Raw genomic sequence first — 57,155 nt, 5'->3', positions numbered from 1 at the left:
ATCCAAAGATCGTGACATTGTGTGCCAAAGCACACAGCCTTTGGAGGACCCGTGACTGCCGTTTCCCCCACCGTCGCCGACGTCACCGCTCGACTCATCGAGCGTTCCGCCGCCACGCGGGCCGACTACCTGGACCGCATCGCGGCCGCTCGTGTCGCCGGGCCCGCCCGCGGCCGGCTCGCCTGCAGCAACCTGGCCCACGGCTTCGCGGCGTCCACCGCCCCGACGAAGGCCGAGCTCAAGGTCATCAACCCCGGCGCGAAGCCCAACGTCGCGATCGTGACCTCCTACAACGACATGCTCTCGGCGCACGCTCCGTACGAGACGTACCCGCCGCTGCTCAAGGCCGCGGTGATGCGGGCCGGCGGTCTGGCGCAGGTCGCCGGCGGCGTACCGGCGATGTGCGACGGCATCACCCAGGGGCGCGACGGCATGCAGGTCTCGCTCTTCTCCCGCGACGTGATCGCGATGTCGGCGGGGATCGCCCTCTCGCACGACATGTTCGACGCGGCGCTGATGCTGGGCGTGTGCGACAAGATCGTGCCGGGCCTGCTGATCGGCGCCCTCTCCTTCGGCCACCTGCCGACCGTCTTCGTGCCGGCCGGCCCGATGTCCTCGGGGCTCCCCAACAAGGAGAAGGCCCGCGTCCGCCAGCGGTACGCAGCGGGCGAGGCCACCCGTGAGGAGCTGCTCGAGGCCGAGGCCGCCAGCTACCACTCCCGCGGCACCTGCACCTTCTACGGCACCGCCAACTCCAACCAGCTGCTGATGGAGGTGCTCGGCCTGCACCTGCCGGGCTCCTCGTTCGCCTCCCCGGACACCCTGCTGCGCGCCGCGCTCAACCGCGCCGCGGCGGCGCGCGCCACCGAGCTCGCTCTCGAGGGCGGCCCGGGCGTGGGCGAGATGATCGACGAGAAGTCGATCATCAACGCCTGTGTAGCGCTGCTGGCCTCGGGTGGCTCGACCAACCACACCATGCACTTGGTCGCCATCGCCCGCGCCGCCGGGATCCAGCTGACCTGGGACGACATCTCGGACCTCTCACCGGTCGTCCCGCTGCTCAGCCGGATGTACCCCAACGGCTCCGCCGACGTGAACCACTTCCACGCCGCCGGCGGCGTCGGTTTCCTGATCCGCACCCTGCTCGAGGCCGGCCTGCTCCACGAGGACGTGACGACGATCCTGGGGCCTGGCCTGTCGGCCTACACCCAGGAGTCGCGGCTCACCCGCGACGGTGAGATCGAGTACATCGAGGGTGCCCCCGTCTCCGGCGACCTCGACGTGCTGCGCCCGGCCGACGACCCGTTCTCACCCGACGGTGGACTGCGGGTGCTGCGCGGCGAGCTCGGCACGGCGGTCATCAAGACCTCGGCGGTCGCGCCCGAGCACCGGGTGGTCTCCGCCCCGGCGATCGTCTTCGACGACCAGGCCGACTTCCTCACCGCTTTCTCCGAGAAGCGCCTCGACGGCCGCGACTTCGTCGCGGTGATCCGCTACCAGGGTCCCGCGGCCAACGGCATGCCCGAGCTGCACAAGCTCACCCCGGCGCTCGGCGTGATGCAGGACCGCGGTCAGCACGTCGCCATCGTCACCGACGGCCGGATGTCCGGCGCGTCCGGCAAGGTGCCCGCCGCCATCCACCTCACCCCCGAGGCCGCGCTCGGCGGACCGCTCGCCCGCGTCCAGGACGGCGACCTGATCACCGTCGACGCCGTCGCCGGCACGCTCTCGATCGAGGTCGACGCCGACGAGTTCGCGCACCGCCCGACCACCGGCCGGGCACCGCTCGACGCCGAGTGGCGCGGCACCGGCCGCGAGCTCTTCAGCGCCTTCCGTGCCACCGTCGGCTCCGCCGACACCGGCGCCTCCGTTTTTCAGTTCGCCGCATCGTCCCAGGAGAGCCCCGTCCATGTCTGACCTGAAGTCCACCGACCTGCTCGACCTCTCCCCGGTGATCCCGGTCGTCGTGGTCGACGAGATCGACCAGGCGGTGCCCGTGGCCCGCGCCCTCGCCGAGGGTGGCGTGCCCGTGGTCGAGCTGACGCTGCGTACGCCGGTCGCGCTCGACGCCATCCGGGCCATCGCCGAGGAGGTGCCGGAGGTCCTGATCGGTGCCGGCACGGTGACCTCTCCGGTGCTCGCCAAGGAGGCCGCGGCGGCCGGAGCGCAGTTCCTGGTCTCGCCGGGCGCCACGCCGACGCTGCTCGGTGCGATGCGCGACACCGGCCTGCCGTTCCTGCCCGGCACCGCCACCGTCTCCGAGGCCCTCGCGGTGCTCGAGACCGGCCACACCGCGATGAAGTTCTTCCCGGCCGAGGCCTCCGGCGGCGTCAAGTTCCTGGGCTCGCTGCCGTCGGTGCTCCCGGACGCGCGCTTCTGCCCCACCGGCGGCATCTCGCTCGCCACCGCTCCGAGCTATCTCGGCCTCCGCAACGTCGGCTGCGTGGGCGGCTCCTGGCTCACCCCCGCCGACGCGCTCGCCTCCGGCGACTGGGACCGCGTCACCGCGCTCGCAGCGGCCACCGCCGCGCTCCGCTAGATTGTGAACGCCGCCTCGACCTCGGCGTAGACGGAGATGTCGTCGGGATCGAAGGCCAGGTCGGGGGCCGCCGACCCGGCGTCCGCGAACTTCGCGGCGGAGGCGACCGGCATGGCCATGGCCGCGGACTCGTACGCCACGTCGCGGCTGACGCCGACGTCGTTGATGCTCCGGACCGCGACCGGGCCGAGGTCGAGCGCATCGGCGTAGTCCTGTGCCCGGACCTTGGCCTGGCGCACCGCCTCCTGGCGTACCTCTCGTTCGACCTTCAACCGGCTGTCCTTGGTCAGCCGCCACTCGACGTGGTGGACCTGGAGACCCTCGTCGCCGGCGGTGCGGCCGACCCAGGTCGCCAGCTCCGTGAAGTCGACGAACTCGACCGCGATACCCACCGACGCATGGTGCACCAGCGGCAGCCGCTTGCCGTCCTGGTTCCATGGCCGCTCGGCCGAGGTGCGCACCCGCTGGATGACGAAGCGCTCGATCGCACGCTCCTGCTCGAGCCGCTCGAGCTCGGCCCGCACGCCGTGCAGCCCCCGCTGCAGCCGCTCCATCACCGGCTCCGGAGAGGCGCCCTCGAACCTGATCTCGGCCGACACCACCCCACGCTCCGGCGCCACCTCGACGCTGTGTGACCCACGCACCTTGATCAGGATGTCGTTCATGCCAGGAAACGTACGCCGTCAGCACCTATCCTCACCACCGTGACTGCAACCAGCCGCCTGCGGCAGATGACCGGACGCGACCCGCACGAGGAACATCGGGCCGCGACCCCCTTGGAGCTGCTCTTCGACCTCACCTTCGTCGTCGCCTTCGGGGTGAGTGGCAACGAGCTCGCCCATCAGCTCGCTGAAGGACACGTGTGGGCCGGCGTCGTGGCGTTCTGCTTCGCGTCGTTCGCGATCTGCTGGGCGTGGATCAACTACTCCTGGATGGCCTCGGCCTACGACACCGACGACTGGGCGTTCCGGCTGCTCACGATGGTGCAGATGGTCGGCGTGATCATCATGGCGCTCGGCCTGCCGGAGATGTTCAAGAGCATCCACGAAGGCGACCGGCTCCACAACGAGATCATGATCGCCGGGTACGTCGTGATGCGGGTCGCGCTCTGCGGCCAGTGGCTGCGCGCCTGGCGCCAGGATCCCGCCCGGCGCGGCGTGCACCGCGTCTACCTGACCACGATCCTCACGGCGCAGGTGCTCTGGTGCATCGTCGCCGTCCTCCCGCTCGACGTGCCGACCGCGTTCGCTGCGATGATGGTGCCGCTCGTGGTCGAGCTGGTCGGCCCGTTCATCGCCGAGCGCCACTTCGGTGGCACGCCCTGGCACGCGCATCACATCGCGGAGCGCTACGGGCTGCTGGTGATCATCACCCTCGGCGAGGGCGTCATCGGCACGGTCGCGGTGGTGTCGGCGATCGTCCACAACCCCGAGATCGGGTGGAGCCTGGACGCGATCCTCCTGCTCACCGCGGGGATCGGGCTGACCTTCGGCCAGTGGTGGACCTACTTCATGATCCCCTGGGCCGAGGTGCTCCACCGCCGCCGCGACCGCTCGTTCCTGTGGGGCTACGGGCACATCCTGCTCTTCGCCTCGATCGCGGCCACCGGCGCCGGCCTCCACGTGGCCGCCTACCTGCTGGAGCACGAGTCCAAGCTCGGCGAGATCGGCACGGTCGCATCGGTGACCATCCCCGTGGCTGCGTACGCCCTGCTCCTGTACGTCCTCTACAACTCGTTCTTGCACGTGATCGACCCGTTCCACATCCTCTTGGTCGCCATCACGGCCGCCGTGCTGGTCGCGAGCATCGTGATGGCGGTCGCAGGGGTGCCGGTGTCGTGGTGCCTCATCGTCGTCGCGCTGGCGCCGGTGGTCACGATCGTCGGCTACGAGGCCATCGGCCACCGCCACCTGGCCAACCACCTCGAAGCGCTCTGACCCAAGAGGAGGCGGGCCACCCCACCCCTGCGAACACTTCCCCACTGCTACGTAGGTTTCCCACGCTCCGGAGAGTGGGGGACCAACCTGCGAGTGGGGAAGTCTTCCGGCGAGTGGGGTCAGCTCGCTGCCCGCGCCATAGCGCGGATGCGGCGTACAACCTGCTCCGGGTGGTCGAGGTCGGCCCAGGTCAGGCGGAGGATTCGATAGCCGGTGAGCTCGCGGATCTCGTCCTCGCGCTTCTTCTCGTCGAACAGGGCATCTGTGCCGGTCTTGCCGAACTTGCCGGAATACTTGACCTTGCCGTCGAACTCCACGATCAGCCGCCACTCGTGCCAGACCCAGTCGACCTTTCCGACAAGGCTGCCGTCCGCACGTAGCACCTCCCACTGCTGCTGCGGTCGCGGAAGACCTGCCTGGTCGAAGATCCAAGATCCGCGTGACTCGGCCACCGAACCCGCCAGCGAGCCGGCCATCGCGACCAAGGGCTGCAGCCGGCCCATCCGATGTCGGGCGTGCAACGCGGCGTACGCCCGATCCAGGTCGTCGAGGTCGAACTTCTTCGAGCGCAGTCCCGACTCCAACAGGCTGAACGCCGCCTCGGGGTCGAGTGCTGCAGCGGCTTCGAGTACGCATCGCTGCGGCTCGAGCACCCTGATCCCGCCAACGATGCTCACCTCGATGTCGCCCTTGCCCCGCTCGTGCTGGACGACGTCGCCGACGATCCGTCCGGACCGGTCATCGAGCCGAGTCACGTGGATCCGCGACAGGTCGAGCCGCCAGTCGTCGATGTCGTGCGCGACCACACCGCTGGCATGGCTGACCGCGACGTGGGGCCCGAGAGCGCGGACCGCTGCCCTCACCCGCACCCAATGTCGAACGGAGCTGTCGAGCGGCGCCCACTCGTCGGCGAAGACATAGGCACCTTTGCGTAGGCGTAGCCACTCACCAAGGCGTACGGCAGCGCGGATGTCATTGATGGTGCAGCCCGCTGCCAGGGCCTCGGCACGCGTGAAGAACCCAGACCGTCTCGTGAGCTGGCGAAGCGATTTCATGGCTCCAGCATCATCACGGAGACCGACCCGCGGAAGCGGGTATCAGCGCCCTGTGGACAACTCGATCCCGAACCTGGCCTGTGGACGACAACTGGCCAGTTCGAATCCCCACCGACAGGGAGAATCCCCCATACGACGGTAGGTTCCCCACGCTCCGGAGCGAGGGGAACCTACCTGCAGGTGGGGATCTCTCCCCACGAGTGGGACATCAGGCCTTCGGCTCGGGGCCGGGCTCGCCGTCCTCCGTCTCCTCGACCTCGTCGATCTGCTCGGCGGTGACGGTGTGTTCGTCGTCGCCGGCCGCGAGGAGACCGTAGAGCTTGCGCCGGGTGTCGGCGAGGATATCCGCGGCGGCCTGACGCTGGGCGTCGGTGCCGGAGGTGGCGAGCTGCCACACCGCCGGGAGCACCTGGGCGAGCTCGCCGCCGAGGATCCCGAAGCCGGCGAGGTCACCGAAGCCCTGTCCACCTCGGCCACCGCGACCCTCGGCACGGGCGTTGTCGACGGCCTTGTCGAAGGGCTTCCACACGGCTGCCAGCTCGTCGCTGTGCTCGGTGGCGTAGGTCTTGCCGGCGTCGGTCAGCCGGATCGCCCGGCGGCCGTGCTCGTCGTCGGACTCCACGAGACCCTCGTCCTCGAGCTGCTGGATGGTCGGGTAGACCGAGCCGGGGCTCGGCCGCCACTCACCCGAGCTGCGCTCGGAGATCTGCTGGATCACCTGGTAGCCGTTGATCACCTGGCCCTGCTCTGCCGCTTCGGCCATCACGTAGATGATCGCGGAGCGTACGTCGCCACGGCGGACCCGGGGACCGGGCCGCTGCGGGGGCTGGTTCTCGAAGCCGAGCAGCGCCGCGATCCACGGCGGCGGACCAGCCGGTCCACGACCGCGACCGTGGTGGCCGCCCTGCCAACCGGGGCCGCCGGGGCCACCCCATCCGGGTCCGCCCCAACCGGGACCACCCTGCCAGCCGTGGGAGCGGCGCGGGCCGCCCTTGCCGAACTCTCGACCGATCTGGTCGATCCACTCACCCCAAGGGTTGTTGTACGTCATGAGATTCTCTCTTTCAGAAGACTAGATCGCGTTCCTTCGCGATATATCGTGATCTTACGTGGGCGGATCAAGCGATTCAAGCCAAATAGAGGGAGCCCCCGGAGAATCCGGGGGCTCCCTGAGGGTCGTGTCCGCGATCAGACGCCGGGCGCCTGGGGCGGGGTCTGCGTGGCCGAACGCGTGCCACCACTCTCCGCCTGGAGCCGCTCCAGCTGCCGGGCGGCAGCGTCGCGGCCACCGAGGCCGAAGGCGAGCGCCGCGGCAGCGGCACCACCGATGACCACGGCACCGAAGCCGAGGTTGATGATCGAGTCGGCCAGACCCATGAACTTCAGCCCGATCGCGACGAACAGCACGATCGTGGCGTACTTCAGGATCTGCGAGGCCGACCCGGGCACGAGCTTCGCGATGACACCGGCGATGACGACACCGGCGGCGATGATCGCGCCACCGAAGATGACCTTGCCACCCAGCTCGAGCACCTCGCTGATGAACGCGGTGATCTGCGGGAACTCCAGCATCTGCGCCGCCATCACGGCGAAGAAGAGCACGATGCCGATCTGGATCACCTTGGTGATCGCCGGGGTGGCGCTCTGTCCGGCGGGCAGCACGTCCATCGAGCGTAGCGCGTTGTCGAAGCCGAGACCGTCGATGATCTGGCCCAGGACGTCGGCGGCGAAGCGAGCGATGAGCACCCCGATGCCGAGCAGGATCGCGGCAGCGATGAGCTTCGGGATCGCTGCCAGGATCATGTTGAGCATGCCCTCGGCGGGCTCCGAGATCGAGCTGATCCCGAGGATCTGCAGAGCGGCGATGGTCACCACGATCATGATCATCGCGTAGAGCACGAGACCGATGACCCTGACGATCTGCGCGGCAGTGCCCGCGGGCGCAGCCGGTGCAGCGTGCGGGTCGGCGGTGGTGTCCACACCGACCGTCGCGTCGACCTGGCCGGAGAGCTTGCTGCCACTGCCGATCCACTTGTCGAACGGGACCGCACCGAGCGCGGTCTCGACGAGCTGGCGGACGACCTTGGCGACGAGCGCGCCGACGATGAAGACGAAGATCGCGCCGATGACGTTGGGCAGGAAGCCCAGCACGCCATCGAGCAGGCTCTGGATCGGCGTCAGCACAGAGCTGAGCTCGAACAGGTCCAGCAGCGCGATCAGACCGAAGAGCCACACCAGCAGGCCGGCCACCGACCCGAGGCTCTTGCCGATGGTCTCCCCGTCACTTCCAGCCTTCTGGAGCACCGGGACCTTCGAGGTCAGCTTCGCGAACGCCCAAGCGACGATCTTCGCAATGATCCACGTGACCAGGATGATGACGATCGCGGCGAGCACTTTGCCCCCGAGAGCCACCCAGTCGATGTCCTTCACGGCATCCATCTGTCTCTCCCCTCAATAGGGTTTCTTGAGAAGGTGCCTGAGATCGACGAGCAGCCCGAGTGATGCACGCAACAGGCACCTCTGCTTCCAGCAGACGTTCGTCCAGATGGAGCCTTGACGCAAGTTTGGCGCTCCAGCGGACGCAAATACGCAAAGGATTTACAGTTCGGCGCTTCCTGTCATGAACGCGGTGAAACGTGGCCTAGGAGACCAGCCAGGCGGCGTACGCATCGAAAGAGTAGGGCCGACCCAGGAAATCGGCGACCAGATCGGCGGCGTCCTTCTCGCCCCCGCGGGCGAGCACCAGGTCGCGGTAGCGTCCCGCGATCTCGGGGGCGAACAGGTCGTCCCGGTCGAAGGCGCTGAACAGGTCCTTCGCGATGACCAGCGACCACATGTAGGTGTAGTAGGCCGACGAGTAGCCACCCAGGTGGCCGAAGTTGGCGAAGAAGTGGGTGCCGTCGAGGTAGGGATAGGGCGAGTACGCCGCCTGCAGCTCCTGCAGCCGCTTGGTGAGGTCCTCGGGCTGCTCCTTGTGGAACCAGTAGGAGATCGCCGCGTAGAACATCTGCTGCCGCGCGTGGTAGCCCTTGCCGAAGTCGTCCGCGGCCCGCATCCGCGCCACCAGGTCGGCCGGGATCGGCTCGCCGGCCTCGTTGGTGGCGAAGGTCTGGAGCACCTCGGCGTCCCAGGCCCACTCCTCGAGCATCTGGCTGGGCGCCTCGACGAAGTCCCACTCCGTCGCGACCCCGGAGAACCGTGCCCACTCGCCCTGGCCGCCGAGCACGTGGTGGATCAGGTGGCCGAACTCGTGGAAGAGGGTCACCACGTGGTCGTGCTCCATCAGGCCGCGGGAGAAGTTGCAGACCAGCACTCCCTCGGGCAGCTGGCGGCCCTTCACACCGGTGGCGAGGTCGAACTGCGCGGCGTGCTTGTACTTGCCCTCGCGCGGGTGGAGGTCGAGGTAGATGCGACCGAGCCGCTCGCCGTCCCCGGACGGATAGACGTCGAAGACGCTGACGTCCTCGTGCCAGGTGACCACGTCGGAGACCGGCTCGTAGCGCAGACCGAAGAGGCGTCCGGTGACGTCCAGCAGCCCCTGGTGCACCTTCGCGAAGTCGAAGTAGGTGCGCACCACCTGGCTGTCGACGTCGTACTTCTCCTGGCGCACCAGCTCCTCGTAGTAGAGCGCGTCGGCGGCGGAGACCGCGCTGGCTCCCGGGACGTCGCGGTCGTAGCGGTCGAGGAGCACCTCGAGGTCGCGCTTCATCCGCCCCTCGGCCGCCGCCGCGATCCTGTCGATGAACTCCGGGATCGCCGGCCCCTCGCCGATCATCTTCACCGCGGCGTCGAAGGCCGGCCAGTCTTCGTAGCCGACCAGGTCGGCCAGCTCGTGGCGCAGCGCGAACATCTCCTTCAGGACCGCGTCGTTGTGCGGCCAGCCGCGCTCGAGCCCGGCCACCGTGACGGCGCGACGGATCGCGGGATCCTTCACGAACATCCGCGCCGGAAGAGCGTCGGGGTAGTCGGTGGTGATCTCCACGAGCCCCTTGTCGTTGACCGGGTGCGCCTCCAGCCAGTCGGCCGGCATCCCGTCCAGCTGTTCGGGGGTGGCCGTGGTGATGCGTACGTCGTCACGGGTCACGCGGGAGAACTCGAGGTTGAGCTCGGTGAGCCGTTCGTTGATCTCGGTGAGCCGGGCGCGGGTGGCGTCGTCGCGGTCGACACCGGCGCGGGTGAAGTCCTGCAGCGTCTTCTCCAGGAGCCGTGCGGCGAGCGGGTCGAGCGCCGCGGTCTGGTCGTCCGGAAGGTCGGCGAAGACGCGGTAGAGCGCCTGGTCCTGGGTGAGCTCGGTGCGCAGCCGGTCGACCTCGATCTCGGTGTCCTCGCAGGCGGTGCGGACCGCCTCGAAGGGATGCACGTTGGCGAGCAGCCCGGCCAGCCCGCCGAGGGAGCCGAGCTCGAGCGACAGCTGGTCCCATGCCTTCAGCACCTCGAGCGCCTGGCTCGGCGGCGCGGTCCGCAGCCGCTCGGCCAGCTCCCGCACATGGGTCAGCGTCTGGGACGTACGCTCCTTGACCCAGGCCTCCGCGGCGTCGGTCTCGGGCAGGACGAGCGGCTCTGGCGTACTCATGCGGCAAGCCTGCCACGACCTGTCAGTAGAGGATGTAGTTCCTCGTCATCTGCACCGGGTCCCTGGTCAGCGGGGCCAGCCACAGTCGTCCGCAGGCGGTGGTGGTGCGACGGACGGAGGCCCACTTCCAACCGGTCGTGCTCGACCATGCGTTGACCGTGCCGACCTTCGTCGAGCCGAGCAGGACGGTCATCCTGCCCTGGTTGGGCCCCTTGTAGACACGGAGCCGGGCGCCCTTCGCGCAGTAGGCACCGTTGGAGCGCTGCTTCCCGAAGCGCGTCGACACGTAGACGACGTCCGGACCGTCGGAACTGCCGTCCAGGTTGAGCTTGGTGACCAGGTTAGGACTGCAGCACCAGGAGAACGTCTCACCAGCAAGCATCGGCGCGTGCGAGCAGTGCCAGCCGGTCCAGGCCGAGGTCAGCCCTGCGGTGTCCTTGGCCCGGACGCGGAAGCAGGCCACGCCGCCCGACTCCACGGTTGTGGTGACCGAGGTCCTCGACGGGGAGAGCCAGGTGCTGGAACCGTCGGTCCGCCAGACGTAGCTGGCCGCACTCATCTTCGCCGGCGAGGTCGCCGAGCTGCTCCTGGGAGCGGCCTTGACCTGCACCTGATATCCGGCCACGCCCACGTCGTCGCTCGCGGCGTACGCGAAGGCGGGGTGCCACCAGATGATTCCCGTGGTCTTGACCGGCAACCACGTACGGATCGTCGCCTTGGTGATCCGGGGCGCGGTGTCGGCCGCCGCCGGCTGGGCCGTCAGCAGTCCTGCAGCCGGCAGCCCGGCGCCGAGCAGACCGGTGATGAGAAGGGCAAGGAGGTGGGTCCGTAGACGGCGGTGGGGAATCAACGAAGCTCCTGGGGGAGACCGGCACGGAGGAGTGCTCGACGTAGGCGCTGCCCAGCGCAGCGGACGTACCCTAGCGGGTATCCGTCACGCGTCGACCAGCCGGTCCCGACACCGGCTCGGCCCGAGCCGTCGCGACAGATCGGGCCGGGTCGGTCCGAGGCTCAGTCGTCCCAGGAGCGAGCGTTCGGGAAGCGGTGGACCTCCTGCGGCCAGTCGAGGCAGACCGCCACTCGCCCGGCCCAGTAGCGCGCCGCCTCGTCATCGGCCACGTCGATGACCGTGAAGCCGCCGATGTGCTCCTTGGTCTCGACATAGGGACCGTCGGTGAAGACGGCCTCGCCGTTGTCGGCCTCGACGCTGAAGAGGGCGGTCGAGGCATCGATGCCGCCGTTGGCGTAGACGAAGACCCCGGCGGCCCTCATCTCGTCGAGCACGGCCTTCGAGGCGATGCTCTTCTGCCGCAGCTGCTCCATGGTGTGCTCGGCCACCCACTCGTCGTTGAACGCGATCATGTATTCGGGCATTCGTTCCGTCTCCTCGTCTCCGGGCGGTCCGGTGACCGCCGCTCACCTTTTCTACGAACGCACCCGCGCCGATCCGACAGGCCCGGGCGAAGTTCTTTCAGCCACGCCCGAGCTGGTCCCTGCGCCTGGTCAGCAGCGCGGCCTCGGCGGCATTCTCGGCGAGCTCGATGGCCCGGTCGTACGCCGCGCGGGACTCGCCGCTGCGGCCGAGCCGACGCAGCAGGTCGGCCCGGGTGGCGTGGAAGGCGTGGTAGCCGTCCAGGTCGAGCCGGTCGATCTCGGCGAGCGCGACCTCGGGACCGTCCAGCTCGGCGACCGCGACGGCGCGGTTGAGCCGGACGATCGGCGAGGGGTCGACCCGGACCATCTGGTCGTAGAGCGCGACGATCTGGGACCAGTCGGTGTCGCGGGCGTCCCGCACCGAGGTGTGGACGGCGTTGATGGCCGCCAGGATCTGGTAGCGCCCGGGCCGCGGGCCACCGTTGGCGACGACGCCGAGCCGCTCGCGCACCAGCGCATGACCCTCGGCGATCAGCGCGAGATCCCAGGAGCCGCGGTCCTGCTCGTCGAGCCGGACCAGCTCGCCGGTCGCCGAGATCCGAGCCGTACGCCGCGCCTCGATCAGCAGCATCAGGGCCAGCAGGCCGGCGACCTCGCCGTCCTCGGGGAGCAGGGCACGGACCAGGCGGGTCAGCCGGATGGCCTCGAGGGTCAGGTCGCCGCGTACCGAGTTCTCGTGGTCGCCGGAGGAGAGGTAGCCCTCGTTGAAGACCAGGAAGAGGACCGCCAGGACGCCCGAGACCCGCTCCGGGAGGTCGGCGGCTTCCGGGACCCGATAAGGGATGTGGGCGACCTTGATCTTGTTCTTCGCGCGGGTGATCCGCTGGCCCATCGTGGTCTCCTGGACCAGGAACGCCTTCGCGATCTCGGGCACGGTCAGACCACCGACCATCCGCAGCGTCAGCGCGATCCGCGCCTCGGGCGCGAGCGCGGGGTGGCAGCAGGTGAACAGCAGCCGGAGCCGGTCGTCCTCGATCGCGCCGAGAGGCTCGTGCGGGGTGTCATCGTGCATCGCGACGGCCTCCTTCTGCTTGTCGTCACGCTTGGACTCGCGGCGGATCCGGTCGATCGCGCGGCGGTTGGCGGTGGTGGTGAGCCACGCGCCGGGGTTGGGAGGTACGCCGTCGAGCGGCCAGCGCTCGACAGCGACCGTGAACGCCTCGGCCGCGGCGTCCTCGGCGATGTCGAGGTCGCCGAAGCGGCGGGCCAGCGAGGCCACGACCCGCGCCCACTCCTCACGGTGGACGCGGGTGATCGCCTCCTCGACGGGACTCACTAGCCGAGCAGCTCCTTGAACGACTCCTCGGTCTGGAACGGGCGTACCTCGACCTTGCCGCGGCATGCCTTCGACCCTTCGGCGGCCAGCTTCAGGGCGACGTCGAGGTCGGGGGCCTCGATGACCCAGAAGCCGCCGATGAACTCCTTCGACTCGGCGTAGGGACCGTCGGTCGTCACGACCGTCTCACCCTGGCCGTCGACGACGGTGGCGGTGTTGGGTGCTTCCAGACCGTCGGCGAAGACGAAGTAGCCCTCCTTCTCGAGCTTCTCGTTGAAGGCCCCGGTGTCCGCGAAGGACTGGAGCATGTCCTCCTTGCTCGCGTAGCCACCGAACTCCGGGCGTTCGAGACCGGACTCCCACACGGACAGCATGTACCTCGGCATGATCGTTCTCCTGTCATCTCGGCGGCCTCTGTGGCCGCCTCTCACCCCTGCTACGAACGTCTACACCCCGATCCGACACCTCTCCTCGGAATTTCTCCAGGTAAATTCATTCGCTTAGCATCAGTAACCATGTTGAAGGCCCCGCGGAAGTGAGCATCGCCGACAAGCTGCGGGGTGCCATCGCCGACACCCGCCCCCTCCAGGAGCCGCACTTCCGGCGCCTGTGGACCGCCGGGATCATCACCATGATCGGCGCGCAGCTGACCGTGGTCGCGGTGCCGGCCCAGATCTACGCGGACACCGGCTCGTCGGCGTACGTCGGTCTGACGGGTGTCTTCGGACTGGTCCCGCTGATCGTGTTCGGCCTCTACGGCGGCGCGCTCGCGGACCACTTCGACCGGCGTACGATCCTGATGGTCTCGACCACCGGGCTGATCGTCACCAGTGCGCTCTTCTGGCTCCAGTCGGCGCTCGGCAACACCAACGTGTGGGCGCTGCTGTGTCTCTTCTCGGTGCAGCAGGCGTTCTTCGCGGTCAATCAGCCGACCCGGAACTCGCTGCTCCCGAAGATCCTGCCCGCGCACCTGCTGCCGGCCGCCAACTCGCTCAACATGACGGTCTTCCAGGCGGGTGCGATCGCCGGCCCGCTGGTCGCGGGCGTCATGCTCCCGTTCACCGGGTTCACCTGGCTGTACGCCATCGACACGGTCACCCTCTTCGCGACCCTCTACGCGGTCGTGCTGCTGCCGCGGATCCCCGTCGAGGGTGCCGGCTCGAAGGTGCCCGGACTGCGGTCGGTGTGGGACGGCTTCGCCTACCTGCGCCACCAGCCGGTGCTGCTGATGAGCTTCGTGGTCGACCTGATCGCGATGGTCTTCGCGATGCCGCGGGCGCTGTTCCCCCAGATCGCGCACGAGTCCTTCGGTGGTCCCACCGAAGGTGGGATCGCGTTCGCGCTGCTCTTCGCCGCCATCCCGGCCGGCGCGGTGATCGGCGGGATCTTCTCGGGCTGGGTCTCCCGCATCGAGGCCCAGGGGCGCGTGGTCATCTGGTGCATCGGGGTGTGGGCCCTCGGGATCACCCTGTTCGGGCTGACCGTCGCCTTCGCGGACCACCTCACGCCTCTGATGCTGGGGCTCGGCGTGCTCTTCATGATGGTCGCCGGCGCGGCCGACGTGGCCTCGGCGGCCATCCGGATGTCGATGCTGCAGTCGGCGGCCGACGACAACGTACGCGGCCGGCTGCAGGGGGTCTTCACGGTCGTCGTCGCGGGTGGCCCGCGGGTGGCCGACGTCCTGCACGGAGGGGCGGCGGCCGTGGTCGGCACCGCGATCGCGACCACCGGAGGCGGCCTGCTCAATCTCCTCGGGATCGCGCTGTGTGCGCTCCTCGTCCCGAGCTTCCTCGCCTACCGGGTCAACCGGACCGCGCCCGAGGGCCTGCTGCTAGTCCACGAAGGTACGAAGTAGCCCGGCGAGCACCTCGGGCTGGTCGATCGGCACCAGCGTGGAGGAGTCCTTGACGATCTCCAGGCGCGCGTCGGGATAGTGCGCCGCCAGGCGCGGACCGTGCTCGGCGGGCATCATCGTGTCCTGGTCCGCCCAGACCACGAGCACGGGCTTGGTGAACTTCCGCTGACCCTCGGCCAGCTCGAGCAGCTCGTCGCGCCCCGGGGCGCCGCCCGCGAACTTGATGAAGTCGCGGCGGATCGCCTTGTCGGTCAGGGACGGCGCGAACCAGCCGTGGATCAGGTCGTCGTAGAGGTGGTAGTCCTTGTCGACCGACATCCCGCCGTAGCCCGAGCTCATCTGCCGGAAGCTCTCCATGCGGAACAGCTGCAGCGCCGCGGTGAACAGCGGCGGCACCTTCGAGAGCACCGCCAGCGACCGAGCCGCCTTGGGCGGGTAGTTGTCGAAGGCCTCGCACGCCACCAGCGCCAGGCGCGCGATGCGGTCGGTGCGATCCTCGTTGATGAGGAACTGGCCACCGCCCCAGTCGTTGAGAACCAGGGTGACGTCGTGGAGGTCGAGCGCGTCGAGGAAGTCGCCGAGGATGTTGGCCACGCCGAGCTGGCTGAGGTCGGCGTCGGGATTCATCGGCTTGCGATGACCCCCGAGCGGCAGCGTCGGCCGGATCACCCGGAACCCGCCGAGGTAGGGCAGGGCTCGACGCCACAGACGGCCGTCCATCGGCACTCCGTGGAGGAGCACGAGGACAGGGCCGTCACCGCCGGTATCTTCGAAATCGATCGGACCGGCCGGCAGCTGGACGCTGGGCATTCAGTGGCTCCTCGAAGCAATGACGTGGGGTGCCACACCTTGCCCCCCGGGGGACCCCCGTGCAACGGGAATCGCCCAATTACCGACGCATCTGGGTATATCGCGGGTCTTAAGTCCCTGAGCATCAGGGACCTTTCGATGCGCCCCGGGGTGTGGTTGATGCGGCGAGTGGAGGAAGACTCCACCCGCCGCACCTTGGTCCTGCTACTTCACGTTCACGCCGGCCCACGCCGCGTTGACCGCGGCGAACTCAGGGCTGGTCGCACCGTAGAGGTCGGTGGCGGCCGAGAGGGTCGCGAGGCGTGCCTCGGCGTAGTTCGTCGACGACGTCATGTACGTGGTCAGCGCCCGGTACCAGATCTGGACGGCCTTGTCCCGGCCGATGCCGCTGACGGTGGAGCCGTCGTAGGTCGGGGAGTTGTAGCTGACCCCTCCGATGGTCTTGGCGCCGCTTCCCTCAGAGAGCAGGTAGAAGAAGTGGTTGGCCGGACCCGAGGAGTAGTGGACGTTGAGGCGCTTCAGGCTCGTCGACCAGTAGTCGGCCGAGCTGCCGTCCTTGCTCGGCTTGTCCATGTAGCGCAGCGGCGTGCCGTTGCCGCGGATGTCGATCTTCTCGCCGATGAGGTAGTCGCCGGCGTCGGAGGTGTTCGCGGCGTACCACTCCACGGCCGTCCCGAAGATGTCCGAGGTGGCCTCGTTGAGACCGCCGGACTCACCGCGGTACGCCAGGTTGGCGGTGCGCGAGGTGAGCCCGTGGCTCATCTCGTGCCCGGCGACGTCGAGCGAGGTGAGCGGCTTGGCGTCGGCGGTGCCGTCGCCGTAGGTCATGCAGAAGCAGGAGTCGGACCAGAAGGCGTTGACGTAGGCGTTGCCGTAGTGGACGCGCGAGTAGGCCGCCTTGCCGTCGTTGGCGATGCCGTTGCGGCCGAAGGCCGTCTTGTAGAAGTCCCAGGTCATCGCGGCGCCGTAGGCGGCGTCGACGCCGGCCGTCTGAACGTTGCCCGGGGTGCCGTCGCCCCACTTGTCGTCGGCGTCGTTGAACAGCGTGCCGGTGCCGGTGGTGCCGTGGTTGAGGTTGTAGGTCTTGTGACCGCCGCGCACGGAGTCGATGAGATCGAAGGTGGAGCCGTTGGCGGTGGTGCCCACGGAGACCGAGCCGCTGTACATGCTCTCGCCGGTGCCGGTCTCGATCTGCTCCTCGCTGTCGAGGACCTTGCCGGTGGCCGCATCGGTGACCACGCGCAGCTCGCTCGGGGTGCCGTCGGGCTGGACGCCGTTGACGACCGTCTCGTAGGCGAGCACCGGCTTGCCGGCGCGAGCCCAGACGACCTTGCGCGGGGCCTCGGCGGCGGTCCCGGTGTTGTCGGCGGCGACAGCAGTGGCGGTCGCCTTCTTCTCGGCGGCGGCCGAGGAGATGGCCGCGGCGGTCGAGGCGACCGCGATCTTCGCCGAGGTCGCCTTGTCGACGCCGTCGACCGCGCCGTCCTTCGCGACGTGGACGACCAGGTCTCCACCGAGCACCGGCATCCCGGCGTACGTCCGCTCGTAGCGGGTGTGGACGGTGCCGTCGGCGTCCGTGATGACATCGCGGGCGATCAGCTTCTCCTGCGCACCGAGGTGGAGCTCCTTGGCCGTGGCACCGGCATCCGCCTGAGCGGCCCGGAGGTCGGCAGTCCGCTGCGAGGGGCTGACGGACGTCGCTGCGCCGGGAGCGGTCGATTCGGCCGCGCCGGCGCTGCCGGCCTGGAGGCCGAGGCCCAGGGCCATCACTGCGGCCGCTGCGAGCGCGGTGGTGCGGAGCACCACCTTGCGTGAGGTGGTGAAGGAAACGTCGTTCACTGAGGCTCCTTGGATCTCAAGGGGTGGGGTTGGCCCAACCCTGAGACGTTGCCCCCCGAGTTGGGTGACGTGAGACTGCCAGGAGCCGAATACTGCGGTACATACTCAGGTAATTAATTTACCCGGGTATGCGGAATCGTTACCCGTGGGGGGATGCCGGATCAGAGTCCGACGGGGAGCTCTTCGCGGGTCGCGAAGGCCTCGATCGCCCGTCCAGGACCCTGCTCGTCGATCATCGCGATGAGGTCGGCGAGGGCGTCGCGGCGGTCCTGCCAGACCAGCCAGGCCATCAGGCGCTGGCCACGCGGGACGGTGGTCTCCTCGAAGGGGACGCCGGCGTCGTACCAGAACTCGTGGACGGCCTCGCGCAGCAGCGACCAGTAGCGGTCCGGGTCCTCGGTGGTGGGGGTGACCGCGGCGCGGAAGTGCTCCCACATGTCGATCGGAAGGATCTCCGTACGCAGCGTGCGCATCAGCTTCCCCGAACCCGAGCCGGCCACCAGGGCGACGGTCTGGCGCTTGGTGTCGATCCGCTCGATCAGGTTGGCGACCTGGGCGCGCTTCTGGGTCGCGGAGGAGAGGTCGGACCGGACCCGCCAGTCGTAGACGACGTCGGTGAGCACGTCGAAGGTCTTGGCGGCCAGGAACGCCTGGGTCAGGGCCACCTGGTCCTGGTAGCGGGTGCGCTCGGGGAAGGTGATGGCGTTGTCGGTCCAGAACGCGCGCTGGAAGATCTTGTTCCACACGAACACGTCCGCGAGCATCAGCGGGGCGTCCTCGATCCGGCACCTGAGGCGGGTCCGGGTGTGGTTGCGGCGCATCAGCGGGGTGACGTACCTCCGCTCCTCGCCGTTCACGAGGGTGAGGCGCTCGGCGGAGCCGACCGCGAAGTCGGAGCCCGTACGCCGCAGCGACTTCACCATCGAGCTCCAGGCGTCGCGGGGCAGGATGTCATCGGGGTCGACGAAGGTGAGCAGGTCGCCCGTGGTGGCCTCGATCCCGGCGTGACGGGCGATGGAGACGCCGGAGTTGGGCTGGGTGATCAGCGTGACCCGAGGATCCTTCGCCGCGATCTCCTTGACGATCTCGGCCGATCCATCGGTCGAGCCGTCGTCGACGACGACGACCTCGATGGCGCAGACCTCGCGCAGCGGCTGATGCAGGATGCTGTCGAGGCTGTCAGCGACGTACTCGGCCACGTTGTAGACCGGCACGACGACGCTCAGCAGCCTCGGCTTCCTCCTTCTGAATCCCCCCACGCGCATCAACTCTAAAGGGATGGGCATCAGCGCGACCTAGCGATGGTGAGCGTGTCGACCGCGGAGCCGTCGGAGGCGATGACTTCGAGGTCGAGCCGGGCCTGCCCATGGGCGTCGCGAGGATGCGCGTCGAAGAACGCGACCGAGTGGGTCGCGTCGCCGACGGCGCGGTAGGTGGTCGGCTCGGGGATCTTCAGGCCGTTCTTGTCGGTGTAGTAGGAGAGCACCGGCAGGACGTCGGGGTAGGTCGAACCGCCACCGCCGCCGGCGGTGATGTAGATCGTGCCCTGGTTGGTGCTGACCGTGGAACCGCGCGGCGCCTCCTGCACCGGCTTGCCGCCGCGCATCAGGTGGGTGCGCTCGTAGCAGTGGTTGTGGCCGTTGATCACGACGTCGACCTGGTAGCGGTCGAAGAGCGCCTCCCAGCGGTCACGGATGCCGCCGTCGGAGGCGTGGGCGATGTTGGTGCAGTAGGCGCACTGGTGGAAGCCGACCAGGATGAAGTCGATGTCGTCGCGGGCCCGGAAGGCGGCCAGCCGGTGCTCGAGCCAGCTGTCCAGGGTCGCACCGAGGTAACCCGCGTTCCGTGTGTACTCGTACGTCGCGTCGTTGCCGTCGAGGGCGATGAAGGCGACGTTGCCGCGGACGAAGGAGTAGGTCTCCTGTCCGCCGCCGGCACCGTTGCCGGGGAGGTGGAAGCGGGCGCGGTAGCCGTCGTAGCCGAGCTCGCCGTTGCCGTTCTCCATCTCGTGGTTGCCGACGACGGTCATCCACGGGATCGCGTTGGCACTGGGCTGGATCTGGTTCAGGAACTCGTCCCAGACGCCGAAGTCCTGCTGCGCCTCCCCACTCTTGCCCTGGCCGCCGGTGTCGGCGTAGGCGATGTCGCCGACGACGAACGCGAACTCGGCACCCTGCTGGCGGATCAGGTTCACGTTGCGTGCGGCGTCCTCGGCCACGCCCATGTCACCGAAGGCGGCGAACCGGAACGACCCCGTGGTCTTCGGGGCGGTCGTGAAGGAGCCCCTGGTCGCGGTGCCCCCGTCGTGGCTGAGCCGGTAGTAGTAGCGGGTGCCGGGCCGCAGGTCGCTGAGGTCGACGTGGTGGTAGACGCTGTCCACCCGGATCGAGGAGACCGACTCGGGCTGCAGGGTGAGGCCGTAGTCGGGTGTCACGCCCAGGTCGAGCCGCGGCGCCTGCACCGAACCGGCGGTCGACCAGGAGACGTTCATCTGCCGTGCCGGGTTGGTGCCGTAGGACAGATGTACGCCGGCGGCCGGTGCGGCCGACCTGGCCGCCTGGGTCCACAGCATCGGGCCGGCGACGACGCCGGCGCCACCCATCAGGCCGGCCTTGAGCAGGGTGCGCCTGGACGGGGCGATCCTGGACGGGGCCATCGTGTTCGGGCCAGCGTGGGGGCTATCGGTCACGGGAGGATCAACGCATAGATAGGCAAGACGTTAGGCCACGTCCGGTGTCTCCGGGGTGAACGAGTGGTGAGTAGTTAGCGGATCGCAGCATGGGATACGGCCATTTGCGCACCGAAGGCTGCGTTGTGCCGCACCAGCGCGATGTTGGTCGCCAGCGAGTCTCCGCCGGTCAGCTCGACGATCCGGGCCAGCAAGAACGGGGTGATGTCCTTGCCACGGACGTTGCGGTCCTCGGCGTCGCGCAGGGCCCGGTCGATGTGGCTCCCGATCACCTCGGCGGGGATCTCGTCGGCGGCCGGGACCGGGTTGGCGATGACCAGTCCGCTGGGGAGACCGAGGTCCCAGGTGGCCTTCATGACGTTCGCCGCCTCCTCGGGTCCGTCGATGCGCAGCGGCGCCGCGAACCCCGAGCTGCGGGAGTAGAAGGCCGGGAACTCGTCGGCCCCGTTGACCAGGACCGGCACCCCGTAGGTCTCCAGCGTCTCCAGGGTCAGGCCGATGTCGAGGATCGACTTCACCCCGGCGCTCACCACCGCGACCTGGGTGCGGGCGAGCTCGGTCAGGTCGGCGGAGATGTCGAAGGTTTCGCTCGCACCCCGGTGTACGCCGCCGAGCCCACCGGTCACGAACGTCCGGATCCCGACCATGGCCGCCAGGCGCATGGTGGCCGCGACCGTGGTCGCACCGTGGAGGCCGCGGGCCACGACGTAGGGAAGGTCGCGGACGCTGACCTTGGTCACCTCGGGGTCGGAGGCGAGGAGCTCGAGGTCGTCGTGGTCGAGGCCGGCGCGCGGGATGCCGTCGAGCAGCGCGATCGTGGCCGGGACGGCGCCGTTGTCGCGCACGATCTGCTCGACCTCGACGGCCATCTTGACGTTGTCGGGATAGGGCATGCCATGGCTGATGATCGTCGACTCCAGCGCGACGACCGGGCGGCCCTCGGCGAGCGCCGTGGCGACCTCCTCGGTGAGTCTCACCTTCACGCCAGCTCCCGCACGAGGCTCTCGCTGAGGTCCATCCGGACGGTGTCGTGGGTGCCGCAGGTCAGCGCGGCCGCGGCATGCCCGAACCTTGCCGCCTCGACCAGGTCGACGTCGCGGAGCGCCTCGTGCATGAAGGCGGCGAGCATCGCGTCGCCCGCGCCGGTGACGTCGACGACCTCGGTCGGCATGGCGGGGAGCTCCTGGTAGACGTCGTTGTAGCTGATCACCGAGCCGCGGGCGCCGAGACGCACCCAGACGACGCCGACGCCGCGGTCGTGCAGCGCATGGACGGCCTTCTCGATCTCCGCGTCGGAGCCGGCGGGCAGGTCGGTCAGCGCCGCCAGCTCGGCCTGGTTGGGCGTGACCAGGTAGAGCTCCCGATCGGCGCGGATCAGGTCACGCGCCCGCTTCGCCTTCGGCACCGAGACCGGGTCGAACCCGACCGGCACGTCGAACTCGTGGGCGAGGTCGATCGCCACCTCGGCGGTGCGGACCGGGATGTTGCCCTCGACGAGCACGCCGCGGGCATTCTTGATCAGGTCGCGCGCCGCCTCCACCACCAGCGGGGAGAACTCGTCGGTCGCGGCCATGTCGGCCACCGCGACCACCAGCTCACCGGAGGAGTCGAGCACGGCGTTGTAGGTGCCGGTGCGTACGTCTGCCCGGCGGCGCACGTAGGTGCAGTCGACGCCGACGTCCTCGGTGTAGCTGATCACCTCGTCGCCGATCGGATCGTCGCCGACGACCGAGACCAGTGCCACCGCGTCACCCAGACGCGCGAGGTTCTCCGCGACGTTGCGGCCGACGCCCCCGGGCGAGAGGCCGGCGGATCCGGACATGCTCGAACCCATCACCACCTGCTCGTGTGCCCGAGCGTGGAGATCCATGTTGGAGCCGCCGATCACGACGATATCTGGCGGTATGTGCGGGTTCATCACCTGCATCGTAGGTGGGGTCCTCGGATCGCGCTCCCTCATAAAGTATGAACTTGGCACTGTCCAGGCGTGTCCCTGCTCTCACCCGCTGCACTCAGCCGAGGAGCTCGCGGCCGATCTCGTCGACCGAGCGGCAGCCGACGAGGCCGAGGGAGAGGTCGAGCTCGGCGATCATGTGCTCGATGACGGCCTGGACACCGGCGGCACCGGCGAGGGCGAGGCCGTAGACGTAGGGGCGGCCGAGGAGGACCGCGTCGGCGCCCAGGGCGAGCGCCTTGAGGATGTCGGCGCCGGAACGGATGCCGGAGTCGAAGAGCACCGGGATGCGGCCGTCGACCTCGTCGACGATGCTCGGCAGGGCGTCGATGGAGGCGATGGCACCGTCGACCTGACGGCCGCCGTGGTTGGAGACGATGATCCCGTCGACGCCGTGCTCGAGCGCGCGGCGGGCGTCCTCGGGCGCCTGGAGCCCCTTCAGCACGATCGGCAGGTCGGTCATCTCCCGCAGCCGGTCCAGGTCGTCCCAGATCAGGTCGGAGCGGGAGAAGACGTCGAGGAACGTCTCGACCGCGGCGCGGGCCTGACCGGAGCGGAGGTTGTCGACGAGCTTGCCGGGATGGTGCTGGGCCATCGAGGCGACCGCGGTGAGAGCGGCGGGGATCTCCCGGATCCCGGGGCGCACGCTGGTCCCGGTGTTGCCGGAGAGCCGCTCCTCGACGACGGCCCGGAAGGCCGGGTCGGAGGTGTACTGCGCGATCCCGAGCCCCCTCGCGAAAGGCAGATAGCCCAGATCGAGATCACGCGTACGCCACCCCAGCATGTGCGTGTCGAGCGTGAGGACCAGCGCGTCGGAGCCGATGGCCTCGGCGCGGCGTACGAAGGACTCGACGATCGACTCGTCCTTCGACCAGTAGAGCTGGTAGAGCCGTGGGGTGTCACCGAGGTCGTCGGCGACCTCCTCCATCGGGACGGACGCCTGCGTGGAGATCACCATCGGGACGCCCGTCGCGCGGGCCGCGGCGGCGACCTCGTGCTCCGCGCGGGGGTGGGCGAGCTCGAGCACGCCGACCGGGCCGAGCATCAGCGGCGCCGGCATGTCCACGCCGAACAGCGTGGTTCGCAGGTCGCGGTTCTCCACGTTGGTGAGCATGCGGGGAACGAGGCGGTAGTGGTCGAAGGCCGCGGTGTTGGCCTCGACGGTGCGCTGCTGCCCGGCGCCGCCGGCGACGTACGCCCAGGCCTCCTTGCTCATCACCCGATGGGCCGCCTCGGCGAGCGCCGAGGGCTCGGTCGGCACCACGGGACGGTGGCCGAACAGGCCCTTGCGGAAGATCGCGGACTGCAGGTCTCTGCCGATGCTCACGCCGCGTAGGTTACTGGGTTCTGCCGATCACCGGCCGGGATGTACGACGGGGAGTTCTGCAGGGGCTACGCGCGGGTAACCCCTGCAGAGCTCCCCGTCGTACCTCGCCGACTCAGCCGGCACTGAGATCGGCCACGAGGTGAGGCGGCAGCGCGGCGCCGGAGAGGGCGGTGATCAGCCGGTGACAGCGGTCCGTCATCTCCGCGGGTGTGACCCCGGGATGGTCGAGCCACCAGGTGATCAGCGCATCGACGGCGCTCATCCAGACCGCGGTCAGCGCGGAGGCGTCGAGGGGGTCGTCATCACCGACGAGCCTCATCAGCTCCCCGACGCCTTCGACGGCGAGACGGGTGATCCGGTCGGTGTAGACGGCGCGCGCAGACGCCACCTCACCGTCGTCGGGCGCTGACGGGTCGAAGAGGAGCCGCCACAACCAGGGCTGCGGCTCGAGCGTGCGGAAGAGTCCGTCGAGCGTACGCAGGCCACGCTCGAGGCCGACCGAGTCGTCGGCGGCGACCCGCTCCATCTCGGCGGCGAGCGTCTCGGCGCCGTAGTTGAAGCTGGCCAGGAAGAGGCCCTCCTTGGAGCCGAAGTACTGGTAGACCAACGGCTTCGAGATGCCGGCGTCGGCCGCGATCCCGGCGACGGATGCCTTGGCGAAACCCACGGTGCCGAAGACCTCGCAGGCGGCTCGGACGATCTGCAGCTCGCGGTCGGCGCGTGGGACGCCCTTGGTTCCAGCGTTGGCCCGTGACATGTCCAGGAGTCTAGCGGCGGCATATGACCTTGAGGTAACTTACTCCAAGGTCATATCCCTGGGAGGTCCCCCGTGAACGACATGCTCGACCCGTTGAAGAACCCCTTGACGTACGCCATCCCGTTCTTCGTGATCTCGATCCTGATCGAGCTCGCGGCGCTGAAGTGGCTCGACCACGACGACAACCTGGCCGGTTACGTCTTCAAGGACGCGCGCACCTCGATCCTGATGGGCCTCGGCTCGATCGTGTCGATGACCGTGTTCAAGGTGCTGACCTTCGCGGTCTACGCGGCGATCTTCGCCTACGCCTCGCTGTGGCAGATCCCGGGGACGTGGTGGGGTCTGGCGATCTCGGTCGTGGTCGTCGACCTCGCCTACTACTGGAACCACCGCTTCGTGCACCGCACGCGCGTCGGCTGGGCGGCGCACCAGGCGCACCACTCCAGCGAGTACATGACGTTCGCGACCGCGCTGCGGCAGAAGTGGAACCCGTGGTTCGAGTTCTTCTTCTTCCTGCCGCTGCCGTTCCTCGGCATCTCACCCGCGGCGATCTATCTCGCCTTCTCGATCAACCTGATCTACCAGTTCTTCGTGCACACCGAGACGATCGGCAAGCTGTGGCGTCCGCTGGAGCTCGTGCTCAACACGCCGTCGCACCACCGCGTCCACCACGGCTCCGACCCCGAATACCTGGACAAGAACTACGCCGGCATCCTGATCGTCTGGGACCGCCTCTTCGGCACGTTCCAGCCGGAGCACCAGCGCCCGACGTACGGCCTGACCTACAAGGTCGACACCTACAACCTGCTCCGCCTGGAGTACGGAGCCTTCCGCGAGCTCTGGAACGACGTACGCAGCGCCGACGGCTGGCGGCTCAAGCTGAGCTACGTCTTCCGGCCGCCGGGGTGGGCGCCTGCGGCGGTCGGTTCGTCAAGGGACGCAGATCATGCGTCGCTTCCCTAGCGGAGTTCCGCTAGGGAAGTGTCGGGTCGCCTGCATACCTTGACGAACCGACACCCGCTCAAGCAGCCTTCCGCCGCCCGAGGATCTGCACGACGATCAGGCCGAGGAGGCCGACGACGACGAGCACGACGCCCGGGGCGGCGACCTCGACGAGCTTCGCGCCCTCGGGAGACGCGGGCTTGCTGAAGCTCACCTGCTGAGGCTCGGGGGTGATCACCTCGGGGAACTCCTTGGCGATCTCGGCCTGGAGCTTGTCGGTGTATTCCTCGACGCGCGGCGCACTGCCGGCGACTAGGAGGGTGCTGCCCTTCTTCTGCACGAAGAAGTAGTAGTCCTCGTTCTCGGTCAGCGACTTCTTCTGGCACACACCGGGGTTGAGGGCGACCTCGAGGCTGCTGCCGCTGGTGACACCCTTGAGCGCCTTGACGACGGTCACCGGGTAGACCACCGGGCCGCCCTTCTTGGTCGCCTTTCCGGGGCCGGTCACTCGCGCGTGGAAGACCAGTGGCTCCTTGACCGCGTCGGCGAGCTTGAAGGCGGGGCACTTCGCGGGAGCCGTCACAGCCGAGGTGGCCGGGGCGGCGGAAGCAGGTGCGGGGCTCGTCGTGACCACCGCTGTCGCGGCAAGAGCAACGGCAGCGAGGAGCTGGGGGACGCGGCGCATGGCGAAGATCAAACCAGTCACAGGCCGAAGACTCCAGCCAGGACCCGCGCGACGCCGTCATCTTCGTGCCCGGGCGCGAGATGGGATGCGCAGGCGACGACGCTCGGGTGGGCGTCCGCCATGGCGTAGGACGTCCCGGCCCAGGTCAGCATCGGCAGGTCGTTGGGCATGTCACCGAAGGCGATCACGTCCGCGTCGGAGATGCCGAGCTCCGTGCAGACCAGCTCCAGCGTGGAGGCCTTGGTGACGCCCGGAGCGCTGATCTCGAGCAGCGGGAAGGACGAGTGGGTGACGTTGACGCGATCACCGACGACGGCCACCGCGGCCGCCAGCAGCTCGTCGGCGTCGTCGTGGTCGGCACTGCGGGCGAGCAGCTTGATCAGCGGCTCCTCGGCGAGCTCCTCGATCGCCGCGACGCGCTTGGCGGGCTCCATGGTGCCGGACACGTGGGGCGCGAACGCGGGCTCGCAGGACCAGCCCTCGAGCGACTCGGTCGCGAAGACCAGCCCGGACAGACTGTCCTTCAGCGTCGTCGCCACCTCGGCGGTGAGCGCCGGCTCGATCAGCCGGGTGAGCCGGGGCTGATCGGCGGCGACGTCCCAGACCAGCGCTCCGTTGGAGACGATCGCCAGTCCGACGCTGCCGATGTGATCGAAGAGCTCGCGGGTCCAGCGAAGCGGCCGCCCGGTCACGAAGATGACCGGCACGCCGATCTCCTCGAGCTTCACGAGAACGTCACGAGTGAAGTCCGAGACCGAGCCGTCTGCCCTGACCAGAGTGCCGTCCAGGTCGGTGGCGACGAGCTTCGGCGTACTCATTCTTCCATTCTGCCACCGGGGACCGGCCTGGCCATCACCAGATGCCCGTCCTCGTCGGCGCCACGGAGGTCGGTGAACCCGCACTTGGCGAGCACTCGGAGGCTGGTCGCGTTGGTGGGTTCGACCGACGCCCGGATGCGTACGCCCTCCTGATCCGCACACGCCAGCAGAGCCTTGAGCGCCTCGGTGGCGAAGCCCCACCCGCGTGCCTCTTCGACCAGGCCGTAGCCGACCTCGGTCTCCGGCGTGCCGTCGGGCGCGGTGTCGGGCGGCCCGAAGAAGCCGATCGAACCGAGGACGGTCCCGTTGCGCACGATGTAGCGGGAGCTCCACGGGTCGCCCTCGACCCACATCGTGGCCGCGTCGCGGTCGTCCTCGCGCGGGAACTGCGGGTGCCAGCCCTGCGGCCGGCCGTTCCGGCCCTGCTGGTCGACGATGGCCTCGATGTCGGCCCGGGTCCACAGCGGCAGCGTGAGCCGCTCGGTGAGGATGGTGGTGGGAAGGGTCACGAGCGCCAAGACTCCCAGAACAGCACTTTCAGAACCAGCGGGAGAGTTCCAGCGCCGCGCCGTCGTCGGCGACGTGGGCGGTGACGGCGTCGGCGATCTCCTGGACGACCTCGGGGGCGTTGCCCATGGCGACGCCCCGGCCGGCCCACTCGAGCATCTCGACGTCGTTGCGGCCATCGCCGATGGCGAGTACGTCGGCGGGCTCGAGGTCGAGCTGGTCGCAGACGTAGGCGAGGCCCGATGCCTTGGAGACGCCGACCGGGGTGAGGTCGAGCCATGCGGTGTAGCCGACCACGTAGTCGATGCCGTGCAGGCCGAGGTCACGACCGAGGGCGAGGAAGTCCTCCGGGGTCGCGTCGGGATCGCGGATGATCACGCGGGAGACCGGCTCCGCGACCATCTCCTGGACCGTCGCGATCATGTTCTCGCCGCCACCGAGCTCGCCCTCGGGGAAGGGGCGATTCATTCGATAGCCGACGCCCCGGTTCTCGACCGCGACCAGGACGTTCGGACGCCGCTCCAGGATCTTCTCGACGGCCGCGCGGGCGTCGAACGTCTCCTCGTGCACGACATCCGTGGGCGGGTAGCGAAGCACCACCGCCCCGTTGGACGCGACGATCCACAACCGCTCCGCACCCTCGTCGGGAAGTCCGAGCAGGTCGGCGATCCCGGTCATCGAATGGGCCGAGCGACCGGAGGAGAGCACCACGTGGGCACCGGCGTCGTAGGCCCGGCGGACCGCGTCGCGCACCTTGTCCGAGAGCGCCTCGGAGGTCGTGCCGGTGCCCTCGATCCAGCCCAGCAGGGTGCCGTCGATGTCGAGCGCGACGAGCTTCGGCTGCCAGGCGGCCTCGCCGGGCCGCGCGGTGGCGCTGTCGGTCGTGCTCACTTCTGGATCGGCTCCAGGACCTCGCGACCGAGCCATTTCTGCAGCGCCTTCGGCACGCGCACCGAGCCATCGGCCTGCTGGTGGGTCTCCAGGACGGCGACGATCGCGCGGGTGATCGCGGTCAGCGTGCCGTTGAGCGTGGCGACCGGCGTGGTGCCGTTCTCGGTCCGCTGCCGGATGTCGAGCCGGCGCGCCTGGAAGGTGGTGCAGTTGGACGCCGAGGTGAGCTCGCGGTACTTCCCCTGGGTCGGGATCCACGCCTCGCAGTCGAACTTGCGCAGCGCGCTCGGACCGAGGTCGCCCGCGGCGACGTCGATGACCTGGTAGGCGAGCTCGAGCTTGTCCAGGAACGCCTTCTCCCACTCGAGGAGACGCTGGTGCTCGGCGTACGAATCCTCGACGGTGGTGTAGACGAACATCTCCACCTTCTCGAACTGGTGGACCCGGATGATGCCCTTGGTGTCCTTGCCCGCCGAGCCGGCCTCCTTGCGGAAGCACGACGAGAAGGCGGCGTAGCGCCGCGGGAGCGTGTCGGGATCGAGGATCTCGTCGGCGTGGTAGGCCGCCATCGGCACCTCCGAGGTGCCGACGAGGTAGAGGTCGTCGTCCTCGATCTTGTAGACGCCGTCGTCGACCTGGTCGAGGAAGCCGGTGCCCTCCATCGCCTCCGGGCGCACCAGCGCCGGCGCGATGACCTGGGTGAACCCGGCCTCGCGGGCCTGCTCCATCGCCAGGTTGATCAGCGCGAACTCCAGCTCGGCGCCGACCCCGGTCAGGAAGTAGAAGCGGCTGCCCGAGACCTTGGCGCCGCGCTCGAGGTCGATCGCGCCGAGGAGCTTGCCGAGCTCGACGTGGTCGCGCGGCTCGAAGCCCTCGGCCGCGAAGTCGCGCGGCTCCCCGACCTTCTCGATCAGGACGAAGTCGTCCTCACCGCCGGCCGGAGCGTCGTCGGCGAGGTTGGGGATGGCCTTGAGAGCCTTCTTCCACTCTTCCTCGGCCGCCGTCTGTGCAGCCTCGGCCTCCTTGACGGCGGCCGCGAGGTCCTTCACCTCGGCCAGGAGCTGCTGCTTCTCCTCGCCCTTGGCCTGGGCGACCTTCTTGCCCATCTGCTTCTGCTCGGCCCGCTTGGCCTCGAAGTCCGCGATCGCCGCTCGTCGCACACTGTCCGCGGACAGCGCCCGGTCCACCACGTCGGAGGAAGCGCCACGGCGCTCCTGCGAGGCACGTACGCGGTCGGGGTCTTCGCGGAGGATGCGCGGGTCGATCATGCGGCAAGGCTAGTCGACCGGACCACCAGATCTCATTTCAGTAATTGGTGTCGTGAGCCGTCTAGGGCAACCGGCGTCGGGTCTCGATCGAGCTCCAACGGTCCGAACCGGTGCCGCCGTCGCCGTAGTCGCGGCCGCTGCCGCCGTACAGGCCATCGGATCCGTTGTCGCCGAACAGCCTGTCGTCGCCCGGGCCGCCGTAGATCCTGTCGTTCCCGTCCCGCCCGATCAGTACGTTGCCCAGCGAGTTTCCGGTCAGCACGTCGGCTCGCGTCGTACCGGTCAGGCGCTCGATGCCTCGAAGGCTGTCCCGGCCGGCGCCGGTGGACTGGGGCGCCGTGGTGGCGAGGGAGACGGTCACTCCTGTCGTGTGACCCTCGTACGACACCATGTCGGTGCCGCTTCCGCCGTCGACGCGGTCGGACCCGCCCCCGGGGCGGATGGTGTCGTTGCCACTGCTGCCGAGCAGCACGTTGGCGCCTGCTCCTCCGGTCAACTCGTCCGAGTAGCGGCTTCCGGTGAGGTTCTCGAGCTCCGACATCCGGTCGCTCCCACCGCCACCGGTCGCCTGACCCAGCGTTGCGACGACACCGCTTGTCGCGCCGAGGTACGACACCGTGTCCACTCCGGGGCCGGCCGCCATGCTGTCGTTGCCAGACCCGCCGTCGAGCGAGTCGTTCCCGCTGCCGGCCAGGAGAAGGTCGGCCCCGCCGTTTCCCGCGAGGCGGTCGTTGCCTCCCCCGGATCTCAGTTCGTCATCCCCGTTCCCTCCTGACAAGTAGTCGGCCGCTCCGTCATCGGGCGAGCTGTTGCTGGGATATGCAGTCAGGAAGTCGCGGCCGTCGTTTCCGTACATCGTGTCGGCACCGCGGCCGCCGTACATGATGTCGGTACCCGCCCCGCCATCGAGCCGGTCATTTCCGTCGTAGCCCGACATCTCGTTTCGGCCGGCACCACCTCGGAGAACGTCGTTCCCGGGAGATCCCAAGATGCTGTCATCACCCGATCCACCGTCGATCGTCGCCTTGGCTCCGATCCTCGCGTCGAGATCGTCGTTGCCCTCGCCTCCGATCAGCACGTCCACGCCCGCGCCGCTGCCGACATAGTCCCGGCCCGCCGCCCCGTCGACTCGATCGTCACCTGGACCAGCGGCGACATCGTCATCGCCGTCGCCGGCATGAACCTGGTCGTTCCCTGTGCCTGCTGACACGGAGTCGGTTCCGAGGCCCGTATCGATCCGATCCGAACCATCCCCTGCCCATACGTCGTCGTCGCCATCGCCGGTGTCGATCTGGTCATCGCCCACGCCCCCGTCGACGCCGTCGTCACCGGAACCGGTGTCGACGACATCGTTGCCGTCACCGGTCGCTATCCCATCTGCTTGCGGGCCGCCATGTACGACATCGTCGCCGGCACCTGTATCCAGGTGGGAGTACTGGCACGCCACCGTGACGGTGTCATCACCGTCCGCGGTGTACAGGCGGATGAAGCTCGTCCCCTGGCTGCTGATCACATCATCGAAGGCCGTCGCATAGACGGTGTCCACACCCACGACCTTGGCTTCCACGCCGCCAGAACGGAGTGCGCCCGTCGTCAGGTTGTAGTCAACGGCCGCCGGCAGGTTCGTCAGCTGCAGCTCGTACCCACCCCAACTGACCGAGTCGGCGATGTCGTACGCCGCCAGATCGCCCGACACGCGCACGATGTCATCGCCGGTCTCGGGTCGGATGAAGTCGGGGCCTTCCGTACGGGAGATCCAGTCGGCACCGGATCCGCCGTAGATGTGGTCGGCCCCGGGCGCGATCTCCGGGTCCGTGGCATACCCGTCGCCCCAGATGTTGTCGTCCCCACCCCCGGCATGGAGAGTGTCGTCGCCCGCCCCACCGATGAGATCGTCCTGCGAGTTGCTCCCGAACATCACGTCGTCACCCGGACCACCTTCGAGATGTGCGTGGTCGTCACCGGCGCGAAGCAGATCGTTGCCGGCGCCGCCCGTGATCCTACGGTTGCTGTAACCAGGCGCGACACAGATGAGGTCGTCGCCGCCGAGCGCGTCCACCGCCGGGCCTTCACCCGAAGGAACCCAGACCACATCCGGTCCCTCCGTAGGCGAAGCTCCCGCGCTCAGGTCGACCGTCACCGGCTGCCCGTCGCAGGTCAGGTCCTCGGCATGAGCAGGTGCCACACCGACGCCAAGGCCGACGAGGCTGGCGGCGGTCATCAGAGCAACCGACACACAGGAGAACCAGGAAGCACGCATGAGCGTCTCGATCCACGAGAAGTGAACGTGCCGCTCCCGGACGTGGCACCTAGCAACGCGAAGCTAACACCGGTCGCGCAGCCTCGCTGTCGGATTGAGAAACAACACGGTGACCAGATCCTCAGGTCCCCTCACGGAGACCGTCTACGGAATCCGTACGCGCCGCTCGACCGACGAGCTCGTGTCGCTGCCGGTCCCGCCGTCGCCGTAGTCGCGACCGTAGCCACCGACGAGCCGGTCGTTGCCGGAGTGCCCGTAGAGGGAGTCGTTGCCCGAACCTCCCTCGATCCGGTCCGAACCACCGAGACCGACAAGCTTGTTGGCTCCGCTGTTGCCCTTCAGGACGTCGGCGTAGTTCGTGCCGGTCAGTCGCTCGAACGTCAGCAGGCGATCCGCTCCCGCGCCCGTCGACTGCACCGAGGTCGTGTTGAGCGCGACCTTCACCCCGTTGCGTACGTTCGAGTACGCGACGGTGTCGGTGCCCGAGCCACCCTCCGCGCGGTCGTTGCCGAGGCCCGGAAGGATCGTGTCGTTGCCGCCACCACCGAGGAGCACGTTGGCGCCGCCGTCGCCGGTGAGGCGGTCGGAGTAGGGGCTGCCCTTGAGGTTCTGCATCCCGGCGAACGTGTCGGTTCCGGCACCTCCGGTCGCACGGGACATGCTCGCGGTCACAGGGTTGTCGGCGGTCGCATAGGACGCCGTGTCGATGCCGGTCCCGCCGTTCAGCGAGTCGTCGCCGGCGTTGCCCGCGAGCAGATCGTCGCCGCTGTCACCGCGAAGGGAGTCGGTGTTGTTTCCGCCCTCCAGCGTGTCGTTGCCGTTGCCACCCTCGATCGAGTCGTTGCCCGCGTCGCCCTTCAGACGGTCGTTGCCGCCTCCGCCGAGGACTCGGTCGTTCCCCGCCTCACCGATGACAGTGTCCGCGCCCTCGCCGGCGCTCACGGTGTCATTGCCTGGACCGGCCTCTACCGTGTCGTTTCCGTCCCCGGCGTCGATGCTGTCAGCGGATCCGACAGTCGGGCTGTAGTGGTCCTCGTCGCCATAGATCTTGTCAGCTTCAGCCTTGCCGTGGATCGAGTCGAGGCCCGGACCACCGATCAGCTCGTCCTTGCCGGCGCCGCCTTCGATCACGTCGTTACCGGCGCCGCCCCTGACGTAGTTGGACTCTGCGGCTCCGTAGATCTTGTCGTCACCCGCGTCACCGTTGGCGGAGAGCGACGAGGATCCCCCGTAGATCGTGTCGTTGCCGTTGCCGCCGTTGGCGTCGCCACCGATCGCCCCGACACGAATCGTGTCGCTGCCGTCACCGCCGTAGGCAGCCGAGCTCATGCTGCCGTCGAGAGTGATCGCGTCGTCCCCGAGCCCGCCGAACACTCGTGCGGCACCTTCTCCGTTGCTCAGAGTGTCGTTGCCGTCGTCGCCGCTGATCAGGTCCAGGGCGCCATAAGGGCCGCCGGTCATCGTGTCGTTCCCACCGCCACCCCACAACTCGTCGTAGTCGCTGGACCCGCCACTCCGATTGCCGAGGAAGGTGTCGGCGCCGTCGCCACCATGGACGACGTCGTCGCCGGCACCGTCGTTGAGCGTGTCGTTCCCGGCTCCGGCGTCGATCCGATCGTTCCCGTACGAAGCATCGATGATGTCGTCGCCACTCGTGCCGGCAATGACGTCCGCATAGTTCGTCGCGGTAACCGACTCGAATCCCACAGCCGTCGCGCCCCAGTTCGAGGTGCCTGCGGCCATGTCGAGGTCGATAGCTGCGCCGGAACCGCCGAGGTAGAAGACATCGATGGCGCCGTCGTCCGACCCGCCGTCGAGGACGTCGCCCTCGGAGCTCCCCGCCTCGGCGTGGATACGGTCCGCTCCCGGCCCTCCATAGGCAACGTCAGCGCCGTCCCCGGAACTCGCGGACGGCCTCAGGAGGTCGTTGCCTGCGCCACCGTAGATCGAGTCGCTGCCGCCTTCGCCATAGATGATGTCGCTGGCATCGCCGCCGTAGACGATGTCATTACCCGCACCGCCGCGCATGACGTCGTATCGCGACCCGGCGTTGCTGTGGATGACGTCGTCGCCGGCGTCTCCGTAGATGGTCCCGACACTGGAGGTCTCGCGCATACAGATGACGTCGGCTCCGCCCAACGCGTGCACGCTGCTGTTGAGGCCTTCCGCGAGCACGATCACGTCATCCCCCTCGGTGGGCACCTGACCCTCGACGGCGAGGTCGACGGTGACGGGCTTGCCGCCGCACTCGCCTTCCGCTGCAGCTGCCGAGCCGGCGAGGAGGCCACCGACGCCGAGGGCGACGGCGGGGACCGAGAGGAGCCCGAGGAGGGCGTACGAGGACACGCGAGAGCGCATGAGAGAGACCTCACAACGATGAAGGACCGAGGGATGCCGGCGCCGACCCGAATCATGCGCGGGGAGTGAAAGATAGCGCTTACAACCACGCTCTGCCTCGGGTTTTGACCGGCTCGTTCATTCACTGTGTGGAAGACGTATCGCGCATACTGACTCACCGTGCTTGACCTTTCTCGCCGCGCCCTGCTGCTGTGGGCCGCCTCGCTGTTCGCTCTGTGCGCCCTGATCGGGATCGCGGGGATCAACGCGTGGCCGCCGGTCTCGACGATCGACGAGCTCGGCCGCGACGCGGCGGCGGTGACGGCGGAGCACCGCTGGATGCTCGACTTCTGGCACGTCGTCGAGGTGGTCACCGAGTGGTATCTCGCGGTCGGGGTCGCCATTCTGGTGGCTGGCGGTCTGGTCCGCACCTACCTGCGCGCGGCGGTCTACGTGTTCGGTGTCGTGGTGGTCACCCTGCTCGTACGCCGCGGGCTGGTGCTGCTCGTCGACCGCGACCGGCCGGAGTGGCAGCTGACGCAGTGGCTGCACGACTCGCCGGCGTACCCCTCCGGTCACGCGACCGGGGCCGCGGTGCTGGCGGGTGTGATCGCGGTGGTCGTGACGATGTTCGTACGCCGCCGCGGCATCCGCCGCCTGGCCTACACGGGCCTCACCCTGCTGGTCGTGCTCGTCGCCGCCGACCGGGTCTTCCTCGGTCGCCACTATCCCTCCGACGTGCTCGGCGGGATCGCCTTCGCGGCGGGTTTCGTCTTCCTCGGCATGGCGATCTACACACCGCTGCCCGCCTCCCAGGCAGTGGGGCGGCGGCCGCTGGTGGACTCGGTGCGCGGCAACCGGAGGATCGCGGTCGTCCTCAACCCGATCAAGGTCGAGTCGGTCGATCAGTTCAAGACCATGGTCACCACGATGGCCAAGGAGTCCGGCTGGAAGACCCCGACCTGGCACCTGACCACGGTCGACGACCCCGGCCGGGGGATGGCGCGCGCCGCCCAGGAGGAGGGTGCCGATCTGGTGCTCGTCTGCGGCGGCGACGGCACCGTGCGCGAGGTCTGCTCGGCCCTCGCCGGCACCGGGATCGCGATCGGGATCGTCCCCGGCGGCACCGGCAACCTGCTCGCCCGCAACCTGTCGATCCCGCTCTACATCCGCGCCGCGATCGACGTGGCGCTCACCGGTCAGGACCAGGCGATCGACCTGGTCGAGGTCACGGGCGACAACCTCGAGGACACCAACTTCCTGGTCATGGCCGGGATGGGCTTCGACGCCGCGATCATGAGCGGCGTCAACGAGGACATCAAGAAGCGGATCGGCTGGATGGCGTACGTCCTCTCCGCCTTCAAGAGCCTGATGTTCCCGGCGATGCGGCTGGAGATCTCCATCGACGGCGGCGAGTTCACCAAGCACCGGGCGCGCACGGTGGTGGTCGGCAACGTCGGCTACCTCCAGGCGAACATGCCGCTGCTCCCGGCGGCCGCGCTCGACGACGGGCTCGTCGACGTGGTGCTGCTCTATCCGCAGCGGTTCTGGTCGTGGCTCCCGCTCGCGATCCGGGTGCTGAGCAAGCGGCCGCGCACCGACGATCTGGTCAACCGGATGACCGGCGCCAGCGTCGTGATCCGCACCAATCACGACCAGCCGCGCCAGCTCGACGGCGACACCATCTCGGAGGGCCGAGAGCTGCGCATGCAGTGCCTTCCCGGACGCCTGCTCGTCCGCGTGCCACGCTGAAGCACGGTCCCGATTCGGTCCCGAATCTGAACGACACGCAGCCAAGGAAAAAGTCCCAAGAATCAGGGCCTAAAGTCCCGGTTCAAGCGTATTTTGAGCGTACTTCGGACCTAATTTTGTGTCGTCGCGAGGCGACTCGCGGAGATAGATGCCTTGTCCATCAGTAAATGTTCATAAGGTGTCTGACACGACTCGGCGTGAGCTGAGTCGGCGTCTCCTGCCGGGCTCAAGCCTGACTCCGGCCGGCGACGTGGCAAGACACACACTGGTCGGAAATCCCCCGCGACCAGTGTTCGACTCCCGGGCCGTCCCACCCGCAGCCCGGGTTACAAACCGGCACGCTCGGAACGGTTCCCCCGCCACGCCCGAGCGTGCCGGCGTCGATTTCGCCCCGGATCAGGTCCTGGGCTTCGCCTGCTGGACGGCCTCGGTCTCCTCGGGCGACATCAGCTGGGAGGACTTCCAGCCGCTGATGCTCTTCGCGTACGACCTCGCCTCGGTGCGACCGTGGATCGAGGTGAGCACCACGCCGTCGCCGTTGTCGTCGAGCAGGGCCAGACACCAGCTCAGGTGGCCGCCGGCGTCGCCGAACGCGTCGAAGCGCACCACCGCGAGATGGCGCAGGTTCATCGCCGACTCGGCGCGCAGGGCGGCGACCTCGGCGCGCAGACCGGCGACGTCGGTCGGCAGCGACTCGACGGCGGCGGGGTCGGGGCGGCGTACGTCCTTCGTCTTGTGCCAGGCCGCTCCGGCGAGGACCAGGGCGGCGACAGCTGTCAGCAGACTGAGAATGGCAAGAGCGAGCACAACGGGCGAATCTAGACTGTTGCTGTGTCCGAGCCACATCGCATCGCCTATCAGGGCGAACCAGGGTCCAACTCACACATGGTCTGCCAACGGCACTACCCCGAGCTGGAGTCGGTGCCGTGCGCCTCGTTCGAGGACGTCTTTGCGACCGTCGAGGCAGGTGAGGCGTCGCTGGCGATGATCCCGATCGACAACTCCCTGGCCGGCCGGGTGGCCGACATCCACCACTTCCTCCCCGAGTCCAACCTGCACATCATCGCCGAGCACTACCTCCGGATCCGGTTCCACCTGCTCGGCCTTCCGGGCGCCCATCTCGACGACATCCGTACGGTCCACTCCCACGTCCACGCGCTGGGCCAGTGCCGCAACATCATCCGCGAGCACGGCTTCACGCCGGTCGTCTCCGGTGACACCGCCGGTGCCGCCCGCGAGGTGATCGAGGCCGGCGACCCCACGATGGCCGCGATCTCACCGCCGCTGGCCGCCTCGATCTACGGACTGGACGTCCTCGCCACCGACATCGAGGACGCCGACCACAACACCACCCGCTTCGTGGTGCTCTCGCCCGACTTCATCCAGGCTCCCGCCGACAACGGTCCGGTGGTGACCTCGTTCATCTTCAACGTACGCAACCTCCCGGCGGCCCTCTACAAGGCGCTCGGCGGCTTCGCGACCAACGGCGTGAACATGACCAAGCTGGAGTCCTACATGGTGGACGGGAAGTTCACCGCGACCCAGTTCCTCGCCGAGGTCGACGGCCACCCCGACCATCCGGGACTGAAGCGGGCCCTGGAGGAGCTCGCCTTCTTCACCACCGATGTGAAGCTGCTGGGCGTCTACCCCGCCGACCCGGCCCGGCTCTGATCGATGGCGCCGGAAGAACCGACCGCCCATCTCGGGTTCGCCCGCGTCGACCTCGATCGCGAGCGGCGCACGGGTGACCCCGAGGTCGTGTACGCCGACGGCAAGACCCCCGAGCATGTCGTCGCGATCCTGGCCCGGCTGCACGAGGCGCACCCCACGCGCGCGGTCCTGGCCACCCGCGCCTCCGCCGAGGCGGCGGCCGCGGTCGCGGCCGAGCTGCCGTCGGCGGTCCACGATGCCGAGGCCCGTGCCGTCACGCTCGGTCCGCTGCCGACCCCGCAGGGCCGGGTCTGCGTCGTGGCCGCCGGGACCTCCGACGGGCCGGTCGCGGCCGAGGCCGCGCTGACCTGCCGGGTCCACGGCGCCGGGGTCGAGCGGATCACCGACGTCGGTGTCGCCGGGATCCACCGCCTGATGGCCGTGCGCGAGCGGCTCGATGCCGCCGACTGCCTCATCGTCGTCGCCGGGATGGAGGGCGCGCTGCCCTCGGTCGTCGGCGGTCTGGTGGGGGTGCCGATGATCGCGGTGCCGACGTCCGTCGGCTACGGCGCCTCGTTCGGCGGGCTGGCCGCGCTGCTGGCGATGCTCAACTCGTGTGCTCCCGGGGTGACCGTGGTCAACATCGACAACGGCTACGGGGCCGGGGTGGCGGCGGCACGGATCGCGCGGCGGGCTCGATGAGTGTCGTCTGGGTCGATGCGTCGGCCGGGGCGTCCGGGGACATGCTGCTCGGGGCGTTGGTCGATTCGGGCGTACCGATCTCCGTGATCGCCGCGGCGGTCGATGCGGTCGCCCCCGAGCCGGTGGATCTCGCCGCCGAACAGGTGCGGCGCGGCGCGCTCGCCGCGACCCGGTGCCATGTCTCGATCGCCGACTCCGCGCATCACCGCACCTGGACCGACGTCCGTGCGCTGCTCACCGGCGCCGACCTGGACGAGGCGGTGCGCGACCTGGCGCTGGAGGTCTTCGAGCGGCTGGCGGTCGCCGAGGGGGCGGTCCACGGGATCTCGCCCGACGACGTCCACTTCCACGAGGTCGGTGCGCTGGACGCGATCGCCGACGTGGTCGGTGTCTGTGCGGGGTTCGTCCACCTGGGTGCCTCCGACGTCGTGGTCTCCCCGGTCGCGGTCGGGTCGGGCTCGGTCCGGGCCGCCCACGGGACCCTGCCCGTGCCGCCGCCGGCCGTGGCGCGGCTGCTCACCGGCGTACCTTCCTTCGCGGGGCCTCCCGGGCATCCGTCGATGGAGATGTGCACGCCGACCGGTGCTGCCCTGCTCACCACCCTTGCCACCTCATGGGGCGACCAGCCGCTGATGGTGACGAACGCGGTCGGTGCCGGCGCCGGCGGCAGGGACCCGGAGGGCTGGTCGAACATCCTCCGCCTGCTGATCGGTGAGGCGGCGCAGCCGCCCGCGGCAGAGGTCATCATCGAGGCCAACATCGACGACCTGGAGGGCCGGCTGATCCCGGGGGCGCTCGACGCGCTCCTCGCCGCCGGGGCACGAGACGCCTGGGTCACGCCGATCCTGATGAAGAAGGGCCGCCCGGCCTACACGCTCCACGCCCTCACTCCTCCCGCCGCCGCCGACGCGGTCCGGCGGGTGTTCTTCCGGGAGACCTCGACGATCGGCGTACGCGAGCACGAGGTCGTCAAGCACGCCCTGCCCCGCGAGATGCTGACCGTGACCGTCGGCGGGCACCCGATCGCCGTCAAGGCCGCCCGCCTCGACGGCGAGGTCGTCAACCTGCAGCCCGAGTGGGACGACGTCGCGCGCGCCGCCGCCGCGCTCGGGCGGCCGGCGATCGACGTACTCGCCGAGGCCAAGGCAGCCCTCGCCGAGGCGGGGATGAAGGCCGGACGTGAAGAACGGGAGCGGAAACCCTGATGGACATCACCATCGTCGCGCTGGCCTTCGCCGCGATCTTCGTCGTCGAGCTGCCGGACAAGACGTTCCTGGCGACGCTGGTGCTGTCGACGAAGTACCGCCCGTTCTTCGTGTGGCTCGGGGTGGGGGCGGCGTTCGCGGTCCAGACGCTCATCGCCGTGGCGGTCGGCGGCGTGGCGACGCTCCTCCCGGCCACCCTGATCCACGTCATCGCCGCCATCCTCTTCCTCGCCGGAGCGGTGCTGCTCCTCGTCGAGGGACGCCGTCACCACGGCATCGCGAGCGAGGAGGACGCCAGCGAGTTCGCCGAGAAGGCCAAGGACGTACGCGGCTTCCGCCAGGTCCTGGCCAGCTTCATGGTCCTCTTCGCGGCCGAGTGGGGCGACCTCTCCCAGCTGCTGAGCGTCTCGCTGGTGGCCCGCTACCACGAGCCGGTCTCGGTCTTCATCGGCTCCTGGGCCGCGCTGCTCACCGTTTCGGGGCTCGCGGTGCTGCTGGGACGTACGCTGCTCCGGTTCATCAAGCTGCACGTCCTGCACTACCTCGGAGCCCTCGTCTGCCTCGTACTGGGCATCCTGACCTTGGTCGAGGTGTTCGCCTGAGCGACGGTCGCCTAGGCTGCCCGGCATGGTAGAACTTGGCGCCGACAGCGAGGTCGGACGACTGCGTACGGTAATGCTCCACCGACCCGGCCGGGAGCTGACCCGGCTGACGCCGCGCAACAACGACAAGCTGCTCTTCGACGGCATTCCGTGGGTGAAGCGGGCACAGGACGAGCACGACGCCTTCGCGGCCGCGCTGCGCGATCGCGACGTCGAGGTGCTCTATCTGACCGACCTGCTCACCGAGACCCTCGAGGTGCCCGAGGCGCGCGAGCGGGCGCTTCGCGAGGTCCTCTCGTCGCTGACGATCGGCGACACGCTTCGCGACTACCTGAGCGGTTTCCTCGCCGACGCCGGGCCGGCCGAGCTGACCGACCACCTGACCGCCGGCATCCGCAACGACGAGGTGCGCGGCGGCCATGGCCTGGTGACCAGCCTGCTCGCCCACGACGACTTCCTGATCGACCCGCTCCCCAACCTGCTCTTCACCCGCGACTCGTCGGTGTGGATCCGGGACCGCGCGACCGTGACGAGCCTGGCGATGCCGGCCCGCAAGCGCGAGACCGCGCTCACCGAGCTGATCTACCAGTTCCACCCGCGCTTCCGGGGCAGCCCGCGGCTGCACGGCTCCCACCTGGAGCACGTCGAGGGTGGCGACGTACTCCTCCTCGCTCCCGGTGTCGTCGCGGTCGGTGTCGGCGAGCGCACCACCCCCGCCGGTGCGGAGCGGCTCGCGCGGCAGGTCTTCGCCGAGGACCTCGCCCACACCGTGCTCGCGGTGCCGATCGCCCAGGAGCGGGCGACGATGCACCTGGACACGATCGCCACGCTGGTGAACACCGACAAGATGGTGATCTACCCGAACGCGGTCGACTCGCTGGTGGCGTACGCCGTCACCCCCGCGGGCGAGGACGGCCGGCTGAACATCGCGGCCCCGCGCCCGTTCCTCGAGGTCGCGGCCGAGGCGATGGGCATCGACAAGCTCCACCACGTCGACACCGGTCTCGACCCGGTCGCCGCCGAGCGCGAGCAGTGGGACGACGGCAACAACACCCTGGCACTGGCGCCGGGCGTGGTGGTGGGCTATGAACGGAACACCCAGACCAACGAAGCGCTGGAGGCCGCCGGGATCGAGGTCATCGCGATCGCCGGCTCCGAGCTGGGCTCCGGCCGGGGCGGCCCGCGATGCATGAGCTGCCCGATCACCCGAGACTCGCTGGGATAACTCGCCAGTAGGAAAGTCGTTGTCCTTGTGACCGTCCCCACAGCCGACCGAAGGAAAACCTCGTGACCGAGTCGTTCTTCTCCATGTTCACACCCAAGGAGATCGCGCACATCAGCGCCACCGGCACCCGCGTGCACCTGCCGGAGGGCTGGTCGCCGATCTGGGAGGACACCCCGCCGGACAAGGCCTACATCATCCTCGACGGCACCGTCTCGGTCCGCCGGGACAAGGAGGAGATCGCCCAGTGCGGTCCCGGTGACATCATCGGCGAGGCGGCGATCATGCGGGGATCGCTGCGTACGGCCTCCATCGTCGCCCTCACGCCGCTCGACCTGATCCACCTCAGCGCCGACAAGCTGCAGCAGCTCTCCGTCGAGATGCCGTCGTTCGCCAAGGCGCTGGACAAGGTCGCCAAGGACAGGTTCGGCTCCTGACCCTCGACGACCAGACCGAGGAGGACATCGGCCAGGGCCGCACCCGGGAGGCCGACATCGAGCTGACCGAGGCGCTGGCCGTGGTCGAGTCCTTCGTCCTCGGCCAGACGCCCACGCTGACCCGCGCCGATGTGGCGGGTGCGGTCGGCGTGCCCATGGAGGTCGCCGAAGACCTCTGGCACCACCTCGGCTTCCCGCATGCGGGCGAGGACGAGATCGCGTTCACCGAGGCCGACGTCGAGGCGCTGCGGATGACGCAGGAGCTCGTACGCCTCGGGGTGCTCAGCGAGGACCGGCAGGCCGCGCTCGTACGGACCTGGGGGCGGTCCTACGCGCGCCTGGCCGAGTGGCAGACGTCGCTGCTCGCTGAGGTCGCCCGCGAGCGGGGCGGCGACGAGGTCGAGGACCTGGTCGCGCTGAGCGCGCAGGTGCTGCCGCTGGTCGAGTCGCTGCAGGACTACGTCTGGCGACGTCACCTGGTCAGCGCGGCGCGGCGGATGCTCACCGTCGCGGACGCCTCCGCGGTGCCGCTGGCGGTCGGCTTCCTCGACATCGTCGGCTACACCGCCCGCTCCAAGCGGCTCAGCGACAAGGAGCTGGTCGACTGGGTCGAGGAGTTCGAGGACACCTGCTCCGACGTCGTCGTCGAGCACGGCGGACGGGTGATCAAATACCTCGGCGACGGGGTGTTCTTCACCTTCGAGGACGTCTCCGCCGCCGCTCGGACGGCCCTGGACCTGGCCGCCCTCGGGGAAGACCGCGACAGCGCGTTCCCGCACGTCAGGGCCGGGATCTCCTACGGCGACGTGGTGCTCAGGCTCGGCGACGTCTTCGGCCCCACGGTCAACATCGCGGCCCGCCTCACGACCGTCGCCCGGCCCTCCTCGGTGGTCGTCGACGAGAACGCGGCAGCCGCGCTCGAAGGCATCGACGGCTTCCAGGTCGAGAAGATGCGGCGTACGAGCGTGAAGGGCTACTCCCGCCTGCAGGCGTTCCGGCTGCGGTCCCGAACCGACTGAACCCGCCCGACCGAACCGGGCCAGGAAAGTCGGGCCCGGTGAGGTGCTCCCGAGCCAGGCTTGGTGGTGAAAGGAGGACCCCATGATCGGCACGCTCAACACCCTGGTCGACCTGGTCGAGACAGAGCTCGGCAACGGGCTCACCGGCGAGATCGACGTGGCTCGGGTCGCCCGCGACCACGGCACCACGGAGTATCACCTGCGCCGGATGTTCTCGGCCCTGGCCGGGATGCCGCTGTCCGAGTACGTACGCCGCCGCCGGATGACCCTGGCCGCGGCCGACCTGGTGGCCGGCGCCCCTGACCTTCTGGAGGTCGCGGTGCGCTACGGCTACGGCTCGACCGAGGCGTTCGGGCGCGCGTTCCGTGCGGTGCACGGAACAGCTCCCGCCGACGTACGCCGATCGGGTGGTCCGCTACGCACACAACCCACGCTGAGGTTCCGCCTGAGCGTCGAAGGGAGCACCCCGATGGACGTCACCATCAACGACATGCCCGAGCTGCGACTGGTCGGGCACGCCACGAAGGTCCCGCTGATCTACGAAGGCGTGAATCCACACATCCAGGCACACATCGCCTCTCTGGCGCCCGAGGATCATGCCCGGCTCAAGTCTCTCAACGACATGGATCCGCGCGGTATCCTCGCCGTCACCGACTCCCCGTCGCCGGATGCGCCCGAGAGATCGATGATCACCTATCTGCACGGCGTCGCGGTCACGTCGTCGGCACCGGTGCCGGAGGAGCTGGATGCCATCACCGTGCCCGCCGGCTCCTGGGCGGTCTTCTCCTCCAGCGGCCCGCACCCGGAGGCGCTGCAGCAGCTCTGGGCCGCGACCGCGACCGACTGGTTCCCGTCGAACCCCTGGCGGCTCCGCCCAGGGCCCTCGATCCTGCGCTACCTCGAGCTCACCGAGACGTACGCGTCGTGTGAGCTGTGGTTGCCGGTCGAGCGGTGAATGTTCACCGAGGTAACTCGGTGAACGGTCACTCCCCTCGCGGAACTCCGCGAAGGAGGTGAGTGCTGACCGAGGTACCTCGGTCAGCATCCAACCCTCAGCGGATGGTGACCTGCCGGTTGGCGAGCCCGGCGCGGGCGGAGCGGACCTCGGGGGTGATCTCGGACTCGTCGGCGAGGGCCTCGTCGAGCAGCTTCTTGAACGCCACCGCGGGCTCCTCGAGCGCCTCGGCGCCGGTGCCGACCGGCACGTCCCAGACGGGGGCGAGCAGACCGTGGGCACGGAACATGCCGACGAAACGGGCGTCGGGGACGATCACGTCGTCACCTGCCACGTGCAGCCGCGCGAGCGCGGTCAGCAGGGCGTCCTCGGGCTCGGGCATGACCCAGCGCAGGTGTTCCTTGGAGCCGACCGAGGTCCAGTACGCAGCCTCGACCGAGGTCAGTCGCTCGGTCGGCAGCACCGACTCGTTGGCGTGCTCGAGCGCGTGCTCGAAGTCGCCCTTGTCCTCGACGTCGGCGAGCCACCAGTCGAAGCCCTCGTGGACGGTGACGTCGAGCGAGGAGTTGGTGATCAGGTCCTGCAGCCGCGGCCCGTCGCCCGGGGCGGAAGGGAGGCCGAAGATGCCGGACTCGCCCGCGGCACGCGCCTCCAGCGCCTGGAGCAGCGCCGCAGCCACGTCACGCGACACGTCCCCGTAGTTGTGCTGCACCTGCAGCCCGGCCCAGACCTCGCCCGAGTCGCGCGACATCGCCGGCGCGGCGCCGGGCAGCAGGGTGCCGAGCGTGACCGGGGTCGACTCGAAGCCCTTCACCTGTAGCGACACCGTCGCCGAGGGCACCAGCTCGCGCAGCGCGACCAGGTCGCACTCACCGGGCAGGCCCTCGAACGGGCGCCCCACGAAGGCGCCGCCGGCGGCACCGTGGCACGCCTTGTAGCGCTTGCCGGACCCGCACGGGCAGGCCGCGCGCGGGTTGGGACCGTCCGTCGGGGCCGCAGCCGCCTGACGGTTCTTGACTCGGGACTTCTTGGCCACGGCCAAACCCTAACCTGCCGGGGCTCGGTCACCTGTAACACGTCGTTCGTAGGACTATTCGCCCGTTCAGAACGACCGGATAGTCCTACGAACAGCGTGTTACACCGGGCTCAACGGCCGAGCAGCTCCAACATGAACCCCGGACGGTCGGTGATGACCGCCTTGACCCCGAGGTCGAGGCAGAGCTTGAGCTGCTCCTCGGTGTTGACGGTGTAGACGTGGAGGTTGCGGCCCTTCGACGCCAGCCGTCGCGCGAGCTTGGGGTGGGCGGTGAGCATGTCGATCCCGGCGCCGAGCCACCAGTCGGGACCGATCGCGTGCCGCACGAGCGACCAGTTGGCGGCGCGGTCGATGAGCTGGACCAGAGGTACGCCCGGAGCCAGCCGCTCCACCCGCTGCAGCGCCGTGAACGAGAAGCTCATCACCCGCACCGGGCTGCCCGGCCCCGCCCAGCCGAAGTCGTTGAGGACGTCGACCAGCCGGCCCTCGGTCAGCCCGCCGTAGCGGGTCGGGTGCTTGGTCTCGATCGCCATCTCGACGCGCCGGTCATAGTCCCGCACGACCTTCAGCAGCCGGTGGAGCGTGAGCACGCCCCGCTTGTCCCGGTCGGGCGCCTCGTCCTCGCCGTCCCAGAACCCGTTCTTCCACGCCGCGAAGTCGATCGCCTGCAGCTCGGCGAGGGTCATCTCCGAGACCAGCCCGCGGGCGCCGATCCGGCGCAGGTGCCGGTCATGGACACAGACGAGGTGCCCGTCCATGGTCAGGCGTACGTCGCACTCCAACGCGTCCGCGCCCGCGTCGAGGGCCGCGACGTACGCAGCCAGGGTGTGCTCGGCGATCTCATGACTGGCGCCGCGATGCGCGACCACCTGGGGCCTCATGAGGAGATTGTGGGCCATCAGGCGAGCCGCGTCTCGCGACACGAGCGAGAAGTGACCAACGCCGCCTACAACGGCAGGATCTCCAGGCGACCGAACGCGACGAACGCCGCCAGTCCCCAGAAGACGAGGTCACCGTAGAAGGCACTCCATTCCCGGCGGATGATGCGAGTGGTCGCCGCGCCGGTCATGAGCAGCACCAGGCCGAGAGCGGCGAGCGGCACCAGCCACGTCGCGACCCCGGTCACGGCGGGCAGGACCAGCCCGGCGGCCGCGAGCACCTTCATCACGCCGATGACCTTGAGGGAGCCGTCGGGGAAGTCGTCGGCGTAGCGCCACCCGTCGAACGTGTTGCGGAACCTCTCCTTCGAGAGCACCAGCATCGCCACACCGCCGGCCAGGAACCCGGCAGCCAGAAAGATCGTCACAATCCACAAGATGATGTTCATGCCATCTGAGACGACGGACTCCGTCCGGTTGTGACATCAGGGGCGTCACCGCCCGCCGGTCACCCGCAGCGTCGTCGCGGTGACGTACGCAGCCTTGTCGCTCATCAGCCAGGCGACCGCCTCGGCGACCTCATCGGGTGAGGACGCGCGGCCGAGCGGGATCTGGGGCGCCATCCGCTCGATCCGGCCGGGGTCGCCGGTGTTGGCGTGCATGTCGGTCTCGGTGAGCCCGGGGGCGACCGCGACGACCCGGATGCCGCGCGAGGCGACCTCGAGGCCGAGGCCCTTGGTGAGCGCGTCGATCCCGGCCTTCGCGGCGGCGTAGTGGACGTACTCACCCGGCGACCCCAGCGTCGCGGCGCCCGAGGAGATGTTCACGATGACCCCGCCCTCGGTGAGCGCGGACACCGCCGCCCGGGCGACCAGCGTGGGACCGACCAGGTTGACGTCGTACGTCCTCCGGATCTCGTCGGCAGGGGTCTCGACCAGGGGCGCGTAGCGGTAGGTCGCGCCGGCGTTGTTGACCACGCCGGTGAGCGGGCCGGCGGCCTCGAAGAGCGAGGCGATCCCGGCGTCGGTGGTGATGTCCGCGCTTACGATCTCGCAGGAGACCCCGAGCGCCCGGACCTCGTCACGCGTCGCCGCGGCAGAGGCCTCGTCGGACAGGTAGCCGAGGACGAGCGAGTGGCCGTCGGCGGCCAGCCGATGAGCGATGGCGGCGCCGATGCCGCGGGTGCCTCCGGTGATGAGGGTGCCCAGAGATCTGTCTTTCACACCCGAAGGGTGTCACGCAGCTTCCACGCCACCGACGCCAGTGCCAGGACGCCGGCGAGCGCCCAGCCGGCGGGATAGTGCACCGCGGGCTCGTTCCAGCGCTCGTGGAAGTAGACCAGGTGCGAGGAGAGCAGCCTGGCATCGACCGAGCGGCCCTCCTGGATGAGTACGCCGATGGCCACCAGCACCGTCAGCAGCGTCTGCATCGCCCAGCCCAGGATCCAGGCCGGCACCCAGGCGACGACATCGACGGCGCGGCGTACGGACGTCACGAGCACGGTCACCAGGACAGCCGCCAGCAGCGCGTCGATGACCGACGACGACAGCTCACCGGGGAGCATCCCGTCGAGCCAGAGAGGTACGCAGACGGCCGGCGCGGCCAGCATCGGCGCCCGCAGCACGCACGGTCCGAGGCTCGCGGCGATCCCGGCGGCGAGACCGGCGACCGTCGTGATCGCGGCGATCGCGATCAGATGGGTCAGCATCGACGGGTTGGTCGCCGCCGGCCCCGCGGCGAAGGTCAGCCCCAGGACGGCGGCGCCCACGACCCCGGCGGCGGCAAGGGTTGCGCTCAGCAGCCGGCGGTCCGGACGCAGCCCGGCAGCGAGCCCACCGAGCGCGGCGGCGAGCAGCGTGAACGAGACCAGCTCGGCGACCATCGGGGCCAGCAGGAGCGGCTGAGGCTGGACCAGCTGCGGAAGGAACCCGAAGCCCCAACCCGCGGCCGAGACCAGCGGAACCATCCACAGACGCGTCCGTTCAGTCATGTCGACCACGGTGACAGGCGCAAGGTGAGACCAGGCGGCGAACCGGGGAACACCAGCCCAACGTCAGGTGGCCCGACCGTTGACGCTCGTCACCGCGGCGACCCGATTTTTTATTGCCGGGCGCGGAAATGGAATACCTGGGTAGGCTCATGGAGCGGACACGTACCCCACGCGTGGAAGAGGTGAGAGCGGCATGACCAGAGCACCCCGGAAATTCTGGGCCAGAAGCATCAGCACAGCGGCACTGACCAGCCTCGGGCCTCGGGCCGTTGCCGCCGTCGCACTGACCGCTGCCTTCGCCGTCATGGCCCCGAACGAGGGCAGCCTCGACACCGGTCATCAGCAGCCCGAGCTGCCCGACCCGGGTTCGCTGCAGGATCCCCTGGGCATCGCCAACGGCCTGGGCGGCGTGAAGAACCTGACCCCGACCGACGCCGTGAAGCTGGCCTCCAACGCCGAGGAGCTGTCGATCCCGCCGGTCGCCCTGGCTGCCTACCAGCGCTCGGCCACCGTGCTCAACGAGGCCGACGCCTCCTGCCGCCTCGACTGGGCGCTGATCGCCGCGATCGGCATGGTCGAGAGCAACCACGGCCGCATCAGTGGCAGCGAGCTCGACTCCAACGGACTCGCCCTCCCCGCGATCATCGGCCCGCAGCTCAACGGCGCCGGCAGCTACGCGGCCATCCGCGACACCGACAACGGCCTCTACGACCATGACACCGTCTACGACCACGCGGTCGGCCCGATGCAGTTCATCCCGTCGACCTGGACCATCGCGGGCGCCGATGGTGACGGCGACAACCGCCGCGACCCCCAGGACGTCGACGACGCCGCCGTCGCCACCGCGGCCTTCCTGTGCGCCGGCACCGAGGACGTCAGCACCGACTCCGGCGCCAACGCCGCGGTCTACCGCTACAACCAGAGCGATACGTACGTCGAGGCAGTGCTCAAGATCGCCAACCAGTACCGCAACGGGGAGTTCCCGGGCTCGCCGAGCGTGGACGGTGGCTCCATCTCCGCGAAGCGGCCCCCCGTGTCCGCCCTGCCGCGCACCTCGAACACCGTCGCACCGAAGTCGGACGACAAGGCCGCCACCGACGGCGTCACCAAGACCGCGGTTGCCGACCCGCCCGCGGACTCGAGCGCCAACGAGCCCGACCCGTCGACGGACCCGAGCACCGACCCCAGCACCGACCCCAGCACGGACCCCAGCACGGACCCCAGCACGGACCCCAGCACGGACCCGAGCACCGATCCCAGCACCGACCCGAGCACGGACCCCAGCACCACCCCCAGCGAGCCGGTCGACCCGACCCCGACGCCCACCGACGCCGCGACGGCGGCGACCCTCGCCGAGCCCTGCGACGCGGCTGCGATCGCGGTCTACGGGGATACCTTCGAGCTCGACGACAAGACCACCTACGACGCGGTGATCGCCAACTGCATCGCGACGTTCGAGCCCGGGACCACCCTGCCCACGGACCTCGCGATCAGGGAGCACCTCCGCACCCTCTACGGCACCCCAGAGTTCCCCACCCTCGAGGAGCCTGCGCCGGAGGCGACTGCCCCCGACGAGACGGTCACGGAGGAGTCCCCGACCGCCTCGCCGACGGCGTGAGCCCGGTCAGCCGACCTCGACCACCGTCTTGCCGAAGTTCTGACCCCGGAGCATCCGGTTGAACGCGGCGGGCGCGTTCTCGAGCCCCTCGGTGATGTCCTCGCGGTAGCGGAGCCTGCCCTCGGCCAGCCAGCCGGTCGCCTCGGCGAGGAAGGTCCGCTCGTGGTCTCGGACGAACTCGGTCTGGATGAAACCCCTGATCAGCAGCGACTTGGTGAGCACCTGACGCATCAGCCCGGGCGCCCGGTCGGGCCCCTCGGGCGCGGTGGTGTCGTTGTAGTGGGCGACGAGCCCGCAGACCGGAACCCGGGCGTAGGTGTTCAGCAGCGGCAGCACCGCGTCCCACACGTGCCCCCCGACGTTCTCGAAGTAGACGTCGATCCCGTCGGGCACCGCCGTCTTCAGCTGCTCCCTGAAGTCGGGCGCGCGGTGGTCCAGAGCGGCGTCGAAGCCGAGCTCTGTCAGATGGGCGACCTTCTCCGGCCCGCCCGCGATCCCCACTGCCCGGCACCCGAGGATCTTCGCGATCTGCCCGACCGTGGCGCCCACCGGGCCGGTCGCGGCCGCGACCACGACGGTCTCGCCGGGCTTCGGACGGCCGATCTGGGTCAGCCCCGCATACGCCGTGAACCCCGGCATCCCCAGCACGCCCAGCGCGGTGGAGACCGGCGCGACGGACGGGTCGAGGCGACGGGTGTGGCTCGCCGGTGCGACCGAGAAGGACTGCCAGCCGCCGTACGCCAGCACGACGTCACCCACCTGCCGCGACGGATCCCGCGACTCGACCACCTCGGCGACCGTGGCGCCGGGCAGCACGTCGCCCAGCGCGGTCGGCGCTGCGTACGAGGGCGCATCGCTCATCCGGCCACGCATGTAGGGGTCGAGCGAGAGGAATTTCGTACGCAGCAGCACCTCTCCCTCCGCGGGCGACGGCACCTCGGAGTCGACGATCGAGAAGTCCTCGGCGGTCGGCTCGCCGACCGGGCGGGCGCGGAGCAGGATCTGGGTGTTCGTGTCGGTCATGCGGCCATGGTGCCTCACCGGCGGGCAGGCTTGCTTAATCACAACTAATCTTATTGACTTAACCCATGAAGCGCCCGGTCGACCTCCACCAGCACCTGTGGCCGCCGGCACTGATCGAGGAGCTGCGCGGTCGTCGGCAGCCTCCGTACCTCGACGGCTGGGTGCTCCATCTCGACGGCGAGCCGCCCTACGCCGTCGATCCCGCGGACCACGATCTCACCCATCGCGCGGCACAGGAGGACGGGCTCGTACTGCTGTCCCTCTCCAGCCCGTTGGGGATCGAGTCGCTCTCCCCGGACGAGGCGCGCGGCTTGCTCGATGCCTGGCACGGCTTCGCCGACGACCTGCCCGCCGACTACGGGCTGTGGGCGGCCCCGGGGCTGGTCGAGCCCGATCTCGACGGGCTCACAAAGACCCTCGCCCACGACCGCATCCACGGCCTCCAGGTGCCGGCGACGGCCCTGGCGGCCCCATCGGCCCTCGAGGCCCTGGCCCCGGTGCTCGCCACCGCCCAGCAGGCCGACCTACCCGTCCTGGTGCACCCAGGCCCCACCGCCCCCCAGGCGGACGTCGTGCCCGGCTGGTGGCCGGCGCTGACCTCGTACGTCGCCCAGCAGAGCGCCGCATGGCACGCCTGGCACGTCGCGGGACGGTCGCTGCTGCCGACCCTGCGGATCGCCTTCGTGGGGCTGGCCGGGCTGGCTCCGCTCCACCACGAGCGCCTCGCCCAGCGCGGCGGCCACCTCGGCGCGATCGACCGGCACGTCTACTACGAGACCTCGTCCTACGGCACCCAGGCGATCGACGCGATGTCGCGCGTGGTCGGTGTCGACCCGCTGGTCAACGGCTCGGATCGGCCGTACGCCGAGCCGACCGACCCCGGCCTCGGCCTCGGCCTCGGGGAGGCCCTGAGCCGGGCGATCCTCGTCGCCAACCCACACCATCTGCTCACCGGAGGAGACCGATGACCATCGCCGAACCGACCGTCGCTGCGCCCACCGTGGACAGCGTCCTGAGCGCCGCGGACCTGCCCGCTCTGCCGGGCCGCACCCTCACGCCCGGTGAGCTCCGCGCCTGGGTCGACGAGCTCGCCGCGCACCCCGAACGGTGGGAGCACCTGCTGCGCCACGACACCGGCGGGCGCCACTACGTCTCGCTCTACCGCGACAAGGACATCGACGTCTGGCTGCTGTGCTGGAACACCGTCGACGACACCGGCTGGCACGACCACGACATCTCCTCGGGCGCGGTCGCGGTGACGCACGGAGCGGTCGTCGAGCAGCAGCCGAGGTTCGGCGGCGAGCCCATGCAACGGGAGATCGGCGCGGGTCGCAGCTTCGGCTTCGGACCCGACCACATCCACCGGATGAGCGGCGCAGTCGACGGCTCGGCCTCGATCCACGCCTACTCGCCGCCGCTGTGGCGGATGGGGCAGTACGCGATCAGCGACGACGGCGTGATGCGCCGCGTCTCCGTCTCCTACGCCGACGAGCTGCGTCCGCTGGAGGAGTGAGCCACCCCTGCCGCGGCGACATCTCGGGTGCCGTGTCCCGGTTGACCGACAGGTCGGGGCGGATGTGGCACATTTCAATCATCGAGGACCGAGGTGCGACGGCAAACCCGAGTTTGCCCATCCTTTTAATATCTTCTGTTCCTCCCTGTGATCTGGCAGGCTGAGGATCTTGTGCAACGGCGTCCGCAGGTGGAGAACGGCAGACAGGAGCGGTGGCTGTGATCGAGTTCGAGGGCGTCACCAAGCGCTATCCGGACGGCACCGTTGCCGTGGGAGACCTCTCCCTGAAGGTCGAGACCGGGCAGATCACCGTTTTCGTCGGGCCGTCCGGATGCGGCAAGACCACCGCGCTGCGGATGATCAACCGGATGATCGAGCCGACCTCCGGCCGCATCCTGATCGACGGCGACGACGTCACCAGCCGACCGGAGGCACAGCTGCGTCGCGACATCGGCTACGTGATCCAGGGAGCCGGGCTCTTCCCGCACCGCACCGTCCTCGACAACGTCGCCACGGTTCCGATCCTGCAGGGTGTCTCCCGCCGGGAGGCACGCACGAGCGCCCTCGGACTGCTCGAGCGCGTCGGCCTCCCGGCCAACCTCGGCGAGCGCTACCCGGCCCAGCTCTCCGGCGGCCAGCAGCAGCGCGTCGGCGTCGCCCGGGCGCTCGCGGCCGACCCGCCGGTGCTGCTCATGGACGAGCCGTTCTCGGCCGTCGACCCGGTTGTGCGCGACGACCTGCAGCAGGAGCTGCTCAGGCTCCAGGGCGAGCTCGGCAAGACGATCGTCCTGGTCACCCACGACATCGACGAGGCGATCCGCCTCGGCGACAAGGTCGCCGTCTTCGCGAACGGTGCCCGGCTGGCCCAGTTCGCGCCACCGGCCGACCTCCTCGCCGCCCCGGCCGACGACTTCGTCTCCTCGCTCGTCGGCCGCGACCGCGGCTTCCGCGGCCTCTCGTTCGCCGACGGGAGCCGGGTCGCCCTCAAGCCCGTCGACCACGCGGTCGACGGGCTCACCCTCGAGGTCGACCACGATGGCCGGCCGCTGGGCTGGCGCGGTCCCGACGGGCTCCTCCCGACCGAGGGCACCTTCCGTGACGGGGCCAACCTGCGTACGGTCACGGACCTGGTCATCCTCTCGCCCGCCGGCGCGGCGGTGCGGGTCGACGCCGGGGGTCGTGCCGACGGGCTGGTCCTGCTGGAGGATCTGGCCGGCAGCGTACGTTCGCAGCAGCGGGAGCGGCTGACGGCGCTCGCCACGTCGGAGGAGGCCGGGTGAGCGAGCTCTGGGGCTACCTCGAGACCAACGGCAGCGACGTCCTCACCGCGCTGGTCCAGCACATCTGGCTGGCACTGCTGCCGGTGGCGATCGCCTTCGTCCTCTCGCTACCGCTCGGTGCCCTGGTCCACCGATACGTCCCGATGCGCCACATCGCGCTCACCGCCGGCAGCGTGGTCTACACGGTGCCGTCGCTGGCCCTGCTCCTGCTGCTCCCGGGCATCCTCGGCACCAGCGTCCTCGACCCGCTCAACGTGGTCATCGCGCTCACGCTCTACTCGCTCGCCCTGCTCGTCCGCACGACCGCGGACGGCCTCGACGCGGTCGACTCCACGGTCCTCCAGGCGGCCACCGCGATGGGCTATCGACCCCTGCGCCGCTGGTTCACCGTCCAGCTGCCGCTGGCGATGCCGGTGATCCTGACCGGCCTGCGGGTGGCGACGGTGGCCAACGTGAGCATGGTCAGCGTGGCGGCCCTGATCGGCATCGGCGGCCTCGGGCAGCTCTTCACGCGCGGGTTCCAGCTCGGCTTCTACCTACCACCGATCATCATCGGCCTGGTCCTCTCGGTCACCCTCGCGGTCATCGCCGACGTCCTCATCGTCGCCCTCCAGCGCGGGCTCACCCCGTGGTCGCGAGCGGATGCGCGATGAGCCTCGACTACCTGCTCGACGCCGCCAACTGGTCGCTGACCAGCCCCGACGGCTTCCCTCAGCGCATCCTCGAGCACCTCGGCTACACCTTCCTCGCGCTGGTGATCGCAGCCGTGATCGCGTTCCCGATCGGCCTGCTGATCGGCCACACCGGCCGCGGCGCGCTGGTCGCCATCAACCTCGGCAACGCCGGCCGCGCCCTGCCGACCCTGGGCGTGCTCATGCTCGCGCTCGCCCTGGTCGGGATCGGCCTGGTCCCGGTCACGTTCGCCCTGGTCGTGCTCGCCATCCCGCCCATCCTGGCCACGACGTACGCGGGCATCCAGTCCGTCGCCGACGAGACCGTCGACGCCGCGCGAGGGGTGGGCATGACCGAGGCCCAGATCGCCTGGCGTGTCGAGGTCCCGATCGCGATGCCGATCATCATCGGCGGCCTGCGCAACGCGTCCCTCCAGGTCGTCTCGACCGCGACCATCGCCGCGTACGCCGGTCTCGGCGGCCTCGGCCGCTATCTCTTCGACGGGCTGGCGACGCTCCAGTACGACAAGGTGGTCGCCGGCGCGATCGTGCTCGCCGTGCTGGCAGTCGCGATCGACCTGGCGCTCGCCGGGGCGCAGCGGCTCCTCGTCTCGCCCGGCGTCGACGGCCGCGGCGCCGGCAACCGTCCGACCACCGCGCGCCCCGAACCAGCCGGCTGACCAACCCCGCAACCCGAGAGGTATCTCAATGTCCCGCCGAACCCGCACCACCGCGTACCTGTTCGCGACTCTCGCCGTGGCAGGCACCTTGACCGCCTGCGGCGGTGACCCGCTCGACTCCGGATCGGACTCCGCCTCGGGCGGCGGCACGATCGTCGTCGGCTCTGCCAACTTCCCCGAGAGCGAGCTGCTCATGGAGATGTACGCCCAGGCCCTCGAGTCCGAGGGCGTCAAGGTCGAGACCAAGCCCAACATCGGTTCCCGCGAGGTCTACATGGAGGCCTTCAAGAGCGGCGACATCGATCTGCTGCCCGAATACAACGGAGCGCTGCTGGCCTACCTGAAGCCGGACGGCGTGCCGGAGAACGTCTCCGCCCCCGAGGACGTCTACGAGGCCCTCCAGGATGTCCTGCCGGAGGGCAGCGAGACCCTGCCGCAGTCGGAGGCCGAGGACAAGGACACCCTCACCGTGTCCAAGGAGACGGCCGCGAAGTACTCCCTCAAGAGCATCGAGGACCTCGCGCCGGTCGCGAAGGACCTCACGCTCGGCGGCGCCCCGGAGTTCAAGGAGCGCCACCAGGGTCTGGTCGGTCTCGACGAGGTCTACGGGGTGACGTTCAAGGAGTTCAAGCCGCTCGACGCCGGCGGTCCGCTGACGTCCAGCGCGCTGAAGAAGGGCGACATCGACGTCGCCAACATCTTCTCCACCGACTCCCAGATCCCCACCAACGGCTGGGTCGTCCTGGAGGACCCGAAGAACCTCTTCCTCTCCCAGAACGTCGTCCCGCTCATCCGCTCCGAGGCGCTCACCGACGACGCCGAGACCGCGCTCAACGCGGTCTCCGAGGCGCTGACCACCGACAACCTGACCGAGGCCCTCGCGAAGGTCCAGGTCGACAAGGCGGACCCGGCCACGGTCGCCAAGGAGTTCCTCGCCGACAACGGCATCAAGTGACGCGACTGCTCGCCTACCTCAGGCCGCTGCGGTAGGCGAGCAGTTCCGCGAGGCCGCGCGGGTAAGGTCGACAGACATGACCAGCACCAGCCAAGATCTCACCGTCGACGTCATCATCATCGGCGCCGGCCCGACCGGCGAGAACGTGGCCGACCGCGTTGTTCAGGGCGGCCTGACCGCGGCGATCGTCGAACGCGAGCTCGTCGGCGGCGAGTGCTCCTACTGGGCCTGCATGCCGACGAAGGCGCTGCTCCGCGACGCGGCCGCGCTGCGTGCCGCCCGCGCCCTCCCGGCCGCCGGCCAGGCGGTCACCGGCACGCTCGATCCCTCCGCCGTGTTCGCCCGGCGCGACGAGTTCACCTCCCACTGGAACGACGCCGGTCAGGTCGAGTGGCTGACCGGGGCCGGGATCACCCTGGTCCGCGGACACGGGCGCATCACCGGCACCCGCACGGTCACGGTCAACGCCTCCGACGGCACGGTCACGAACCTGGAAGCACGCCACGCCGTGGTCGTCGCGACCGGCAGCTCCGCCCTCATCCCGCCGATCCCGGGGCTGGAGGAGGCCGGGCCGTGGACGAACCGCGAGGCCGCCGGTGCCAAGACCGTCCCCGATCGCCTGGCGATCATCGGCGGCGGGGTCGTCGGCGCCGAGATGGCGACCGCCTACAGCGCTCTCGGGTCCCAGGTCACCCTCATCTCGCGCACCCGCCTCCTGCCGAGCGTCGAGAAGTTCGCGGGCGAGCAGGTGGCCGATGCGCTCCGGACGTACGGGGTCACGGTCCATCTCGACCTCGGCGCGGACGAGGTCCGGCGCGACGATGCCGGCGAGGTGCGACTGACCCTCTCCGACGGCACCGAGGTGACCGCCGACGAGGTCCTCGTCGCCACCGGCCGGGTGCCGAGCACCAAGGACCTCGGCCTGGAGCACGTCGGTCTCGAGCCCGGCAGCTGGCTGAAGGTCGACGACGCGCTGGCCGTGATCGACGACAGCGGGCAGCTGGAGGCCGGCTGGCTCTATGCCGCCGGCGACGTCAACCACCGAGCGCTGCTGACCCACCACGGGAAGTACCAGGCCCGCGCGGTGGGAGACCTGATCGCCGCCAAGGCCCGTGGCGAGGAGCCCGACCTGAGCACGTGGGGGCGTCACGCCGCCACCGCCGACGAGCGCGCCACCACGCAGGTGATCTTCACCGACCCCGAGGTCGTCGCCGTCGGACACTCCGCGGAGTCGGCCGAGGCGGCCGGCATCGAGGTCGGCGTCGTCGACTACGACCTCGGCTCGGTCGCCGGCGCATCGCTCCACGCCGACGGCTACCACGGCCAGGCCCGCATGGTCATCGACGAGCAGCGCAAGGTGCTGGTCGGCTTCACCGCGGTGGGCCCCGACATCTCCGAGCTCCTGCACGCGGCCACGATCGCGATCGTCGGCGAGGTCCCGCTGGACCGCCTCTGGCACGCGGTCCCCGCCTACCCGACCATCAGCGAGATCTGGCTCCGCCTGCTCGAGACCGCCGGGCGCGACCGCTAGAGCAGCGGCGGACCGCGGCCGTCCTCCTTCGACGGCCGCGGTCCGCTCACTCGTTTCCTGCTCAGCCGCCCGGCTGGGTGACGCCGTTGACCGTCAGGGTGTAGCGCGCCGGGTCGGCCACGCTCTCCGTCGGGTCGTCGAACATCACGATCGCCGCCACGGTCTGGGCGCTGTCACCGATCGCTGAGGCGAGCTCGGCACCACTGAGGCTGCCGTCGAACGACCCGTCCAGGGCGAGGGTGTGCACCCATGCGGGCGAGCCCGCCGGGCCGTACGCCACCAGCTGGACCGTCCAGCCCTCGACCGGGGTCGGGTGGACCTGCGACATCGACTGCCACCCGCTCAGGGTGTCGCTGGGCAGTGCGGTGCCTCCCACAGCGATGTTGCGTACCCAGAAGCCGGACTCGTCGACCCCCGAGTCGGTGATGTAGCGGAACGCCACCAGCACGCTCTGCCCGCCGTACGCCGACAGGTCGGCGCTCTGCGACCGCCAGCCCCCGGAGTCGCCGGAGAAGCCGGGCAGGTTGTCGACCACGGTCGGGATGGCGCCGGGGTCGTGCTCGCTGGTCGTGTCGGCAGTGGCCAGGCTGTGCCAGGTCGCGCCGCCGTCGGTGGAGACCTGGACGTAGCCGAAGTCCCAGCCGGGTTCGGCGTCCCAGAGGGCGTCGAAGGTCAGCGAGGCC

At 69.6% G+C, this 57,155-nt stretch carries 54 protein-coding genes (1 of these 54 running past the window's edge); 22 read left to right on the top strand and 32 right to left on the bottom strand.

Annotated elements, in window-relative coordinates; translation table 11 throughout:
- The first annotated feature begins 51 nt into the window (after positions 1-51).
- Together edd and eda are read left to right on the top strand one after the other, a co-directional pair.
- Positions 52-1,917 (top strand): phosphogluconate dehydratase, encoded by a 1,866-nt coding sequence (gene edd / locus ACIA03_RS13615; RefSeq protein WP_396983212.1) that lies wholly within the window; start codon positions 52-54, stop codon positions 1,915-1,917.
- The gene (eda, locus tag ACIA03_RS13610) at positions 1,910-2,539 is read left to right on the top strand and encodes a bifunctional 4-hydroxy-2-oxoglutarate aldolase/2-dehydro-3-deoxy-phosphogluconate aldolase (RefSeq protein ID WP_396983210.1); all 630 of its coding nucleotides are present in this window, start codon (positions 1,910-1,912) and stop codon (positions 2,537-2,539) included. The genes edd and eda overlap by 8 nt, the downstream gene beginning before the upstream one ends.
- Here eda and ACIA03_RS13605 read toward each other — a convergent pair.
- Positions 2,536-3,204, bottom strand: coding sequence for an SIMPL domain-containing protein (locus ACIA03_RS13605; RefSeq protein ID WP_396983208.1), 669 nt, complete (start codon positions 3,202-3,204; stop codon positions 2,536-2,538). The two genes, eda and ACIA03_RS13605, sit on opposite strands and share 4 nt — an antisense overlap.
- 39 nt (positions 3,205-3,243) lie before the next feature.
- Here ACIA03_RS13605 and ACIA03_RS13600 point away from each other — a divergent pair, with 39 nt between their 5' ends.
- Positions 3,244-4,476 carry a low temperature requirement protein A gene (locus ACIA03_RS13600; protein WP_396983206.1) on the top strand — a complete coding sequence of 411 codons (1,233 nt, stop codon included), beginning with the start codon at positions 3,244-3,246 and terminating at the stop codon, positions 4,474-4,476.
- Between the two features lie 119 nt (positions 4,477-4,595).
- On the opposite strand, the gene ACIA03_RS13595 is transcribed toward ACIA03_RS13600, so the two are convergent.
- The 8 genes from ACIA03_RS13595 to ACIA03_RS13560 all read right to left on the bottom strand — a co-directional run bounded on the left by ACIA03_RS13595 (position 4,596) and on the right by ACIA03_RS13560 (position 13,200).
- Positions 4,596-5,531, bottom strand: a complete 936-nt coding sequence (locus ACIA03_RS13595) for a type IV toxin-antitoxin system AbiEi family antitoxin domain-containing protein (RefSeq protein WP_396983204.1) — start codon at positions 5,529-5,531, stop codon at positions 4,596-4,598.
- A 208-nt stretch (positions 5,532-5,739) separates the two neighbouring features.
- A complete protein-coding gene (locus ACIA03_RS13590; RefSeq protein WP_396983201.1) occupies positions 5,740-6,582 on the bottom strand; it encodes a PadR family transcriptional regulator in 843 nt (280 codons plus the stop codon).
- A 137-nt stretch (positions 6,583-6,719) separates the two neighbouring features.
- The gene (locus ACIA03_RS13585; protein WP_396983199.1) at positions 6,720-7,970 is read right to left on the bottom strand and encodes a mechanosensitive ion channel; all 1,251 of its coding nucleotides are present in this window, start codon (positions 7,968-7,970) and stop codon (positions 6,720-6,722) included.
- A 202-nt stretch (positions 7,971-8,172) separates the two neighbouring features.
- The gene (locus ACIA03_RS13580; protein ID WP_396983197.1) at positions 8,173-10,104 is read right to left on the bottom strand and encodes a M3 family metallopeptidase; all 1,932 of its coding nucleotides are present in this window, start codon (positions 10,102-10,104) and stop codon (positions 8,173-8,175) included.
- 22 nt (positions 10,105-10,126) lie between these two features.
- Entirely contained in the window at positions 10,127-10,954 is an 828-nt protein-coding gene (locus ACIA03_RS13575; protein ID WP_396983194.1) for a hypothetical protein, read from the bottom strand.
- Positions 10,955-11,115: 161 nt separating this feature from the next.
- The gene (locus ACIA03_RS13570) at positions 11,116-11,478 is read right to left on the bottom strand and encodes a YciI family protein (RefSeq protein WP_396983192.1); all 363 of its coding nucleotides are present in this window, start codon (positions 11,476-11,478) and stop codon (positions 11,116-11,118) included.
- A gap of 97 nt (positions 11,479-11,575) precedes the next feature.
- Complete coding sequence (locus tag ACIA03_RS13565) at positions 11,576-12,814, bottom strand: RNA polymerase sigma factor (protein WP_396983190.1); 1,239 nt, start codon at positions 12,812-12,814, stop codon at positions 11,576-11,578.
- The gene (locus ACIA03_RS13560; RefSeq protein ID WP_396983188.1) at positions 12,814-13,200 is read right to left on the bottom strand and encodes a YciI family protein; all 387 of its coding nucleotides are present in this window, start codon (positions 13,198-13,200) and stop codon (positions 12,814-12,816) included. The genes ACIA03_RS13565 and ACIA03_RS13560 overlap by 1 nt, the downstream gene beginning before the upstream one ends.
- 149 nt (positions 13,201-13,349) lie before the next feature.
- Here ACIA03_RS13560 and ACIA03_RS13555 point away from each other — a divergent pair, with 149 nt between their 5' ends.
- Positions 13,350-14,669 carry an MFS transporter gene (locus ACIA03_RS13555; protein WP_396983186.1) on the top strand — a complete coding sequence of 440 codons (1,320 nt, stop codon included), beginning with the start codon at positions 13,350-13,352 and terminating at the stop codon, positions 14,667-14,669.
- Here the strand turns inward: ACIA03_RS13555 and ACIA03_RS13550 are convergent.
- From ACIA03_RS13550 to ACIA03_RS13515, 8 genes are all read right to left on the bottom strand, one after another.
- The gene (locus tag ACIA03_RS13550; RefSeq protein ID WP_396983184.1) at positions 14,646-15,479 is read right to left on the bottom strand and encodes an alpha/beta fold hydrolase; all 834 of its coding nucleotides are present in this window, start codon (positions 15,477-15,479) and stop codon (positions 14,646-14,648) included. The two genes, ACIA03_RS13555 and ACIA03_RS13550, sit on opposite strands and share 24 nt — an antisense overlap.
- 204 nt (positions 15,480-15,683) lie before the next feature.
- Entirely contained in the window at positions 15,684-17,318 is a 1,635-nt protein-coding gene (locus tag ACIA03_RS13545; RefSeq protein ID WP_396983182.1) for a M4 family metallopeptidase, read from the bottom strand.
- Between the two features lie 161 nt (positions 17,319-17,479).
- Entirely contained in the window at positions 17,480-18,583 is a 1,104-nt protein-coding gene (locus ACIA03_RS13540; protein ID WP_396983872.1) for a glycosyltransferase family 2 protein, read from the bottom strand.
- Between the two features lie 20 nt (positions 18,584-18,603).
- Positions 18,604-20,007 (bottom strand): purple acid phosphatase family protein, encoded by a 1,404-nt coding sequence (locus tag ACIA03_RS13535; RefSeq protein WP_396983180.1) that lies wholly within the window; start codon positions 20,005-20,007, stop codon positions 18,604-18,606.
- Between the two features lie 74 nt (positions 20,008-20,081).
- Complete coding sequence (locus ACIA03_RS13530) at positions 20,082-20,990, bottom strand: pseudouridine-5'-phosphate glycosidase (RefSeq protein ID WP_396983178.1); 909 nt, start codon at positions 20,988-20,990, stop codon at positions 20,082-20,084.
- Entirely contained in the window at positions 20,987-21,925 is a 939-nt protein-coding gene (locus tag ACIA03_RS13525; RefSeq protein ID WP_396983176.1) for a carbohydrate kinase family protein, read from the bottom strand. The genes ACIA03_RS13530 and ACIA03_RS13525 overlap by 4 nt, the downstream gene beginning before the upstream one ends.
- 94 nt (positions 21,926-22,019) lie before the next feature.
- Positions 22,020-23,288, bottom strand: coding sequence for an alpha-hydroxy-acid oxidizing protein (locus ACIA03_RS13520; RefSeq protein WP_396983174.1), 1,269 nt, complete (start codon positions 23,286-23,288; stop codon positions 22,020-22,022).
- A 112-nt stretch (positions 23,289-23,400) separates the two neighbouring features.
- Positions 23,401-24,045, bottom strand: a complete 645-nt coding sequence (locus tag ACIA03_RS13515) for a TetR/AcrR family transcriptional regulator (RefSeq protein WP_396983172.1) — start codon at positions 24,043-24,045, stop codon at positions 23,401-23,403.
- A gap of 81 nt (positions 24,046-24,126) precedes the next feature.
- Here ACIA03_RS13515 and ACIA03_RS13510 point away from each other — a divergent pair, with 81 nt between their 5' ends.
- The gene (locus tag ACIA03_RS13510) at positions 24,127-25,008 is read left to right on the top strand and encodes a sterol desaturase family protein (RefSeq protein WP_396983870.1); all 882 of its coding nucleotides are present in this window, start codon (positions 24,127-24,129) and stop codon (positions 25,006-25,008) included.
- Positions 25,009-25,066: 58 nt separating this feature from the next.
- On the opposite strand, the gene ACIA03_RS13505 is transcribed toward ACIA03_RS13510, so the two are convergent.
- The 7 genes from ACIA03_RS13505 to ACIA03_RS13475 all read right to left on the bottom strand — a co-directional run bounded on the left by ACIA03_RS13505 (position 25,067) and on the right by ACIA03_RS13475 (position 33,774).
- Positions 25,067-25,693, bottom strand: a complete 627-nt coding sequence (locus ACIA03_RS13505) for a hypothetical protein (RefSeq protein ID WP_396983170.1) — start codon at positions 25,691-25,693, stop codon at positions 25,067-25,069.
- Complete coding sequence (locus ACIA03_RS13500) at positions 25,690-26,490, bottom strand: HAD family hydrolase (RefSeq protein WP_396983168.1); 801 nt, start codon at positions 26,488-26,490, stop codon at positions 25,690-25,692. Before ACIA03_RS13500 ends, ACIA03_RS13505 begins: the two co-directional genes overlap by 4 nt.
- Positions 26,487-26,999, bottom strand: coding sequence for a GNAT family N-acetyltransferase (locus ACIA03_RS13495; protein WP_396983166.1), 513 nt, complete (start codon positions 26,997-26,999; stop codon positions 26,487-26,489). Before ACIA03_RS13495 ends, ACIA03_RS13500 begins: the two co-directional genes overlap by 4 nt.
- Positions 27,000-27,027: 28 nt before the next feature.
- Positions 27,028-27,888 carry an HAD family hydrolase gene (locus tag ACIA03_RS13490; protein ID WP_396983164.1) on the bottom strand — a complete coding sequence of 287 codons (861 nt, stop codon included), beginning with the start codon at positions 27,886-27,888 and terminating at the stop codon, positions 27,028-27,030.
- Positions 27,885-29,156 carry a serine--tRNA ligase gene (serS, locus tag ACIA03_RS13485; RefSeq protein ID WP_396983163.1) on the bottom strand — a complete coding sequence of 424 codons (1,272 nt, stop codon included), beginning with the start codon at positions 29,154-29,156 and terminating at the stop codon, positions 27,885-27,887. Before serS ends, ACIA03_RS13490 begins: the two co-directional genes overlap by 4 nt.
- 61 nt (positions 29,157-29,217) lie before the next feature.
- Complete coding sequence (locus tag ACIA03_RS13480) at positions 29,218-31,377, bottom strand: calcium-binding protein (protein ID WP_396983161.1); 2,160 nt, start codon at positions 31,375-31,377, stop codon at positions 29,218-29,220.
- Positions 31,378-31,560: 183 nt separating this feature from the next.
- Positions 31,561-33,774, bottom strand: a complete 2,214-nt coding sequence (locus ACIA03_RS13475) for a calcium-binding protein (protein ID WP_396983159.1) — start codon at positions 33,772-33,774, stop codon at positions 31,561-31,563.
- A gap of 159 nt (positions 33,775-33,933) precedes the next feature.
- Here ACIA03_RS13475 and ACIA03_RS13470 point away from each other — a divergent pair, with 159 nt between their 5' ends.
- Positions 33,934-35,505: a YegS/Rv2252/BmrU family lipid kinase gene (locus ACIA03_RS13470; protein ID WP_396983157.1), complete on the top strand. Its 1,572-nt coding sequence runs from the start codon at positions 33,934-33,936 to the stop codon at positions 35,503-35,505.
- A 396-nt stretch (positions 35,506-35,901) separates the two neighbouring features.
- On the opposite strand, the gene ACIA03_RS13465 is transcribed toward ACIA03_RS13470, so the two are convergent.
- Entirely contained in the window at positions 35,902-36,312 is a 411-nt protein-coding gene (locus ACIA03_RS13465; RefSeq protein ID WP_396983156.1) for a DUF4446 family protein, read from the bottom strand.
- Between the two features lie 24 nt (positions 36,313-36,336).
- Here ACIA03_RS13465 and ACIA03_RS13460 point away from each other — a divergent pair, with 24 nt between their 5' ends.
- From ACIA03_RS13460 to ACIA03_RS13425, 8 genes are all read left to right on the top strand, one after another.
- On the top strand, positions 36,337-37,176 hold the full coding sequence (locus ACIA03_RS13460) for a prephenate dehydratase (RefSeq protein WP_396983154.1): 840 nt from the start codon (positions 36,337-36,339) through the stop codon (positions 37,174-37,176).
- Between the two features lie 3 nt (positions 37,177-37,179).
- Positions 37,180-37,857: a nickel pincer cofactor biosynthesis protein LarB gene (gene larB / locus ACIA03_RS13455; protein WP_396983153.1), complete on the top strand. Its 678-nt coding sequence runs from the start codon at positions 37,180-37,182 to the stop codon at positions 37,855-37,857.
- Positions 37,854-39,062, top strand: coding sequence for a nickel pincer cofactor biosynthesis protein LarC (gene larC / locus ACIA03_RS13450; RefSeq protein WP_396983151.1), 1,209 nt, complete (start codon positions 37,854-37,856; stop codon positions 39,060-39,062). The genes larB and larC overlap by 4 nt, the downstream gene beginning before the upstream one ends.
- Positions 39,062-39,664 (top strand): TMEM165/GDT1 family protein, encoded by a 603-nt coding sequence (locus ACIA03_RS13445; protein ID WP_396983149.1) that lies wholly within the window; start codon positions 39,062-39,064, stop codon positions 39,662-39,664. The genes larC and ACIA03_RS13445 overlap by 1 nt, the downstream gene beginning before the upstream one ends.
- Positions 39,665-39,689: 25 nt before the next feature.
- A complete protein-coding gene (locus ACIA03_RS13440; protein ID WP_396983147.1) occupies positions 39,690-40,889 on the top strand; it encodes an arginine deiminase in 1,200 nt (399 codons plus the stop codon).
- 62 nt (positions 40,890-40,951) lie between these two features.
- A complete protein-coding gene (locus tag ACIA03_RS13435; RefSeq protein WP_045551271.1) occupies positions 40,952-41,323 on the top strand; it encodes a cyclic nucleotide-binding domain-containing protein in 372 nt (123 codons plus the stop codon).
- 80 nt (positions 41,324-41,403) lie between these two features.
- Positions 41,404-42,342: an adenylate/guanylate cyclase domain-containing protein gene (locus ACIA03_RS13430; RefSeq protein WP_396983144.1), complete on the top strand. Its 939-nt coding sequence runs from the start codon at positions 41,404-41,406 to the stop codon at positions 42,340-42,342.
- An 82-nt stretch (positions 42,343-42,424) separates the two neighbouring features.
- Positions 42,425-43,297, top strand: a complete 873-nt coding sequence (locus ACIA03_RS13425) for a GyrI-like domain-containing protein (RefSeq protein ID WP_396983142.1) — start codon at positions 42,425-42,427, stop codon at positions 43,295-43,297.
- A 97-nt stretch (positions 43,298-43,394) separates the two neighbouring features.
- Here the strand turns inward: ACIA03_RS13425 and ACIA03_RS13420 are convergent, their stop codons facing one another.
- The 5 genes from ACIA03_RS13420 to ACIA03_RS13400 form a co-directional block, all read right to left on the bottom strand.
- Complete coding sequence (locus tag ACIA03_RS13420) at positions 43,395-44,333, bottom strand: DUF5926 family protein (RefSeq protein ID WP_396983140.1); 939 nt, start codon at positions 44,331-44,333, stop codon at positions 43,395-43,397.
- Between the two features lie 110 nt (positions 44,334-44,443).
- Positions 44,444-45,214, bottom strand: a complete 771-nt coding sequence (locus ACIA03_RS13415) for a glycerophosphodiester phosphodiesterase (RefSeq protein ID WP_396983138.1) — start codon at positions 45,212-45,214, stop codon at positions 44,444-44,446.
- Between the two features lie 65 nt (positions 45,215-45,279).
- Positions 45,280-45,639, bottom strand: a complete 360-nt coding sequence (locus ACIA03_RS13410; protein ID WP_396983136.1) for a DoxX family protein — start codon at positions 45,637-45,639, stop codon at positions 45,280-45,282.
- 66 nt (positions 45,640-45,705) lie between these two features.
- Entirely contained in the window at positions 45,706-46,434 is a 729-nt protein-coding gene (locus tag ACIA03_RS13405) for an SDR family NAD(P)-dependent oxidoreductase (protein ID WP_396983134.1), read from the bottom strand.
- Positions 46,431-47,201: a hypothetical protein gene (locus ACIA03_RS13400; protein ID WP_396983132.1), complete on the bottom strand. Its 771-nt coding sequence runs from the start codon at positions 47,199-47,201 to the stop codon at positions 46,431-46,433. Before ACIA03_RS13400 ends, ACIA03_RS13405 begins: the two co-directional genes overlap by 4 nt.
- A gap of 193 nt (positions 47,202-47,394) precedes the next feature.
- Here ACIA03_RS13400 and ACIA03_RS13395 point away from each other — a divergent pair, with 193 nt between their 5' ends.
- Positions 47,395-48,819 carry a lytic murein transglycosylase gene (locus ACIA03_RS13395; protein ID WP_396983130.1) on the top strand — a complete coding sequence of 475 codons (1,425 nt, stop codon included), beginning with the start codon at positions 47,395-47,397 and terminating at the stop codon, positions 48,817-48,819.
- A 6-nt stretch (positions 48,820-48,825) separates the two neighbouring features.
- Here ACIA03_RS13395 and ACIA03_RS13390 read toward each other — a convergent pair whose 3' ends face one another.
- Positions 48,826-49,842 carry an NADP-dependent oxidoreductase gene (locus ACIA03_RS13390; protein WP_396983128.1) on the bottom strand — a complete coding sequence of 339 codons (1,017 nt, stop codon included), beginning with the start codon at positions 49,840-49,842 and terminating at the stop codon, positions 48,826-48,828.
- A gap of 65 nt (positions 49,843-49,907) precedes the next feature.
- Between ACIA03_RS13390 and ACIA03_RS13385 the strand changes: the two genes are divergently transcribed.
- The 7 genes from ACIA03_RS13385 to ACIA03_RS13355 all read left to right on the top strand — a co-directional run bounded on the left by ACIA03_RS13385 (position 49,908) and on the right by ACIA03_RS13355 (position 56,472).
- Positions 49,908-50,810, top strand: coding sequence for an amidohydrolase (locus ACIA03_RS13385; RefSeq protein ID WP_396983126.1), 903 nt, complete (start codon positions 49,908-49,910; stop codon positions 50,808-50,810).
- Positions 50,807-51,355 (top strand): cysteine dioxygenase, encoded by a 549-nt coding sequence (locus ACIA03_RS13380; protein ID WP_396983124.1) that lies wholly within the window; start codon positions 50,807-50,809, stop codon positions 51,353-51,355. Before ACIA03_RS13385 ends, ACIA03_RS13380 begins: the two co-directional genes overlap by 4 nt.
- A gap of 218 nt (positions 51,356-51,573) precedes the next feature.
- A complete protein-coding gene (locus tag ACIA03_RS13375; protein ID WP_396983122.1) occupies positions 51,574-52,635 on the top strand; it encodes an ABC transporter ATP-binding protein in 1,062 nt (353 codons plus the stop codon).
- Positions 52,632-53,288, top strand: coding sequence for an ABC transporter permease (locus ACIA03_RS13370; RefSeq protein ID WP_396983120.1), 657 nt, complete (start codon positions 52,632-52,634; stop codon positions 53,286-53,288). Before ACIA03_RS13375 ends, ACIA03_RS13370 begins: the two co-directional genes overlap by 4 nt.
- Positions 53,285-53,986, top strand: coding sequence for an ABC transporter permease (locus ACIA03_RS13365; RefSeq protein ID WP_396983118.1), 702 nt, complete (start codon positions 53,285-53,287; stop codon positions 53,984-53,986). The genes ACIA03_RS13370 and ACIA03_RS13365 overlap by 4 nt, the downstream gene beginning before the upstream one ends.
- A gap of 28 nt (positions 53,987-54,014) precedes the next feature.
- The gene (locus tag ACIA03_RS13360; RefSeq protein WP_396983116.1) at positions 54,015-54,941 is read left to right on the top strand and encodes an ABC transporter substrate-binding protein; all 927 of its coding nucleotides are present in this window, start codon (positions 54,015-54,017) and stop codon (positions 54,939-54,941) included.
- Positions 54,942-55,017: 76 nt separating this feature from the next.
- A complete protein-coding gene (locus ACIA03_RS13355; RefSeq protein ID WP_396983114.1) occupies positions 55,018-56,472 on the top strand; it encodes a dihydrolipoyl dehydrogenase family protein in 1,455 nt (484 codons plus the stop codon).
- Positions 56,473-56,533: 61 nt separating this feature from the next.
- Here ACIA03_RS13355 and ACIA03_RS13350 read toward each other — a convergent pair whose 3' ends face one another.
- Positions 56,534-57,155: the 3' end of a choice-of-anchor J domain-containing protein gene (locus tag ACIA03_RS13350; protein ID WP_396983112.1), read on the bottom strand. Its footprint extends 1,667 nt past the window's final position; the window shows 622 of its 2,289 coding nt (coding positions 1,668-2,289); the start codon falls outside the window, past its right edge; its stop codon occupies positions 56,534-56,536.

Source organism: Nocardioides sp. NPDC051685, assembly GCF_044453405.1.
Classification (GTDB): Bacteria; Actinomycetota; Actinomycetes; order Propionibacteriales; family Nocardioidaceae; genus Nocardioides.
The sequence above is the reverse complement of the archived record's forward strand: the minus strand, read 5'-3'. Positions and strand labels throughout refer to the sequence as shown.

Excerpts from the sequence above, each read along its gene's own strand:
- eda (WP_396983210.1), top strand. The coding sequence starts at position 1,910 with ATGTCTGACCTGAAGTCCACCGACCTGCTCGACCTCTCCCCGGTGATC.
- ACIA03_RS13605 (WP_396983208.1), bottom strand. The coding sequence starts at position 3,204 with ATGAACGACATCCTGATCAAGGTGCGTGGGTCACACAGCGTCGAGGTG.
- ACIA03_RS13595 (WP_396983204.1), bottom strand. The coding sequence starts at position 5,531 with ATGAAATCGCTTCGCCAGCTCACGAGACGGTCTGGGTTCTTCACGCGT.
- ACIA03_RS13590 (WP_396983201.1), bottom strand. The coding sequence starts at position 6,582 with ATGACGTACAACAACCCTTGGGGTGAGTGGATCGACCAGATCGGTCGA.
- ACIA03_RS13585 (WP_396983199.1), bottom strand. The coding sequence starts at position 7,970 with ATGGATGCCGTGAAGGACATCGACTGGGTGGCTCTCGGGGGCAAAGTG.
- ACIA03_RS13580 (WP_396983197.1), bottom strand. The coding sequence starts at position 10,104 with ATGAGTACGCCAGAGCCGCTCGTCCTGCCCGAGACCGACGCCGCGGAG.
- ACIA03_RS13570 (WP_396983192.1), bottom strand. The coding sequence starts at position 11,478 with ATGCCCGAATACATGATCGCGTTCAACGACGAGTGGGTGGCCGAGCAC.
- ACIA03_RS13560 (WP_396983188.1), bottom strand. The coding sequence starts at position 13,200 with ATGCCGAGGTACATGCTGTCCGTGTGGGAGTCCGGTCTCGAACGCCCG.
- ACIA03_RS13550 (WP_396983184.1), bottom strand. The coding sequence starts at position 15,479 with ATGCCCAGCGTCCAGCTGCCGGCCGGTCCGATCGATTTCGAAGATACC.
- ACIA03_RS13540 (WP_396983872.1), bottom strand. The coding sequence starts at position 18,583 with ATGCGCGTGGGGGGATTCAGAAGGAGGAAGCCGAGGCTGCTGAGCGTC.
- ACIA03_RS13525 (WP_396983176.1), bottom strand. The coding sequence starts at position 21,925 with ATGAACCCGCACATACCGCCAGATATCGTCGTGATCGGCGGCTCCAAC.
- ACIA03_RS13515 (WP_396983172.1), bottom strand. The coding sequence starts at position 24,045 with ATGTCACGGGCCAACGCTGGAACCAAGGGCGTCCCACGCGCCGACCGC.
- ACIA03_RS13510 (WP_396983870.1), top strand. The coding sequence starts at position 24,127 with ATGCTCGACCCGTTGAAGAACCCCTTGACGTACGCCATCCCGTTCTTC.
- ACIA03_RS13500 (WP_396983168.1), bottom strand. The coding sequence starts at position 26,490 with ATGAGTACGCCGAAGCTCGTCGCCACCGACCTGGACGGCACTCTGGTC.
- serS (WP_396983163.1), bottom strand. The coding sequence starts at position 29,156 with ATGATCGACCCGCGCATCCTCCGCGAAGACCCCGACCGCGTACGTGCC.
- ACIA03_RS13480 (WP_396983161.1), bottom strand. The coding sequence starts at position 31,377 with ATGACCGCCGCCAGCCTCGTCGGCCTTGGCGTCGGTGTGGCACCTGCT.
- ACIA03_RS13475 (WP_396983159.1), bottom strand. The coding sequence starts at position 33,774 with ATGCGCTCTCGCGTGTCCTCGTACGCCCTCCTCGGGCTCCTCTCGGTC.
- larB (WP_396983153.1), top strand. The coding sequence starts at position 37,180 with ATGGCGCCGGAAGAACCGACCGCCCATCTCGGGTTCGCCCGCGTCGAC.
- larC (WP_396983151.1), top strand. The coding sequence starts at position 37,854 with ATGAGTGTCGTCTGGGTCGATGCGTCGGCCGGGGCGTCCGGGGACATG.
- ACIA03_RS13445 (WP_396983149.1), top strand. The coding sequence starts at position 39,062 with ATGGACATCACCATCGTCGCGCTGGCCTTCGCCGCGATCTTCGTCGTC.
- ACIA03_RS13440 (WP_396983147.1), top strand. The coding sequence starts at position 39,690 with ATGGTAGAACTTGGCGCCGACAGCGAGGTCGGACGACTGCGTACGGTA.
- ACIA03_RS13425 (WP_396983142.1), top strand. The coding sequence starts at position 42,425 with ATGATCGGCACGCTCAACACCCTGGTCGACCTGGTCGAGACAGAGCTC.
- ACIA03_RS13415 (WP_396983138.1), bottom strand. The coding sequence starts at position 45,214 with ATGAGGCCCCAGGTGGTCGCGCATCGCGGCGCCAGTCATGAGATCGCC.
- ACIA03_RS13400 (WP_396983132.1), bottom strand. The coding sequence starts at position 47,201 with ATGACTGAACGGACGCGTCTGTGGATGGTTCCGCTGGTCTCGGCCGCG.
- ACIA03_RS13395 (WP_396983130.1), top strand. The coding sequence starts at position 47,395 with ATGACCAGAGCACCCCGGAAATTCTGGGCCAGAAGCATCAGCACAGCG.
- ACIA03_RS13390 (WP_396983128.1), bottom strand. The coding sequence starts at position 49,842 with ATGACCGACACGAACACCCAGATCCTGCTCCGCGCCCGCCCGGTCGGC.
- ACIA03_RS13385 (WP_396983126.1), top strand. The coding sequence starts at position 49,908 with ATGAAGCGCCCGGTCGACCTCCACCAGCACCTGTGGCCGCCGGCACTG.
- ACIA03_RS13380 (WP_396983124.1), top strand. The coding sequence starts at position 50,807 with ATGACCATCGCCGAACCGACCGTCGCTGCGCCCACCGTGGACAGCGTC.
- ACIA03_RS13365 (WP_396983118.1), top strand. The coding sequence starts at position 53,285 with ATGAGCCTCGACTACCTGCTCGACGCCGCCAACTGGTCGCTGACCAGC.
- ACIA03_RS13360 (WP_396983116.1), top strand. The coding sequence starts at position 54,015 with ATGTCCCGCCGAACCCGCACCACCGCGTACCTGTTCGCGACTCTCGCC.
- ACIA03_RS13355 (WP_396983114.1), top strand. The coding sequence starts at position 55,018 with ATGACCAGCACCAGCCAAGATCTCACCGTCGACGTCATCATCATCGGC.